The sequence below is a fragment of the Clostridium aciditolerans genome (genome assembly GCF_016316925.1).
Lineage (GTDB): Bacteria > Bacillota > Clostridia > Clostridiales > Clostridiaceae > Clostridium_AM > Clostridium_AM aciditolerans.
Genome location: NZ_JAEEGB010000019.1, coordinates 1 through 48,264 on the forward strand (window position 1 = coordinate 1; position 48,264 = coordinate 48,264).

The 48,264-nt window shown below is 30.2% G+C and carries 41 protein-coding genes; 13 read left to right on the top strand and 28 right to left on the bottom strand.

The window, feature by feature from the left end:
* A partial coding sequence (locus I6U51_RS15885; protein WP_211143572.1) for a PepSY domain-containing protein occupies positions 1–790 on the bottom strand: 790 nt, incomplete at its 3' end.
* A 407-nt stretch (positions 791–1,197) separates the two neighbouring features.
* Here I6U51_RS15885 and I6U51_RS25150 point away from each other — a divergent pair.
* Entirely contained in the window at positions 1,198–1,341 is a 144-nt protein-coding gene (locus tag I6U51_RS25150) for a cyclic lactone autoinducer peptide (RefSeq protein WP_211143573.1), read from the top strand.
* Between the two features lie 34 nt (positions 1,342–1,375).
* Here the strand turns inward: I6U51_RS25150 and I6U51_RS15895 are convergent, their stop codons facing one another.
* The 3 genes from I6U51_RS15895 to I6U51_RS15905 all read right to left on the bottom strand — a co-directional run bounded on the left by I6U51_RS15895 (position 1,376) and on the right by I6U51_RS15905 (position 4,184).
* Positions 1,376–2,716 (bottom strand): sensor histidine kinase, encoded by a 1,341-nt coding sequence (locus I6U51_RS15895; RefSeq protein WP_211143574.1) that lies wholly within the window; start codon positions 2,714–2,716, stop codon positions 1,376–1,378.
* Entirely contained in the window at positions 2,704–3,444 is a 741-nt protein-coding gene (locus I6U51_RS15900; RefSeq protein WP_211143575.1) for a LytR/AlgR family response regulator transcription factor, read from the bottom strand. Before I6U51_RS15900 ends, I6U51_RS15895 begins: the two co-directional genes overlap by 13 nt.
* 137 nt (positions 3,445–3,581) lie before the next feature.
* Entirely contained in the window at positions 3,582–4,184 is a 603-nt protein-coding gene (locus I6U51_RS15905; protein WP_211143576.1) for an accessory gene regulator B family protein, read from the bottom strand.
* Positions 4,185–4,626: 442 nt separating this feature from the next.
* On the opposite strand from I6U51_RS15905, the gene I6U51_RS15910 reads away from it, so the two are divergent.
* The 4 genes from I6U51_RS15910 to I6U51_RS15925 all read left to right on the top strand — a co-directional run bounded on the left by I6U51_RS15910 (position 4,627) and on the right by I6U51_RS15925 (position 8,647).
* Positions 4,627–5,145: a CPBP family intramembrane glutamic endopeptidase gene (locus I6U51_RS15910; RefSeq protein ID WP_211143577.1), complete on the top strand. Its 519-nt coding sequence runs from the start codon at positions 4,627–4,629 to the stop codon at positions 5,143–5,145.
* Between the two features lie 230 nt (positions 5,146–5,375).
* Complete coding sequence (locus tag I6U51_RS15915) at positions 5,376–6,353, top strand: ABC transporter ATP-binding protein (RefSeq protein WP_425489768.1); 978 nt, start codon at positions 5,376–5,378, stop codon at positions 6,351–6,353.
* A complete protein-coding gene (locus tag I6U51_RS15920) occupies positions 6,334–7,197 on the top strand; it encodes an ABC transporter permease (RefSeq protein ID WP_211143579.1) in 864 nt (287 codons plus the stop codon). Before I6U51_RS15915 ends, I6U51_RS15920 begins: the two co-directional genes overlap by 20 nt.
* Positions 7,198–7,213: 16 nt before the next feature.
* Positions 7,214–8,647 (top strand): GldG family protein, encoded by a 1,434-nt coding sequence (locus tag I6U51_RS15925; protein ID WP_211143580.1) that lies wholly within the window; start codon positions 7,214–7,216, stop codon positions 8,645–8,647.
* A 205-nt stretch (positions 8,648–8,852) separates the two neighbouring features.
* On the opposite strand, the gene I6U51_RS15930 is transcribed toward I6U51_RS15925, so the two are convergent.
* The 5 genes from I6U51_RS15930 to I6U51_RS15950 form a co-directional block, all read right to left on the bottom strand.
* A complete protein-coding gene (locus I6U51_RS15930; RefSeq protein WP_211143581.1) occupies positions 8,853–10,919 on the bottom strand; it encodes an alpha-galactosidase in 2,067 nt (688 codons plus the stop codon).
* A gap of 168 nt (positions 10,920–11,087) precedes the next feature.
* Complete coding sequence (lacZ, locus tag I6U51_RS15935) at positions 11,088–14,111, bottom strand: beta-galactosidase, LacZ type (RefSeq protein WP_211143582.1); 3,024 nt, start codon at positions 14,109–14,111, stop codon at positions 11,088–11,090.
* 114 nt (positions 14,112–14,225) lie between these two features.
* A complete protein-coding gene (locus I6U51_RS15940) occupies positions 14,226–15,044 on the bottom strand; it encodes a carbohydrate ABC transporter permease (RefSeq protein ID WP_211143583.1) in 819 nt (272 codons plus the stop codon).
* Positions 15,041–15,889: a carbohydrate ABC transporter permease gene (locus I6U51_RS15945; protein WP_211143611.1), complete on the bottom strand. Its 849-nt coding sequence runs from the start codon at positions 15,887–15,889 to the stop codon at positions 15,041–15,043. Before I6U51_RS15945 ends, I6U51_RS15940 begins: the two co-directional genes overlap by 4 nt.
* 122 nt (positions 15,890–16,011) lie before the next feature.
* Positions 16,012–17,325, bottom strand: coding sequence for an ABC transporter substrate-binding protein (locus tag I6U51_RS15950; RefSeq protein ID WP_211143584.1), 1,314 nt, complete (start codon positions 17,323–17,325; stop codon positions 16,012–16,014).
* A gap of 368 nt (positions 17,326–17,693) precedes the next feature.
* On the opposite strand from I6U51_RS15950, the gene I6U51_RS15955 reads away from it, so the two are divergent.
* Together I6U51_RS15955 and I6U51_RS15960 are read left to right on the top strand one after the other, a co-directional pair.
* Entirely contained in the window at positions 17,694–19,280 is a 1,587-nt protein-coding gene (locus I6U51_RS15955; protein ID WP_211143585.1) for a response regulator transcription factor, read from the top strand.
* Positions 19,265–21,040 (top strand): sensor histidine kinase, encoded by a 1,776-nt coding sequence (locus I6U51_RS15960; RefSeq protein WP_211143586.1) that lies wholly within the window; start codon positions 19,265–19,267, stop codon positions 21,038–21,040. The genes I6U51_RS15955 and I6U51_RS15960 overlap by 16 nt, the downstream gene beginning before the upstream one ends.
* Positions 21,041–21,116: 76 nt before the next feature.
* Here the strand turns inward: I6U51_RS15960 and I6U51_RS15965 are convergent, their stop codons facing one another.
* From I6U51_RS15965 to I6U51_RS15995, 7 genes are all read right to left on the bottom strand, one after another.
* Positions 21,117–22,220 (bottom strand): ABC transporter ATP-binding protein, encoded by a 1,104-nt coding sequence (locus I6U51_RS15965; protein WP_211143587.1) that lies wholly within the window; start codon positions 22,218–22,220, stop codon positions 21,117–21,119.
* 32 nt (positions 22,221–22,252) lie between these two features.
* The gene (locus I6U51_RS15970; RefSeq protein WP_211143588.1) at positions 22,253–23,302 is read right to left on the bottom strand and encodes an aldose epimerase family protein; all 1,050 of its coding nucleotides are present in this window, start codon (positions 23,300–23,302) and stop codon (positions 22,253–22,255) included.
* A 58-nt stretch (positions 23,303–23,360) separates the two neighbouring features.
* A complete protein-coding gene (locus tag I6U51_RS15975) occupies positions 23,361–24,350 on the bottom strand; it encodes a LacI family DNA-binding transcriptional regulator (RefSeq protein ID WP_211143589.1) in 990 nt (329 codons plus the stop codon).
* A gap of 46 nt (positions 24,351–24,396) precedes the next feature.
* Entirely contained in the window at positions 24,397–25,911 is a 1,515-nt protein-coding gene (gene galT / locus I6U51_RS15980; RefSeq protein ID WP_211143590.1) for a UDP-glucose--hexose-1-phosphate uridylyltransferase, read from the bottom strand.
* 34 nt (positions 25,912–25,945) lie between these two features.
* Positions 25,946–26,935 carry a UDP-glucose 4-epimerase GalE gene (gene galE / locus I6U51_RS15985; RefSeq protein ID WP_211143591.1) on the bottom strand — a complete coding sequence of 330 codons (990 nt, stop codon included), beginning with the start codon at positions 26,933–26,935 and terminating at the stop codon, positions 25,946–25,948.
* A gap of 20 nt (positions 26,936–26,955) precedes the next feature.
* Complete coding sequence (locus I6U51_RS15990; RefSeq protein ID WP_211143592.1) at positions 26,956–28,122, bottom strand: galactokinase; 1,167 nt, start codon at positions 28,120–28,122, stop codon at positions 26,956–26,958.
* Positions 28,123–28,423: 301 nt separating this feature from the next.
* Positions 28,424–29,725 carry an FMN-binding protein gene (locus I6U51_RS15995; protein WP_211143593.1) on the bottom strand — a complete coding sequence of 434 codons (1,302 nt, stop codon included), beginning with the start codon at positions 29,723–29,725 and terminating at the stop codon, positions 28,424–28,426.
* A 442-nt stretch (positions 29,726–30,167) separates the two neighbouring features.
* Between I6U51_RS15995 and I6U51_RS16000 the strand changes: the two genes are divergently transcribed.
* The gene (locus tag I6U51_RS16000) at positions 30,168–30,854 is read left to right on the top strand and encodes a response regulator transcription factor (RefSeq protein ID WP_211143594.1); all 687 of its coding nucleotides are present in this window, start codon (positions 30,168–30,170) and stop codon (positions 30,852–30,854) included.
* Entirely contained in the window at positions 30,854–32,407 is a 1,554-nt protein-coding gene (locus I6U51_RS16005; protein ID WP_211143595.1) for a sensor histidine kinase, read from the top strand. Before I6U51_RS16000 ends, I6U51_RS16005 begins: the two co-directional genes overlap by 1 nt.
* Positions 32,408–32,473: 66 nt before the next feature.
* Here I6U51_RS16005 and I6U51_RS16010 read toward each other — a convergent pair whose 3' ends face one another.
* Entirely contained in the window at positions 32,474–33,163 is a 690-nt protein-coding gene (locus I6U51_RS16010; protein ID WP_211143596.1) for a Crp/Fnr family transcriptional regulator, read from the bottom strand.
* Between the two features lie 94 nt (positions 33,164–33,257).
* Between I6U51_RS16010 and I6U51_RS16015 the strand changes: the two genes are divergently transcribed.
* From I6U51_RS16015 to I6U51_RS16025, 3 genes are all read left to right on the top strand, one after another.
* A complete protein-coding gene (locus I6U51_RS16015) occupies positions 33,258–33,680 on the top strand; it encodes a DMT family transporter (RefSeq protein WP_211143597.1) in 423 nt (140 codons plus the stop codon).
* 89 nt (positions 33,681–33,769) lie between these two features.
* On the top strand, positions 33,770–34,234 hold the full coding sequence (locus I6U51_RS16020; protein WP_211143598.1) for a DMT family transporter: 465 nt from the start codon (positions 33,770–33,772) through the stop codon (positions 34,232–34,234).
* Between the two features lie 90 nt (positions 34,235–34,324).
* Positions 34,325–35,014: a YjjG family noncanonical pyrimidine nucleotidase gene (locus I6U51_RS16025; RefSeq protein ID WP_211143599.1), complete on the top strand. Its 690-nt coding sequence runs from the start codon at positions 34,325–34,327 to the stop codon at positions 35,012–35,014.
* Positions 35,015–35,136: 122 nt separating this feature from the next.
* Here I6U51_RS16025 and I6U51_RS16030 read toward each other — a convergent pair whose 3' ends face one another.
* The 8 genes from I6U51_RS16030 to I6U51_RS16065 form a co-directional block, all read right to left on the bottom strand.
* Positions 35,137–35,562, bottom strand: coding sequence for an EamA family transporter (locus I6U51_RS16030; RefSeq protein WP_246517387.1), 426 nt, complete (start codon positions 35,560–35,562; stop codon positions 35,137–35,139).
* Positions 35,563–35,606: 44 nt separating this feature from the next.
* Complete coding sequence (locus I6U51_RS16035; RefSeq protein WP_211143600.1) at positions 35,607–36,389, bottom strand: DeoR/GlpR family DNA-binding transcription regulator; 783 nt, start codon at positions 36,387–36,389, stop codon at positions 35,607–35,609.
* A gap of 104 nt (positions 36,390–36,493) precedes the next feature.
* The gene (locus tag I6U51_RS16040) at positions 36,494–37,306 is read right to left on the bottom strand and encodes an alkaline phosphatase family protein (protein ID WP_211143601.1); all 813 of its coding nucleotides are present in this window, start codon (positions 37,304–37,306) and stop codon (positions 36,494–36,496) included.
* A gap of 31 nt (positions 37,307–37,337) precedes the next feature.
* Positions 37,338–38,363, bottom strand: a complete 1,026-nt coding sequence (locus I6U51_RS16045; RefSeq protein WP_211143602.1) for an ABC transporter ATP-binding protein — start codon at positions 38,361–38,363, stop codon at positions 37,338–37,340.
* A gap of 12 nt (positions 38,364–38,375) precedes the next feature.
* Positions 38,376–39,167 carry an ABC transporter permease gene (locus tag I6U51_RS16050; RefSeq protein ID WP_211143603.1) on the bottom strand — a complete coding sequence of 264 codons (792 nt, stop codon included), beginning with the start codon at positions 39,165–39,167 and terminating at the stop codon, positions 38,376–38,378.
* A gap of 4 nt (positions 39,168–39,171) precedes the next feature.
* Positions 39,172–40,017, bottom strand: a complete 846-nt coding sequence (locus I6U51_RS16055) for an ABC transporter permease (protein WP_211143604.1) — start codon at positions 40,015–40,017, stop codon at positions 39,172–39,174.
* Positions 40,018–40,094: 77 nt separating this feature from the next.
* Positions 40,095–41,189 carry an ABC transporter substrate-binding protein gene (locus tag I6U51_RS16060; protein ID WP_211143605.1) on the bottom strand — a complete coding sequence of 365 codons (1,095 nt, stop codon included), beginning with the start codon at positions 41,187–41,189 and terminating at the stop codon, positions 40,095–40,097.
* A gap of 31 nt (positions 41,190–41,220) precedes the next feature.
* A complete protein-coding gene (locus tag I6U51_RS16065) occupies positions 41,221–42,033 on the bottom strand; it encodes a histidinol-phosphatase HisJ family protein (RefSeq protein WP_211143606.1) in 813 nt (270 codons plus the stop codon).
* A 393-nt stretch (positions 42,034–42,426) separates the two neighbouring features.
* On the opposite strand from I6U51_RS16065, the gene I6U51_RS16070 reads away from it, so the two are divergent.
* Entirely contained in the window at positions 42,427–42,852 is a 426-nt protein-coding gene (locus I6U51_RS16070) for a MarR family winged helix-turn-helix transcriptional regulator (protein WP_211143607.1), read from the top strand.
* 122 nt (positions 42,853–42,974) lie between these two features.
* Here I6U51_RS16070 and I6U51_RS16075 read toward each other — a convergent pair whose 3' ends face one another.
* From I6U51_RS16075 to I6U51_RS16085, 3 genes are all read right to left on the bottom strand, one after another.
* Complete coding sequence (locus tag I6U51_RS16075; RefSeq protein WP_211143608.1) at positions 42,975–43,415, bottom strand: MarR family winged helix-turn-helix transcriptional regulator; 441 nt, start codon at positions 43,413–43,415, stop codon at positions 42,975–42,977.
* A 106-nt stretch (positions 43,416–43,521) separates the two neighbouring features.
* Positions 43,522–44,772: an efflux RND transporter periplasmic adaptor subunit gene (locus I6U51_RS16080; RefSeq protein ID WP_211143609.1), complete on the bottom strand. Its 1,251-nt coding sequence runs from the start codon at positions 44,770–44,772 to the stop codon at positions 43,522–43,524.
* Positions 44,762–47,839, bottom strand: coding sequence for an efflux RND transporter permease subunit (locus I6U51_RS16085; RefSeq protein ID WP_211143610.1), 3,078 nt, complete (start codon positions 47,837–47,839; stop codon positions 44,762–44,764). Before I6U51_RS16085 ends, I6U51_RS16080 begins: the two co-directional genes overlap by 11 nt.
* Between the last annotated feature and the right edge of the window lie 425 nt (positions 47,840–48,264).

Genomic DNA, 48,264 nt, shown 5'->3' on the forward strand with positions numbered 1-48,264 from the left:
AATAAATTAAAGTTCCAGGCTCTGCAGAGGTATTTTTAGAATTATAAGTAGTAATTTGAGCACCACGGGTTGTATCTTTCATTTGATATTGAGTTTTTGATCCAACTGTGACTTTGTCCAAATTCAATGTTTTTGTGTCCCCTAGCACTCCGGCTCCAGTACCAGTAGCTGCTACTTTAGCAACAGCATTATATTTATCCACAACTTGTCCATTATAAGCATTTATAAAGAAATGCCAATCTCCTGGTTCAGGACTTATAAAATTAATTCTTACTTCATAAACTGGAATGTATTCGTTGTTTACTTTATATATATAAGACTTTGCCTTAGGAGTTATTTCAAGAGTATCAAATTTGACTTGAGATTTTGCTGTTTCTATTGCTTTATTTTCACTAATAAATTTTTCTTCATTAATTTTAATCTTTTTTGCTGATGAGTCGAATTTTCCATTTACTGCGTATATTTCGCCATTTTTATTAAAGTGAACAATATATTGATTCCCGTAGACAGGAATACCTTGTACGATTTGTTGGAGCTTTATATGTTTAAAATTTAGGCTATCGTTTTTCTCATCAATTTTTGTAAGATCATTTTCTACATTCTCTACTTCAAATTTACCTTTGTTATCATTAAAGAACTTTTGAACACCGCTCATATCTTTTGTTAATTTTTCTGATAATTTGCCTTTAGTAAAATTATGCCCATCGTTTGGCGCAGCTTTTACAGCTGGACCTGTAATCATGAAGGTACTTATCATAATAGTAGCAACAAGATATTTGATTTTTTTCATAAGAATATTCCCCCTATATTCATTTATTTACTAACTAAAAACTATAAAATTTATAGCCAATAATTAGTTTAATCTAATTATATCTACATATGGAAAATACTTAAATACAAATACCATGAGATCATATTATAACGTCGCAAAATGACTTAATCTACACAAAAGAACATTTATGACACAATAATTTAAATTTGCGACATTTACATTTACTTTTATTCTGATAACTGTTACAATATCTAACTTGTTACATTAAAAAGGTACTTCTGCAGCTTTTTACACCGAAGAATATAATGAGTATATTTTACGATGTAAATACATGTATTTCGCGATATTTTATGGAATAACTTGTAAACCCAATGCTATAATTTAATTATTAGATTAATTTAAATTTAGAAGGGATTGTAGAGAATATGGAAAAAAGAAGTATAAAAAGACTTATAGCATTGTTTGCAAGTACAATTGCAATGCTTGTTGCAACAACCTCCGCCTCAATGTGCTGGGTACACGTATTTGGGGAACCTAAGATGCCAAAGTCTTTATACAAAATGGACTAACTGCATAACAAAAGGCATGAGACTTTTTAAGTTATCATGCCTTTAAATCATATATTATTAATTCTTGTTTAAATACACAATCTTTAATTTTAGTATTTAGAATTACATTATCATATTTTTCATTAACAATATATCTAACTGTCTTTAATCCAATTCCTCTGTTATCACCTTTCGTAGAAAAATTTTCTTCATATATTTTATAAATTGGCGGGGTATCCTCTAGGCATGAATTGCTTATAATAAATACTGTAGAATCGTCATTTTTTACCACGGCAATTTTAACATCTTTTTTGTCACATAGAATCGCTGCCTCTATAGCGTTATCAATAAATATTCCAATAATTCTACATATATCTATGGTATTTATAGATAACTCATGTATATCATCAATAATTTCTATTTGTATTTCTATGCCATATGAGTATGCATTAATAATTTTTGAAGATATCAATGCCTTTAGGGCATCAATCTTAATGTGTTTTAGTATTGATAGGTATCTATCTTTATCTATTATTTTGTTACTTTCTTTCAATAAATCATTATGATAAAATTCCTTTAATCCATCGATATCTCCTGTTTCTATGTATCCACCTAATGTTTGAAGTATATTTATATAGTCATGCTTAAATCTTCTCAAATCACTATCCATATCTTCAATCCTATCTGTATACTCTTTAAGTTGTTGGTATTCCTTTTCTTTATACTCTTGTCGAAGCTTATTTTTAATATTTTTACTACTTGAATGTATCAATAAAACTGACATACCGATAAACTCTATTATGAGTATCATGTTTAAAAAAGTGTTAACTCTACCTATAGATTTAACTAGACTTTTATACATTATTAAGTGGACATTTACGATAAATAATCCTGACACTATATACAAGATTGCTATTAAGTTTTCCTTTAGATATTCCTTAATATTACTGCCTTCAGTATATATTCTATTGTAAATCATTCTTATTATTTTACTTAGAAAATGAGAAATTAAAAGTATAAGCAATCCTGTAGCAAAATATATTTTTAAATTACTAATTACTTGTGAATAAGTAAAATTTAAAATGTTAATATCAATAAAGCCTACTATAGCGTCACTTGCAGCAAAAATAATATTTGCGCATAGAGCGATAACTATAGATCTCCATATACGCTTAGATGCTATGTATAAATACAAAAATATATTAAAGATTACTGCTACTTCTAAAATAATATCTTTCCTATAAATATGTATAAATATAGTCATAAAATAGTTTACTACAGTAAATATAACTATGCTTCTTCTTTCCTGCTTATCTGGCGAAATATTGACGGTAATGCTGGTAATGCTAAGCGCTAAGATTAATGGGTACAATATTTCGAAAATTAAATCGAACATTTGTTCAACAATCCTTTCAGGTATCGCGCAGCTACATAACAAGATTCACCATTTATCATATATATAATAAAATTATCTTTATCGATTATTTTGATTTTCTTAGTATTTACCAAATAAGATCTATGGGGCTTGTAATAATTAGAAGATACCATTTTTTCAATCTCTTTTAATGTTCCGTAAAACTCCAACTGTTCCTCACAAGTATGTATTCTTATCTTGTGATCCTTACTGGTTGTCTCAAAAAATAAAATATCATCAAGATTAAAATAAACAATTTTATTTCCAGCATTTATTTGTATGGAATTTGTTTTAATAGTATTGGAATTTTTATAATCATTATAGGCTTCGTTAATGCATTCACTGATTTTATCTTTCATACTATTTAAATTATTTTTAACTATATAATCCATGGCTTGTACCTTATATTGAAACGTAAGTAGCGTGAGTTCTGCATGAGATGTTACAAATACGATATAACCCATAGGATCACTTTTTCTAATTATTTTTGCAAGTTCTATCCCATTTACTTTAGATTTTAAATCAACATCTAAGAAGTATAGAAATGTGTTTGTTTTATATTTCTCTAAATATGTAATTACATTCTCTGGAGTATTAGTAGATAAGACAATACTCATATTTAAATTTAATTTTTTCAGTTCATCTTTAATAATAATTTCAATCTGCTCTCTTTGATAATTATTATCTTCACAAATTATAATATTAAGCATTTTTTACATCTCCTCTCACTAATAATATCTTTTCTATTTCAATCTACTTCTGCTATAGGTATCATGTCAATTACTACAAATTAATAAAATAATAATCCCGTACTGATAACACCATAAGTTTTACAAAAATAAGTTATCTAAATTTTAATCCGTTCATAATTTTTATATTTTTTTCCAAATATAATATAAATCATAGGAGTAATTAGTATAGACTCTTGTAAGGTAGAATAGGTAATTAAATTCGTATATACACTACCTGGCAATAATAAGGTTACAATACCAAATCCTAAAACGATTAAAATAGATTTAACCTTTAATTTATCTCTTAGATTCTTACTCATAAGCGGGCGTTCTTCTGTGTCTGCTGGCGCATATAATATAATCAGTATGAGACTTATTACAAATATAGTTGCTACATGTGCTTTTTTTAAAGAAAAGTTTAAACTTAAATACACATTCCCGAAAAAAATTATATAGTTAGTAATAATACATTTTATACTAGAATCAGCATGAATTCCATTTGCAAAAGATCTAAGAGTAGCGAAGCTTACATATGCTACAATAGTATAATTTAATATACCTAAAAAATATGCAGTGAGAAAAAGCAGAATTAACTTGAATATATTGATTAAAATTACATGTATACCATATTGAATTTTTTCTAATTCTGTTTCAGTTTTATTCGTGTTATCTTTAATAAAGCTAGTACACTTTTCGCTGAGTTTTTCAGCAATATCCATGATATCCCCTCCCCCTTTAATGTTATAACATTTTTTCCTCAATTTGATAAATTTCTCCAAATATTATACCACTAAACATTTAATTATTCTAGTGTTTAAGTATGATTAAAATTGCTATGTTATTATATTCAAATATGCTATATATAAAATAAATTAATACTTATACTAAAATAAACTTATTACACTATTCTACTTTAATTTAAATAACACAATTTGTAATTTAACCATTTTTTGATATAATTACAAATATAAATCTTATTATTAAAATCATTCTTTAGTAAATAAATCTTGTTTACAACAATTATATTTATCTTTCATTTTAATTTAAGTTAGTGTAATGTATTCAAACAATAGAATTCTATATTTAGTATTGAAATATTTTATTCAGATATATGAATTAACAGGATGGTGGTGTAAAATATCTGCTAATATAAGTTTATTTATGACTGGTTTATCATTGTATTTATTTATATTTATAATTCCAATTATCTTGTATCTTAAGTTAAGAGATAAAGTTAATCCCTTTGAATATTTAAAACTTAAAGATAATTTATTTAAAGGTATATTAACTGGTTTCTTCATAAGTACTATATTTATAATATCGCTTATAATTAAGAATATTATAGTCCAAGATAGGTTTATCAATTTAAATATCGGCATACTATGGATAAGTGGACTATTGGTAGGAATACTCGAAGAGATACCATTTAGAGGCTTTATTCTACAAAAGCTATTAAAACATTTTCACTTTTGGCTAGCAAATTTATTAACTACCATTTTGTTTGTAGCAATTCATATACCAATATGGTTGTTATCTCAAACTGATATGATGGGTTCTATTATATCCATTTCATTAGTTAGCCTTGTTTTGGGATATTTATTTAAAGAATGTGATTCGTTGTGGGTACCTATAACAGTTCATTCAATATTTAATCTTGCCACATGGATAGGATTAAGATAACTTGTAATATCTTTACTAAAAAAATAAATGATAAGTCTTCCCCTATACTTGATTTGATAGATAAGAATTCAGTAAAAACTTTGATAGACCATATCTTTGCTCTTATTATAGTAAAGCTATGGTCTATTTTTCTTCTATTAACAATAACTTTACATACTAGTCACAACTCTGTCACATAAACGCCATATTCATTTGTTATAAATTTCAAGTAAGATAAAAATAGTTTAGAGGTGATACTGTTGATTAAAATTGAAAACTTAACAAAATCTTATGGGAATCATGTAGCCATAAAAGATATAAACTTAGAAATAAAAAAAGGCGAAATTCTAGGTCTTTTAGGGCCAAATGGAGCTGGAAAATCTACTACAATGAACGTAGTAACGGGCTACCTCTCCGCTACAGAAGGCTCGGTAATGATCGATGGATTTGATATATTTAAAAATCCAATTCAAGCTAAGAAAAAAATAGGCTATTTACCAGAGATTCCTCCTTTATACACAGATATGACAGTTGAAGAGTATCTAAATTTTGTAAGTAAATTAAAAAAAGTTGAAAAAAGCAAAAGAAAAGAGCATATAGATACAATTGTAGATTCTATCAAACTAAATGATGTGAGAAAAAGACTTATAAAAAATCTCTCTAAAGGTTATAAACAAAGAGTTGGATTAGCACAAGCTATTATAGGAAACCCTGAGGTCCTTATACTAGATGAACCAACGGTAGGATTAGATCCTAAACAAATTATTGAAATTAGAAATTTAATTACTGAGCTTGGTAAAGAGCATACAATTATTTTAAGTTCACACATACTCTCAGAAATAAGCGCTATATGCGATAGAGTTGTAATTATAAATAAAGGATCAATTGTTGCAGAAGGCACACCAGAAGATTTGTCTAAAAACTTAAGTTATGGAACCAAAATGGCTCTAAGAATAAAAGGAGCACTGGATCAGGCAAAAGAAGTCATAAACAAAATACCTAATATAAATTCTATAGAAGATGATGGTGTTAAGGAACCTAACACTATAGATTTAGTAGTAGAATCTAAAAATGACCGAGATATACGTGAGGATTTATTCAATGCTTTCAGCAAAGCAAATATACCTCTACTTATGATAAAACCATTAAATTTAACTCTGGAAGAAATATTCTTAGAAGTGACTGAACAAACCAAGGAGGTGTCTTTAGATGCTGGAAATACTAAATAAAGAATTGAAATCATATTTTCACTCTTCCGCATCCTATATTTTTCTATTCGTTTTTTTAATAATATCAGGAATATTTTTTACTTTATCAAACTTAATACCTGGCAATGGACTTTATCCAAATTTACTTTACGCTATGATTTTTGTTTTCTTATTTCTTGTACCTATTTTAACTATGAAAACAATTGCCAGTGAAACTCATGAAAAGACAGATCAGTTATTATTGACGACACCACTTAGAATATGGGAAATAGTTTTGGGTAAGTTTTTAGCGGCTGCTGCTGTTTTCTTACTTGCCGTGGTAATAACCTTTGTTTACCCAATAATATTAAAAAGCTTTGGATCTATACCATTAGGTGAAACTATTGGTGCATACATAGGCTTTGTTTTAATAGGACTATGTTTTATTTCCATAGGTATTTTTGTTTCAGCCTTAACAGAGAATCAGGTTACTGCTGCAATTGGTACCTTCGGTGCTTTGTTTATCATATGGATACTTGATTGGATTGGCAGTGGATTACCTACAAGCATTACATCCGGAGTAATTTTTGCAGTAGTTTTAGTAGTTCTTATAAGCTTATTTTTGTACTATAATACTCAAAATGTATATGTTAGTATTTCCACAGGAATCCTAGGTTCTTTGATAGTTCTTATAATTTATCTAAAAAATAAAAATTTATATGATGGATTTATAGCAAAATTCGTTAGCTGGTTCTCATTAATGAAACGTTATGAACCATTTAATATGGGTATGCTTAGCGCTAGTTCGATAGCTTACTATATATCATTTTCCATATTTTTTATACTTTTAACTATAAACATTATTGATAAAAGAAGATGGAACTAGGGAGGTGAACTAATAAATGAAAAATATAAATATAAAAAACTTTTTTAATGAAAAAAAATTAAAAAAAGGCGGATTAACAACAATAACAATAGCATTATCTTTAGTTGTTTTGATAGCACTAAATTTAGGTATCGGAAAATTGAATTGGAGTAAGGATCTAACTAAAAGCAAAATATTCACCTTATCCGATCAAACCTATAAAGTTTTAGATAATTTGAAACAAGATGTAACAATATATGGATTTTATCAATCTGGTCAAGAAAACTATACCGTAAAGACTATTTTGGATCAATATCCAGCACGTTCAAAACATATTAAGATTGTATATAAAGATCCTGCAAAATATCCTCAGCTAGCCCAAAAATTTAGCAAGGATAACAATAAAGTAGATATTGGTTCTATAGTAGTAGAAAATGGTTCTAAATTCAAAGTCCTAGATCCAAATTCTTTTATAAATGCGGATTACAGTAACCCTTCTGCCCCATCAGCTCAATCTATTGCAGTAGAGCAAAGTATAACCTCTGGTATATTATATGTAACCTCTAATAAAAGCACTACTATATATACTTTACAAGGACAAGGAGAAAGTGAAATCTCTCCACAAGTAGCAAATCAGTTGTCTTTAGAAAATTACACTGTAACACCTGTTAACTTATCACTAAAAGATGCTAGTTTGAAAGAGGATTCTATTTTACTTGTAAGCTCTCCAAAAAGAGATTTATCTCAGCCAGAGGCAGATGCTATAAAAAGCTATCTTTCAAAGGGTGGTAAAGCACTATTTTTAATGGATTTGACAGAAAATGATTTACCAAACTTTCAATCAGTATTAAATTACTATGGTTTATCTTTACAAAGAGCCATTACAGTTGAAGGTAATAGTGCTTATGTTTCTCAAAATCCTATATCTCTGTTACCTGATCAAAAGAATCATGATATTTTAAATTCATTAATTGATAATAATCTACGTGTACTTATTCCTGGCGCTCAAAGCATAGGAATATCACAAAATAAAAGAAGTTCCCTAACAATTGAACCATTGTTAACAACTTCTAATGATTCTTGGGGAAAAACTAATTTAAAAACTGACACGCTAGAAAAACAAACTGGTGATTTAAATGGACCCTTTAATATAGCTGTAGCAGTAACGGATAAATCCAATGATCCTAAAGTTAGCGATACAAGAATAGTTGTAGTTTCTAATTCAACTTTCACCAGTTCTCAAGTAATATCTTTAAGTAATAATGCTAATTTAGACTTCTTTATGAATTCAGTTAGCTGGGCTCAAGGTAAAAAAGATACTATATCAGTTAGACCAAAAAATTTAGATAACTATACACTACAAGTAAGTGGATTAAGTAGACTAACAGCTTCAGCTTTTGTAGTACTTGTTATTCCTGCAACAATTTTAATAACAGGAGTAATTGTATGGATTAGAAGAAGAAAACTATAAAAGTTAATAGTCTATAAAAACATCAGCAAATGCTTAATTAAAAACAATTGTAATGAAATATTAAGAGATTTATATAACTCAGAAAAAAGCTGCCATTAAGTTTTATTTTTCAGCACTTAACGGCAGCCTTTTGCTTTTTCTTTCTAATCTATGTTTAATTTAATCTTTTGATTTTCTTTAAGTATATACCATAAAATAAGATTTACTATAATACACTGAAGTGAATTATGGCGCTGTCATAATCCCCTACTAAACGTAAATCTATCCCATATTTCATAAGATAATTTCCAGTCATTTTTAGCTGTTGGCCATTGTAGTTAAAAGAGTAAACTTTATCTTTCTGAAGTCCTCTAAGCCTTACCCTAATACCTCTATGACCTAGTTTACTTTGGGGTAGAAAAACAAATAACACCGCTTCTTCCTGCTTAACATATTGGAAACAATGGTAATTATTTTCCGAGTTGCTTGAAATTCTATAAAAATCACCTTCTTGAATTATAGGACGTATTTTTTTATATTCTTCTATTAGTTCCTTTGATAGTTTTATATCCTCTTTACTAAACTTTAGTATGTTACAGCCTATTCCTAAGCTTCCCATCATAGCACTATGATATCTAAATTTTATAGGTATGTTTCTTCTAGATAAAAAATTAGGACAATCTGTTACCCAAGCCCTCATAGCCTTTATTGGATAAATATAGGAATAACTGTCTTGTATCTTTAATCGATCATAGGCATCTGTATTGTCACTTGTCCAGAAATCATCAAAGATACCTAATATACCATAGTCTATTCTTCCTCCACCAGAGGCACAGGCTTCAAATAGCACCTTAGGATGTTTCTTCTTCAACTCTTTAACAATATCATATATAACCTCTATATGCTTATACCAAATAGCCTTATCTGTTCCACTTTGTGCTATAGGTCTATTAGCATCCCATTTAATATAATCTATATCATAAGTAGACAATAAGCTATCCAACATATTATATATGAATTCTTTAACCTCAGGCTTTGTAACATTTAACACATATTGTCCTCTTGAAGTATCAGTTTCTCTGGTATCAAAATGATATATCCAATCAACGTGATCTTTATAAAGTTGTGATAAAGGATTAACCATTTCTGGTTCCACCCAAATTCCAAACATCATTCCCATGGCTTTCACTTCGTCTATTAGAGGCTTTAAGCCCTTAGGAAATTTATCCTTATCTACATACCAATCTCCTAGTCCCTTATCAATACTATTTCTTTCTCCAAACCATCCATCATCCACAACAAATAATTCTGCACCAATTTTCTTTGCTATTTTAGCTAACCTTATTTGCTCTTCACAATTAACTTTAAACTCCGTAGCTTCCCAAGAATTATAAAGTACAGGTCTTAGTCCAGGCCTTAGTAGGTTTTTCTTGGCAAAGTTATGAAGATTGTGGCTCATTGCCTCAAAACCCTTGTTTGTATATCCACTTATAATTGATGGCGCTGTAAACTCTTTTTTAGGTTTAAGTTTCAGCATAAAATCATGTGAGTTTATGCCCATTTGTACTAAAGTTTCTCCATATTGAGTTTGCTCTACTACTCCACTGAAGTTTCCACTTAATCTTAAAGCTCCAAAAAATACTTCCCCATTAGTTTCTGTAGCATCCTTATCTAGAATAAAATAAGGATTATGATTATGAGTAGAAATTCCTCTTCTATTTTCTACAAGCATTTTCCCATAACTAACTCTTTGAGTAAATCTTTGCTGTTCTGCTCCCCAATGACCATGAACATTTGAAAAATTTAAATTCTCATAGGGTATATGGAACTGAGCACTATGAATTTTTTCTACTTCTATTATATCCTCACTACTATTCTTTAGTGAAACCCATCTTTCGATTAAATCCTCTTCTTCGTAAAGCTTATAGTGAAGATTTATCTGGAAACTATAATGGGTATCTGCTAAATTAATAATTAGTTCTTCTTCCTTTATCTCATATCCTATATACTTATAAATCAACTCCCTTGTACCGTCACTAAAATTAACTTTTAAGCAATGTTCCTTATATCTTAAACCACCATATACCGGGAACTCCTCTGGAGTTATTTCATATACGGAGTCGTTAGTTGATACTTCACATAACACTGGTAGACTAAATTCATCTAAATCATTGATTTTTTCTCCCCAGTATATGTGCCTTATTAAACCTAAACCATCCACCCCAAAGACGTAGGAGGTGTTATTGGTATGAAGTCCAAATATTCTATTTTTCTTACTTAAACAAATAGCCATGAAAATTTTAGCCTCCATCTTTCTATATTGTATAGATTTCTTAACTATAAAGCTGACTTATTCCTTCACTAAAGTCCTTGCATATCAATGTATTTAGCCAAGAATAAGTCAACTTTTAAGAACATTTATCTATATTATTTACGAGTTTTTTTATTCTTCTGCCTTTGATTATTTGCAGGCTCTCATAATAAATTCAAAGTGAATATCCTTAGATGAATCTATAAGATATTCGTTATGAACTGGTGCTCCCCAACTGTCATCTCCACCAACTCCCATTTGTTTCGCTGCAATAGTTACTACGGTGTAGTTCACCTTTGGAAGTTCATAGTGATGTAATGCATTTTGAAGTTCAAAGGCTGTGTATGGTGATACTCCCAATTCAAAAGGTTCCTTTTCATAAACAAATTCTATATCAAAGCCTTTTTTATCTTTTATTTGAACCCATCTTACGCCAGTATGATTTCCACTTTCCTGTGGCACAGCATACTTAGAAACATTCTCAATCACAGATTTTTCAAAGATACCTAAGGCAGCTCCATGAAGTCTATCTATATAGTTTTCCTCTGGCCCTCTTCCATACCACTTAAAGGTATCATAGTCTGCAGATAGTCTAAAACTCATTCCAAACATAGGAAGTTCCGGCAAACCTTTCACACCTTTATAGTGGCAGCTTACTTTAATTTCACCATTAGCATAGGTAGTGTAGGAAACTTTCACCTCTGTTTCTGGAGTTGTTGGTAATGCATAAGTATACTCTACAACAATTTTGTAGTCCTCTTCCGTTAACTTAAAATCACAATATCGCTGAAACATACTTGCTTGCAGCCATTGTCCACACCTGAACCCATGGTTATTCCCCTTATCATTATCTGTCATGGCTCTCCAATAAATAGGCATTGGTGTACGAGTAATCATTTCTTTTCCTGCATATCTAAGGGATACGATGCCACCCTCTTGCTTTGAGAATAACACACTAAAGTCTTTATTTTTAACCCCAATATTTATATCTCCATGTATAACAGTAAGTTTATCTAGCTTTTCCGGAGCTTTTATTCCTTCTACGGAATAAACATATTGATCAAATGCTACTACATGTCCCGCTTTTGCCCAAAGAGCATCTTCTTTAAGCTTAAAACGAGTATTTACTGCATATTCTCCTGGAATGTTAGCTTCAGGTAATCCTAACTCAATATACTTTTCATCTCCAGCTTTTACTAACACCTGCATAAAATTTTTATAAATTTCTTCTCCATTAAAGTCTAGAGAATACTCTAAAACATAGGCTGAGGTATCTATAAACAAGTTTTTATTTAAAACTTTAACACCCTTTTTATCTGTGATAAGTTTTAAATTTTGATAAAGTTTCTTTACTTCCTGTGCCTTTGGAGATGGTGTTCTATCTGCATATACTATACCATTACCACAGAAATTATAATCTGTTGGTCTGTCATCAAAATCTCCTCCATAAGCCAAAAACTCTTGTCCAAACCTATCCTCTTTAACTATAAACTGATCTATATAATCCCAAATGAATCCTCCTTGATAAAGTTCATATTTATCCTCTAACTCCACATACTTGTGCATTGCCCCACAGGAGTTTCCCATAGCGTGCATGTATTCACAACTTATATAAGGTTTTTCTGGTGAATTGCTTAAGTACTCTTCAATATCTAAAACCTTAGCATACATTCTGCTTTCCATATCGCTAGTTTCATTAAAACGCCTATCTTGAAATACACCTTCGTAATGTACTAATCTTGAAGGATCTTTTTCCCTGAAATACTGAGAAATTTTATATATATTTTCTCCACCAAAAGATTCATTTCCACAAGACCATATTAAAATAGATGGATGATTTTTATCCCTTTCTACCATAGAAACTGCCCTATCTAGCACAATATCTAGCCATTCTTTTTTGCTGTCTGGAATGACCCAATCCGGCTGCACCTTGCCCATTTTTTGCCATGACCCATGAGTTTCTAAATTAACCTCATCTATCAGATATATACCATACTCGTCGCAAAGCTCATACCAGTAACTTTGATTAGGATAATGAGAAGTTCTAACAGCATTTATGTTGTTTTGTTTTAAAAATTTTATATCCCAAAGCATATCTTCTTTAGTTATAGCTCTACCTCTACGGCAGTTAAACTCATGGCGATTTATTCCTTTAAAAACTATACGCTTGCCATTTATACACATAATCTTATCAAGCATTTCAAACTTTCTAAAACCTATCTTTTGAGGAATAATTTCTACTATCTCACCTTTTTTATCTCTAATAACAATATGCAAAGTGCAAAGATAAGGACTTTCAGCACTCCAAAGCTCTACTTCCTTTACAGGTAATTCTAAAGACATATTTTCTGAAACAGCATTTCCTCTAGATTTTCCGACTAAGTTGCCCTTCTTATCCTTTAATTCTAAGTCTATGACAGTATTGAAGTCTCCTTTTACTTTTAAGTCTAGCTTTAACACTGCATTTTTGTAGTGTTTATCTAAATCTGTTTTTACAAAAATGTCCTGTATATGTGTTTTAGGAATAGAATATAAATACACATCCCTAAATATACCTGAAAACCTCCAAAAATCTTGATCTTCTAGCCAGCTGCCTGTAGATCTTTTATATACCTCTACAGCAAGTTTGTTTTCTCCGTCTTTAATATATGGCGTTAAATCAAACTCTGCGGTCGTAAAACTATCTTCACTATAGCCTATAAAATTTCCATTAAACCAAAGATAAAAAGCATTTTCTACCCCTTGGAAAGAAATATATATAGGCTTTTCTTTCATATTTTCCTTCAAAGTAAAATACCTTACATAGCTTCCTACAGGATTATATTCTTCTGATATCTCTGGAGGTCTTAGACAGCTGTGTCCATCCCAAGGATACATAGTATTTATATATTGTGGTTTATCATAACCCTGAAGCTGCATATGTCCAGGAACAGTTATGTCCTTCCATGAGTAACAATCAAATTCTTGTTTGTAAAATTCTTTAATTCTAGAGCTTGGATTTAATGCAAAGCTAAACTTCCAATTACCATTTAAACTTTGTCTTAATTTCATTTCTCCAGTTGCTAATTCATCTTCTGTTAAATAGTATTTATGATCTGAATGGGCTTTAATTCTACCAACAGCAAAAACTGATGGATCAGAAAGCCAATCTATACTTGGAATCTTAAAAGTCATAAATTTATCTCCTTATTATATATAGTTATTTAAGAAAAACATTTATCTTTGTAAATATATATACAAAAATAAATGTTTTGATTTCTTTCTTTGAAAAATTATTATGCCTTTAAACTATCCTTTAACAGATCCAAGCATTCCTGCCACAAAATGTTTTTGCATGAAGAAGAATACTAGCGCTGTAGGGATAGTTGCTATTACAATTCCAGCCATAATCATTCCGTAATCTGGAGTGTATGAGGACCCCATAGTGGAAATAATTAAAGGTACTGTTCTTTTTTCTGGTGTTTGCAAAGCAATAAGTGGCCACATATAATTGTTCCAACTACTCATAAAAGTAATAATAGCTGCCGCTGCATAAGTAGATTTCATTGTAGGAAAATAAATTTTTGTAAATATTTGAACTTCACTTAATCCATCTATACGTCCCGCTTCTAAAATATCTTTAGGAAAAGCCTTTGTATTCTGTCTAAAAAAGAATATTAAAAAAGCTGTAGATATACTAGGAATTACTACTGCTGCTGCAGTATTTAATCCGAAAATCTTAAAACTACTAAACATTTTAAATAAAGGTACCATTAGAGCCGCAAAAGGCACCATCATGGATAGTAATAGTATATTAAAAATTCTATCTCTTACCTTATTTTTATAAATCTCAAAGCCATATCCTGCTAAAGAAGATATAATTAACGCTAGTATTGTAGTTATAACCGCTATCTTAGCAGAATTCCATAATGATATAGAAAAGTTTAAATCTGAAGCAAAAAGATTTCTAAAGTTTTCTACAATATGACTACCTGGTATTAGAGATCCTTTAGTAATATCTACTGACTTGTTTGTCATACTTATAACCATCCATAAAAAAGGAAAAATTGATATAATAGATGCTGTTACTAAAAATATATATTTAGCTAAATTTATTATTTTTCTCATTTATCATCACCTGCCACTTTAAATTGTACTAATGATAATATAACAATCATAAATACAATAGTATAAGAAACCGCTGCTGCGTAACCAAAATTCGGGCTATATTTAAAACTTAAGTTATATATATACTGTGATATTGTAACTGTAGCATTTCCTGGTCCACCTTCAGTTATATTCATTACTTCATCGAATAATTGTAAAGTGCCTATAGTTGAGGTAATAGTTGTGAATAAAATAATTGGTTTTAATAGAGGTACAGTAATATAAAAAAATTGTTTAATTGGTGACGCTCCATCTATTTTTGCAGCTTCATACATAGATGGATCAATATTTTGTAAACCTGCTAAGTAGAATATCATGTTATAGCCCGTCCAACGCCAAGTTATAGCTATAATTATAGTAACTTTAGCCCATAAAGGATCAGTAATCCATTGTATTGGTGAATTTATTAAATGCATAGACAATAAAATTTTATTCATTAGACCATCATTTGAAAATAAACTTTTAAATATTACAGAATATGCTACCAAAGATGTTACACAAGGTAAAAATATTGCTGTTCTAAAAAACCCTTTTCCTTTAAGAGCTTTATCATTTAAAAGTACAGATATAAACAGAGCTAATAAAATCATTATAGGAACCTGCACTACTAAATAAATAAGGGTATTTATAACCGCTTTTTGAAATATAGTATCTGTAAACAATCTCTTGTAATTTTCAATTCCTACAAATTTCATATTGTTTCCCATACCTGATCTCAATGAGGTAATAAAAGCTTGTATCATAGGATAAAAAACAAAAGAAATTATTATAATTATGCTAAGGAGAGTAAATCCCCAACCGACCATATCATATTTTTTAAATAATGTACCTTTTTTGTTAGTGTCCAATTGTCAAAACCTCCTGTTATAGATTAATCCTTTGCTAGACATCAATTAGCAAAGGATTAATCTACATTTATTATTAGAGATTATTTAACTACAGATGCTTCTGCTTGTTTTTGAGCATCCTTAAGGGCTGAGTCTATATTTGCACCATTCTTAATTATTGATTGAACTGTTCCTGTTAATATATCCTCTATACTATATGTGTATAATCCGTAGTTTACTGGAGGTATTTGTTGTGTCCATTTAGATAAATCTTGTAGTGTTTTTTGTCCATTGTAAAATTCTACAGGTTTTTGATAGTTGTCTAGGGTAGCAGAAGCTTTTAATGAACTTACAAGATTAATTTTTTCAGCTAAAGTATTCATAAGGTCTTTATTACTACCGAAAGTTGTAGCAAGAAAATCTGCTGCTAACTCAGGATCTCCAACCTTATCTAAAACGTACCAACTTGATCCTCCAAGGTTAGAAGCATTTACAGAGTTTTGAACTGCCCCTAGTCTTGGTATTGGAGCAACTGCCCATTTTTTACTTTGGTCTTCGGATTTAACTATTGAACTTGAAATCCAGCAGCCTGTTGGAACAGAAGCAACATCACCCTTTTGGAAAGCACCTACAAATTGATCCCAATTAGAAACTTGTTTTACTATGCCTGCATCTATCATTTGTTTGTATATTTTAATAGATTCTTTTAATGCTTGATTATCTGCTAAATTCACAGTTTTCCCATCATCTTTTACGTACCATTGACCAGCAGATTGCATCATTACTCTTAGTTGTCCTACATCATTAGGATCTAAAGTTAACATATCTTTTCCTGTCTTTGCTTTTACTGCTTTCCCAATTTCTATATACTTTTCCCAAGTTATATTTTGCATGTCTTCTTTTTTATATCCAGCTTGTTCTATTAAGTCTGTTCTATAAAACAATGCTGTTGAACCACAATCAAAAGGTAAACCATAGAGTTTTCCACCTAAGCTATTAGCTTTAACCTTGTAATCCATAAAGTCTGAAGCCTTAACTTTGCTAGATAAATCTTTAAAAGCACCTGGATAAGAATTTAAGAAGTTTTGAATTCTATAATCTTCTACAAGAACTATATTAGGTAATCCTGATAAAGTATTAGAACTTAAGTTAGTATTTAATTTTTGAACTATATCCTTTTGAGCCATTTCTACTATTTGAACATCTACACCTTTGTGTTCTTTTTCATAAATTGCCTTTGCTTCTTTAGCGGCAACTATGTTGAAACTTCCATCCCATGCCCATATTACGATTTTTTTATTTCCGCTATCTTTATTGGTTGAAGAAGTTCCTTGTGAATTACTTTGTCCGCATCCCGCTAACCCTAAGGTTACAACAGCAGCTACAGCCATAGCCATTAACTTTTTGAATTTCATTTCAAAATCCCCCTCTAAATTTAGTTTTCTTTATTAAACGTTTACTCTCATCTTTAATCTTATTTTATCTGAAAATTGGAAAACCAAGTAGTAATATGTTTACATAAATTTGTGCTATTTTAAGCATGAAAAATCCTACTTAAAAGAAAATTTGCACTTTTTTAATATTTTAGAATTATTTTTATATACATTTTATGTACATGCTCTTTACAATAATTGAAATAACTGTAATATTACTATATAATACTACTTAAGGCATAATCAAATAAATAATAGACTAGTATTCTCGCATATTTAGTCTCTTATTTCTTTTCATATGCCTAAATAAAAAACTCTAATTCTACAAAATAACTTTGGGGGATTTAATATTGTTTTATAATTTATGCAAAATTTTAATAGTAGATGATGAATACCTATTAAGACAAGGTATAAAGCATTTAGTAGATTGGAACAAAGAGGGATTTGATATTGTAGGTGAAGCATCCAATGGAAAAGAAGCTTTAGAATTGATAGAAAAATTTAAGCCTCATATAATAATTTCTGATGTGGTTATGCCTGTAATGGATGGTGTAGACTTAGCAAAAATAATAAAGACAAGCTATCCTGAAATACAAATAGTAATTTTAAGCAGTTACAGCGATTTTAATTATGTTAAAGACACCTTTAAGTTAGGTGTAAATGATTACATTTTGAAACCAAAATTAAATCCTGAGGAGCTGGTTTTACTTCTAAAAAATATCGCTAATAATATTCCTAATTTCACATTTTCACCATCTAAAAATAGTGCTAACTTAACTATACATCACTTTCTAACAAAATTAATTTCTGGTTTTGATGAAGAATTGGATGAAAAAATTATCCTAAACAACTTTCCTTATGATTCTTTCCTTTTACTAGGAGATAACATAAAAAATCTAACCAACATAAATTCTACTAAACTTGTATCTTTACGCTCTATTTTATCTAACTCTGCAAAAGACTGTTTAGAGGGTTTAATATATTATGAAATAGATGTTTCTAGTGATTTGTTTTTAATTATAATAAATTTTGAAAATGAAAATTATCATAAAGTTTTACAACAAATAAACAGTATGCTTTTAAAGATTTCAAAGGAAATTCCACAAATATTTTTTGTGTTAAGTAAGACTTTTAGTTCCTTGTATGAATTAGAACATATATATACAAATAACTTCAAACCATTGTTTGGATATAAATTCTACTTTGAAAATAAAAATATTATGTCCTATGAAGAATTACCTAAAAATAAAATAAAAGAGAAATTTGATTTCAAACATTATTCTGAGCAAATATACATGCTTAATATAGATAAAGCTTTAAATTATTTAAAGGAATATATGTGCTCATCTATAAAAAATTACAACCTTAATGAATTTGAATTAAAGACGCTTTTTCAAGATGCCTTGTATAATATTATAAATATTTTAGATGAACTTCATTTCAATATGGATGAAATGAATAATTCAAAGATCGAATATTTTCGCTGCATAGACGAAACTAAATCTACGGAAGAATTGTTATCTTTGTTAGATATTATAATAAGAGATATAGATGAATTATTAGCTAATCAGCAAAGTAGATTAAACGATCACAGGATAAATAAAATTATTGAATATATATCTAATCACTATGCTGAACAATTATCCTTAAAACAGGTAGCAGATAAATTTCACTTTAATTATTACTACTTATCCTCCTATTTTAGTTCTCATAATAAAGAAGGATTTAGTGAATATCTTAATAAAATCCGTGTGGATAAAGCAGCTGAATTGCTTAGAAATGAAGATATTCCAGTTTCAGAGATAAGCTTTATGGTGGGATATTCAGATCACAGTTATTTCTGTAAAGTATTTAAAAAGTTTAAAAAACTTACACCAAGTAAATTCAGAAAAAATGTTATAGACCATAAAGAGGGAAAATCATGGCTAGGATTATAGAAAAATTAAAAAGCAATAGCTTATTTTTTAAATTAACATTGATTATGTTAATTAGTAGTATAAGCATTTCTGTTATTACAGCCTTCGCAATAATAAATATTTCAAAAAAACTTTTTATTAATAACTTTAGTATAACAAACACTAAGATTTTAAAACAAATTCAAGCTAATTCTTCGGATTTAAATGACAAAGTCATAAATGTTATAAATACTGTGAATGACAGCTGGGCCTTTAGAAGATACCTTAGTGAATATGATTGTAATCCAATAGAGCAGTTTAATATAATATATAATTTTAAGCAAGATTTAAAAATTAAAGAATCATCTTTAGACTCTGAAAATATTGATTTTTTGTTAATTGGCACTAACAATTCCACCTATATAGGAAGTTCTGCCTTATTAACCACTCCTGTAGAAGAGATTAAAAAAAATAAAATAACCCTAAACTCTCTTAACGCTCCAGATAAGTTGCTATATCAATATAGTAACTCCGGCTTTACCAGTTTAACTAAAAATAATAATTGTGTTATAGCTACCAAAGTATTGCAGGACCGAAATACAAGGAAACAGTTTGGTATGATATATGTAATCATACATGAAAGTGTGTTTAATAAGCTCTATTCTAGTTTCACTACGGAGGGTAATGACGTTGTAATGATTTCCTCAACGGGTACTATCCTTTCTTCTAACAAACATGATCTTATTGGAACTAATAATGAAAACTTACTTAATGAAGCTAAAAAAATACACAATGATAACCTTAAATATTTAAATGTGAATTTAAATAAAAAACATTATACTATCTTAGCAGAGTACATGCCTATTTATGATTTTTATTTAGTTAACATTATAGATACAAATAAAGCTTTAAATGATATGTATAGCATAAAAGAAGTAATTTTTATTTGCAGTATAATAATAGCTATTTCTGTTTCAATACTATTTATGGTTACAAGGAGGACTACAAAACCCTTAAGGATATTAGTAGAAGAAATGTCCAAAATAACTGAAGGTAACTTTAATAATCATATAAATTTACAAGGAAGCTGGGAAATACGAAAGCTAAGTAACTCCTTTAACTACATGTTAGATGGATTAAGTGATCATGTAGAAAAGCTACTGAAGGCTGAAAAAAATCAAAGAAAAGCTGAGTTGTCAGCGCTTCAAATGCAAATTAATCCTCATTTTATTTACAACACTTTGGCTTCAATTAAATGGTTGGTTCTAAAGGGAGATAAAGAGAAGTCTAGTGAGACTATAAATTCCTTTATTTCATTATTACAAAATACTATTAGTGAAACTAGTGAAACTATTACTGTAGCTCAAGAAATAGAGAATCTAAAAAATTATGTTTTTATAAATGAAACTAGATATGGAGATAACATAAAGGTGAATTTTCATGTACTCCCTAACTGTAATGATTATAAAATCCCAAAGCTTATACTGCAGCCCTTTATTGAAAATGCTTTTTTCCATGCTTTTACTGAAAATACGGAAGGACGTATTCACGTATTTATATCTGAAAAAAATAATAAGTTATTTTGCGAAATAGTGGACAATGGTAAAGGCATGAATGAAACACAAGTATCAAGTCTGTATTCCTCTCCTTCTTCTAAACATAAGCATTTTACAGGTATCGGAATTAAAAATGTAGATGATAGAATTAAGCTACTTTATGGAAATGAATATGGTGTGACTATTGATAGTAAAATAAATATTGGTACTACTATAAATATATATTTGCCTTTAATTATAACATAGGTGGCACAAGTAATTTCCAAATGCCTCCTATGTTATAAGAAATCTCCAAATAAATTAGGCTTTATTTCTATATCTCTTATAGAATTGTCATTTCTGTATCTTTATCAAATATATGAATCTTATTTATATTTAAAGTTATTTTTAGATTCTCTCCTATTTTAGCTTCCGAACACCCACTTACTTTTGCTGTAATATTGCTTTTGCCTTTTGATAAATAAATATATGTTTCCGCTCCCATAAGTTCAGTCAGCTCAACCCTTGCCTCTATTACCGTATTTTCACTTTCAGAAGTTACTTCTTCATATATATTTTCAGGCCTTATGCCAAGTACTACTTCTTTTCCTACATATCCCTTGTCCTTAACTATCTTTGCATTGTTCTCGGGCAATATTATGCTCTCTTCATCAAAATTAATATATACTTTTCCATCTGCTTCTTCTAGTTTACACTGAACAAAATTCATTTGTGGACTTCCAATAAAGCCAGCAACAAACATATTTATAGGATTATTATATATCTGCTGAGGAGTGTCAACCTGCTGAATAATACCATCCTTCATTACAACAATTCTTGACCCAAGTGTCATGGCTTCTGTCTGATCATGTGTAACATATATAAAGGTTGTCTGCAATTTATTGTGCAGTTTTGATATTTCTGTTCTCATTTGAACTCTAAGCTTAGCATCAAGATTTGATAAAGGCTCATCCATAAGAAATACCTGCGGTTCCCTGACTATCGCTCTTCCCATAGCTACCCTTTGTCTTTGTCCACCTGATAAAGCTTTTGGCTTTCTATCAAGAAGATGTTCTATATCCAATATTCTAGCTGCTTCTTTAACTTTTTTATTTATTTCAACCTTTGAAACTTTTCTTAACTTGAGTCCAAAAGCCATATTATCATATACAGTCATATGTGGATATAGTGCGTAGTTTTGAAATACCATTGCTATATCTCTGTCCTTTGGTTCAACATCATTAACGAGTTTATCCCCTATATATAACTCTCCCTTTGATATATCTTCAAGACCCGCAACCATTCTTAAGGTAGTAGACTTGCCACATCCCGATGGCCCTACAAAGACTATAAATTCTTTATCTTCTATTTCAAGATTAAAATCTTTTACAGCTTCAACATTACCTGAGTAAATTTTATAGATATGTTTTAATGATAAATTGGCCATAGTAAAATCCCCCATGTGTTTTAATTATATTATTATCTTATAGAAAATTTATAAATAGTTGTATGATTATATTCTTCTCCTGCTTTTAATATTGGTGAAGGAAAATGTTTGTGTTTTAAAGCATTAGGAAAATATTGCGTCTCAAGACATAGTGCGCTATTTTTAGTGTATTTAGCGCCCTCTTTGCAATATTCAGACTCGTCAACATAGTTTCCAGTATAAAACTGTATACCTGGCTTAGTTGTGTAAACCTCCATAACTCTCCCACTAGCTGGATCAAACACTTCTCCTGCCTTTTCTCTAGTTGAGTTTAATACCCAGTTATGATCATAGCCATTGCCAAATACTAACTGTTCATAATCAGTAAATATCCCTTCTTCTACTGTAGTTAGCTTTGTGAAATCCATAGGAGTCCCCTTAACATCCCTTATTTCACCTGTAGGGATACTATATCTATCATTAACTGTAAATTTATCTGAATTAATCATTACTTCATGTTTTAGAATATTTCCAGATTTATGACCGGACAGATTGAAATATGAATGGTTTGTTAAGTTTACTACTGTATCCTTATCTGAAATTCCATAGTAATCAATTTTAAGAGCATTATCATTAGTTAATGTATATGTAACTTTAACGTCAAGATTTCCTGGATAACCTTCCTCGCCATCCTTACTAGTATAAGAAAGTTGAAGGGATTCATCCTGTTCTTTTGTTACTATCTCTGCTTGCCACACAACTTTATCAAAGCCTATAAGTCCACCATGAAGCTGGTTTTCCCCTTCATTTTTTGTTACATTATAAGCTATGCCATTAATTTCAAAACCTGCATTTTCAATTCTGTTGGCATGACGTCCTATGATTGCACCGAAATATGGCCTATTCTTTAAATAGCCCTCTAGTCTATCATAGCCTAGCACAACATCATCGAACCTACCATTTCTATCAGGAACAACAATAGAAACCACTATTCCACCGTAATTTATTATTTTGACTTCTGTTCCCTTACTGTTAGATAAAGTAAAAATGTGTATTTCAGTTCCATCTACTAAATTGCCGAAAGAATTCCTTGTAATTGTCATAATACACTTCCCCCAAGTTCATAAGTATCTGTTCTTAATAAAATTTTTATACCATACGCTAGCAACTTTCTCGTATTATAAGCTTTGTCGGTATGACTACCTTTTTACTAATTGATCTTTCACTTTTTAATCTCTCTAATATCAAATCAACTGCTGTTTCCCCCATAAAATCTGTATAGGCCTTAACAGTGCTTAATGCAGGTGTCATATACTTAGCTGTAGATATATCGTTAAATCCAATAATGCTTATATCCTTAGGAATGCTAAGTCCAGACTCAATTACTGCCTTATATGCACCTATAGCCATTGAATCACTTGCTATGAAAAAGACCCTTGGTGGATTCTTTTTTGACAGTGCCTCCTTCATTAGTCTGTATCCATCAGCAGGAGTATAGTTTCCTAATAGCATATTGTTGCTGTTATAGCTACCGATATTTTGCATATAATCTATATAAGTTTCTTCTCTATAATCTTTTACCTTGTCCTTGCCACCATTTATATATTCTTCTCCGCCTATATAGAAAATATCTTTATGTCCTAGTGAAATCAAATAATCTAATGCACTTGTTACAGCTTTTCGAAAATCTATAACTACGGAATCGTATAGTTCTTCATTTGGAGATGAATCTACAAAAACTATATTACTAGTTGATATATTAAATTTTTCTATATCAGAGTTTGCAAATTTACCTATAGCAACTATGCCATCTAAATTCTCCAGCTTATCATATTTATCGCCTTTGTTAACCCTTGTAAAATAAATATGTTCATCTAGGCATCGCTTTTCTATTCCCATTCTTATAGATAAATAATATGGGTCCTCTAATTCCTCTTTATCTGAGTACCAATATACAATTCCAATATTTAAAAAATCCTGTTTTTTACTTTTTCTTTCACGAAGCGTTACGTAGTCTAATTGCTCAGCAATCTCAAAAATTTTCTTTTTTGTACCATCCGAAACATTTATAGTTTCATCAAAATTTAAAACTCTTGAGACAGTAGCTATAGAAACTCCTGCTTTTGCCGCAATATCCCTTATGGTTGCCATTTACATGACCTACTTTCTTATCAATTTTAAAAGTTAAACAAATTAATTATAATAGGTTGATAAATTTATCAAATGCCTTTTGTCCTTGTTCCGTTCTTTTAAAGACCCCAGCGTGTTCAAGTACCTTTAAAAATTTAAGGCCTACTTCCCTTTGAAGTATTTCCTCAACCTGTTCACTATTTATACTACCGTATTTACTAATTAGTTCTCTGCACCATTCTTTATGCTTTAACAGTTCTTTCTTTCCATTGATTTGTTCAAGCTCATTTGTATTTACTAGATAATTTGATAACTCTTTAAGCTCAGACTTTAACCTAGCTGGTAAGATTGCCAATCCCATAACCTCTATTAGACCTATATTCTCCTTCTTTATGTGATGTAGTTCTTTATGAGGATGGAAGATTCCTTCTGGATACTCTTCTATTGTTCTATTGTTCCTTAATACTAAATCTAGTTGAAAACTTTCATCCTTCATTCTTGCAATAGGAGTTACTGTGTTATGTGGTATTTCCTCTGTATTAGACAATATTTCAACTGTTTCATCTGAGTAATTCACCCACTCTTTATATATATGATATGCCGCTTCAATTACCTTTTCTTTATCTTGTGCCTCCAGTCTAATAACAGACATAGGCCATTTAACTTTTCCAGCCTTTACGTTTTTAAATTTTTCTATGCTAAACTCTTTCTCAACCTGTGCTTTTGCCATAGCAAATTCATAGTTTCCCCCTTGAAAGTGATCATGAGATAAGATAGATCCTCCTACAATTGGTAGGTCTGCATTTGACCCAATGAAGTAGTGAGGAAATCTTTCTACAAAATCCAATAGCCTTATAAAGGTTTCTTTTGAAATTTTCATAGGATGATGATTGTCTTTAAGTATTATGCAGTGTTCATTATAGTATACATAGGGAGAATACTGAAGAAACCATTTTTCATTATTTAAGATTATAGGAATTATTCTATGATTTTGTCTTGCAGGATGATTTAGTCTTCCTGCGTACCCCTCATTTTCCTTGCATAGTAAACATTTTGGATATGAACTAGAAACCATATTTCTTGCAGCTGCAATAGCTTTAGGGTCCTTCTCAGGTTTGGATAAATTAATAGTTATGTCCAAATCTCCATATTCAGTTGTTGTTTTCCACTTTAAATCTTTTTTCACCCTATCATTTCTAATATAATTAGAGTTTTTACTTAAATTATAGTAGTAATCTGTGGCTTTCTTTTTATCTTCAAAATATAACCGGTTAAAGGTCGCTATAATTTCAGAAGGTCTCGGAATTAGGCACCCCATAATCTTTGTATCTAGTAAATCTTCGTAAACTACTCCTCTGCTCTCTAAAATACCTTTTTCAAAGCACCAACTCAATATATTTTTAAGTATTGGGTCAGGGGATTCGTGGACTTGTTCTTTTACTTGCATCTTCTCTATATCACTGATAGCTAAAACTTCTAATATCCTATTTCTTGTATAAACCACATCTTCTTCACTAATCAAATTTTTATATAAACCATATTGGAGCAAGCTCTCTATTTCATAAGAAATGTTTATATCCATAAATAATCCCCTCTTCCCTGTTCTTACTCTCCTTTTATTCTTCAAAGCCATTTTTATGAGTATTATGGAAGTTCCATGCTGATTTAATTACTTCCTCAACATCTGTAAATTTAGGCACCCACCCAAGAATCTTTCTAGCCTTTTCGCTGGATGCTATTAATACTGCCGGGTCACCTGCACGTCTTTCTGCAATCTCAGCTGGGATTTCGTGTCCAGTTACCTTTCTTGCTGCATCAATCATTTCTTTAACAGTAAAACCGCTGCCACTTCCTAAGTTAAATACATCGCTGTTATATCCCTCTCTTAGCTTTTCAAGTGCTAATATATGCGCATCTATTAAGTCTATTACGTGTATATAATCCCTTATGCATGTGCCATCCTTTGTTGGATAGTTATCACCATATACCATTATTTTTTCACGTTTCCCTAATGGAACTTGTAAAATAAGTGGTATGATATGTGTCTCAGGATTATGATCTTCTCCAATTAATCCATTTTCATGAGCACCTGCCACATTAAAATAACGAAGGGATATATATTTTATTCCATGGGCAATATCTGCCCATTTCATCATTTTCTCCATAGTAAGCTTTGTTTCTCCGTAGGTATTTGTAGGATTAGTTCTATCTGTTTCTAATATTGGAATACTTTCCGGTTCTCCATATACAGCTGCTGTTGATGAAAAAACTATTTTCTTAACATCATTCGCCACCATAGCTTCCAAAAGTATTTGAGTACCATGAACATTATTGCTGTAATATTTAAGAGGCACTTGCATGCTCTCACCCACTAGTGAATTAGCAGCAAAGTGTATTACTGCATCTATTTGGTTTTCCTTAAATACATTATTTAAAAAATCAAAATCTCTTATATCTCCTTCATAAAACTTTGCTTTCGGATGAATTGCCTTCTTGTGGCCCGTTTGTAAGTTATCAACTAAAACAACCTCTTCGCCCCTAGAAATTAATTCATAAACACAATGTGATCCTATATAACCTGCTCCTCCACAAACTAAAACACTCATTTTAATTCAACCTCTCTTCTTTAATTTAACTTTCTTGCTCCATCTCCAATGTTTACAACATAAAAACTTGCTTCATAACCTATTTTTTCAGCATAAGATTCTCCAACATTTTTAATAAAATCATCTATATAGTCATTTTTAACTATGCTAACTGTACATCCTCCAAAACCAGCACCTGTCATACGTGAGCCTACAACTCCCTTTTGATTCCAAGCAATCTCTGCTAATGTATCTAATTCTACGCCTGTAACCTCATAATCATCTCTTAGGGAAACATGAGAGGCATTCATTAATAAACCGAATGTTTCTATATCCTCCTCCTGTAAAGCCTTAACAGCTTTTATAGTCCTTTGATTCTCACATATTGCATGTTTTGCACGTTTTATATTTATGCTATTCTTTATTAAATGCTTATGTTTATTAAATTCTTCTTCTGTTATCTCTCCTAATGAATTTATTTCTAGTTTTTGCTGCAAGCCCTTTAAAGCTTCTTCACACTGACTTCTTCTTTCATTGTATTTTGAATCAGCAAGACCTCTAATTTTATTAGTATTAGCTATAACTATAGATGCATCCTTTAAGTTAATTCTAGCATAAGTATAATTTAAATTGTTAGTATCTAGTAAAACTGCACAATTTTCTTTACCCATACCTATAGCAAATTGATCCATTATTCCACAGTTTACCCCGATAAATTTATTCTCAGCAAGCTTGCTTAATTTAACCATTTCAATCATATCTAAATCAAACTTGTATAAATCCTTAAGTATTACTGAAGTAACTAATTCTATAGACGCTGAAGATGACAACCCAGCCCCATTTGGTATATTGCCATAAAATAATATTTCAAAACCTTTATTTATACAAAAACCTTCCTGACTAAATGCCCAAACTACTCCTTTAGGATAATTTGCCCAATCATGTTCCTTTTTCTTTACTAGTTCATCTATGCTAAATTCTATTATTCCTGTATCCTCAAAGTTTTTTGAATATACACGAATTATCTTGTCTTCTCTCATCCTCGCAACAGCGTAAGTTCCAATAGTTAATGCACATGGAAAAACATGCCCACCATTGTAATCAGTATGCTCCCCTATAAGATTTACTCTTCCCGGTGCAAAATATACTGCCGTTCCTGACCCATTACCAAAAATTTTTCCAAAATCAATTATTAATTTATCCTTCATTATACACATCCCCCTATTTTCATAGAAATATATAGCTAGAAACTTGCTCTATACCTGCTGACTTAATATACATAGCTTTATAACTTTAAAATTAAATATTAAATATTGAATATTAAAAATCAAAGTTTTTCCATATCTAACTTCAGTTTATCATCTTTTTACTAAACATTCAATTATTTTTACTAAAATTTTTACTAAATAATTGTCAATATTTTCATAACAGTGGCCCCCTTTATTGAAAAATAAAAAAACATGTGATACTTGTAACATTTATCCTTGTATCACATGCATTCTTTATTTACTACATCTTAGCTTTGCTAAGTGCATCCTCTACTGCTTGTTTAATTCCATTACTACTTCTAGTAGCTCCAGAAACTCCATCTACCTTTGTAGATTGAGCTTGAATTATTTCATTTGGTACTATAGAAAATGGTTGCTCTGCAAATCTTGGTGTTTCATTATTTGAAGCTATTTGAATATCTTCTATTTTACCATCTTTTATTGTAACTTCTACTTCAAGATTAGGTCTATATCCTCTACCAATGCCGGTATAAACTCCGTCCTTATATTTTTGTTGTTGATTGTTTGTAGATGAACTATTTTTAGTTGTTACACTATTGTTACTTGAGTTATTTACATTATTACTATTATCTATAGAATTATTATTTGAGTTATATGTGCTTTCATTATTATTTGTTTGTAAATCATTCACATTCTGACGTTGTGTATTTTGAGATATTGATGCAGTAGGCATGTCCTTACTTACAAAATTAGTTCCGGAATACAATGCAGTAAATCCTCCAATAGCAACACAGGTCGCTAGCATTGGGCTAACATGTTCTCCACATATTTCTGCTTTAGTATTTTTTCTTGGACATGCATCTATACATTTAAAACAATTTATACATTCCCCACTCTTTATCTTGTTATGCTTATACATTTGTATACCCATAGAACAGTTATTAGTACATAATCTGCAATTTCCGCACTTATCCCTTTTCTTTAAAATATCAAAAATTCTAATTTTAGATGTTACTGCAAAAACTGCTCCTAATGGGCATAGGTATCTACAGAAAAATCTCTCTATAAACATTGCTCCTATTATTATAAATACTAGAAAAATTAAACCTATAGTGTATTGAGATATTGCGTCACTAAAGTTAGGTATTTGCGCAAAGGCATCCCATGGACTAGAAGTTTCAAACAATGTACTCCCTTTAGTCCAAATAAAGTAGACTATAAATAATAGTAAAATATATTTCAAGAATTTTAAAATTGAATCCAACTTTTCATTCACTTTAAACTTTATTTTAAATACCTTATTTGAAATTATATAAATAAAATCATTAAAAGTTCCAAAAGCACATAACCATCCACAAAAAAATCTTCCAAGTATAATAGTAATAGGTATTATAGTAATTACCTCTACTAATTTAGGAATAACTTGATAAAAGCTAAATTTTCCTGATAATATTGCTAAATATATATCTCTTATTTCACTAAACGCTAATATAAATGCTCCTGGAAGGAGTATTAATCCTAAAAGTTGTACAACGATTCTTGTTATTTGAATTTTAGATATCTTTCTATTTAAATTAGCCATCCTTATCCTCCCTATATTTCTTAGATTGCTACAAAAATTATTAATTCTTGTTATACTTCTTTATCAAATTATTAGTTAACATAAATAAAATCTTTAATTATAGGAACTTGTTCAGCATTTCTTTTAAACCACAGCATAATTTACCTCCCAATTACTTATCCACATTCTTTATCCACATTAAAAATTATATAAGACTTATCTTAATTTAAACTGAGAGTTACCTTAAAGAATTCTGAGAAGGATGTTAACAAATTTAAAACTTAAATTTAGAAATTTAAAATCTACCGAATTTAAAATAAATATATTTATTTTTAAAGTCGTTGAATGTAAAAGTTATTGTTGATTTTCAGCATCTGCTTATGTTTTAATTGTTTTTAATTAAAACAATTAAAATAAATAAGTATATCGCAGTACATAATAGATATAAAAAGGAGATAGTTTTATGACCTCATTACTTGAGAAACAAATTAATATTCTTGTTGTTGATGATGAAGAAAGTATAGTTGAATTTATTAAAATGGGATTAGAAGCAGAAGGATTTACTGTGCATACTGCATTCGATGGAAATGAAGCTATTTCTCTTGCAAGAGAATTAAATCCACACATAGTTATACTAGATATTATGCTGCCAGGGATTAACGGTTATGAGGTGTGCTCTGAGATAAAAAGATCTATAAAGACATCAATTATTATGCTTACAGCCAGAGATGATATAGATGATCGTGTAAAAGGCTTAAACTTAGGTGCAGATGATTATATGGTAAAACCCTTTAGTTTCAAGGAATTATTAGCTCGAATCAATGCCAGATTACGTAATAGTTTTCCAGACCTGACTAATATAATTAGCGTTGGAGATTTTAATATAGATGATGGCGCCCATGAAATATCTTTTCATGGAAATCATTTAGAGCTTACCCCTACTGAATATAATCTACTTAAATATTTACTTATTAATAATGGATTGGTTTTAAGCAAGTCTACAATTCTTGAAAAGGTTTGGGGATTTGATTTTAGTGGTGAAGTTAATATTGTTGAAGTATATATAAGATATCTACGTGATAAAATTGGCGACAAAGAACATAATATTATCCGCACTGTACGTGGAGTTGGCTATAAGGTGGTAATATAATGAAAAAACTAAAAAGCTCACTGAATACTAATAGTCTTCAATGGAAGCTATTATCTCGGTTCTTTTTAATATTAATGCTCTTATTAGTAATAATGGAAGCATACCAATATATGACTTTAAAGCAGTATTTATATAATAGCAAAGAGCAGGTTTTAGACGCTCGTTTTCATAATGCTGGAATACCTAACTTGCAGCAAATTCAAACACCAGAAGCTGTTATAGAAAGTGCATCCTCCATCATAGAAAAGATGGTTGATGTCAATATGAGTGTAGCAATTATAGATAGAAACGGAAATCGTATAGCAGGTACCTCTAAAGTCGAAAATTTTAAGGGACATGGTGGTATCGGACCTAATGAAGGTACAGATGAAATTGGCGTTCCTGCTCCTCATCCTATTCCTATTCCTCTCCCTCTCCCTATCCCCCAATTATCTCAAAATGATTATATAAAACTACTTCATCAACATGGGACTTTAGAGGGATATAGGTTAATTAGAGATGAAAATAAAAATTTGCAAATAGTTGCTTGGCGTAAAATTGGAGATCTTAATTCGCCCTCAGGCTTAATTCAAATTAGTATTTCAGCGAAACCTGTACAGGACCTACTTTTCCATCAACTATATATATTTATTGGAGCTTCAATATTAGTATTAATTATAGGTAGTATTGTTGGAGGAACTGTTTTTAAGTATACCCTAAAGCCGCTGCATAATGTTACTAATACCGTTGCTAAGATTGATGTAGAACAATTAAATATGCGTTTACCGTCAGAAACCGGTCAACTGGAAATTGATAGATTGTCATCTGCTTTTAATACTATGCTTGAACGAATAGAAACCTCTTTTGAAAAAGAACAATATATTAAAGAAAAAATGAGACAATTTATTTCTGATGCTTCTCATGAATTAAGAACCCCCCTTACTTCAATTCATGGCTTTGTCGAAGTCTTATTACGTGGTGCCGCCAAAAACGAGAATCAGCTAAACTTAGCATTAAATAGCATTTTGATAGAGAGTGAACGTCTCACTAAGTTAGTTAATGATTTATTATTTTTAGTTAAATTAGAAAAAAAAGTTCCTGTTGAAATGGATGTAGAAGATATTGAAAATATTATTGAAGAAGTTTATCCTCAACTTCAAATACTTGCTTCTGATAGAAAGATTGATTTACAGTTAGAAAATAATTTATTAATTAATGCTAATAGAAATCAGATAAAACAAGTGATTTTTAACTTGGTGCAAAATGCTGTACATCATACTGATGAAAAAAATGGAGTCATTACCATTAGTACGAATTCCATAAAAATTGGTTCAGATAACTTTGCAGTTCTAAAGATAAAAGATAACGGAACCGGTATCCCTAAGGAACACCTAAATGAAATATTTGATAGATTTTTTAGAAGTGAAACCCACAGATCTCGTAAGCACGGAGGTTATGGATTAGGCCTTTCTATAGTTAAATCTATAATAGATGCCCATAACGGGAGGATTGAAGTAAATAGTGAATTGGGGAAAGGTACAGTCTTTACTATATACTTAACTCAAATAAGTTAATATAAAAAAAGCATGTGATATTTATATAACATTTGGTTATAAATCATATGCTTTATTATATTTCTACTACAGGGATTTTATATATACATTTTTAGATAATTCTCGAAGTCTATCCTCATCTAATATATATATTGTTTTATCCTCACATTTTATAATTGATTTTGATTCAAGCTCTTTAAAAGTTCTATTCAAGTGCCTATAGGTTGTTCCTAAGAATTGAGCTATTTCTAAAAATGATGAATTTAAAACTATATAGTTTTTATCTGTTATATGCTCAACTAAATAGCTAGATAATCTATTTATAAGCGGATATACGAAGTTGTACGAACTATTATTAATAGTTGCATAAAGTTTTTCGCTTAAAGAGTCTATTAAATGGTGTAAAAACTTTATATTATTTAAATATTTTTTTCTAAGTATATCTGAAGGTAGTGCTATCAAATAACTATCTTCTACAGCATCAATGTTGCAAAGTATAGGAATGTTCTTTAAAAGCTCTAAGTCTCCTATAGTATTAAAGTCTTTATAGAACTTTAAAAGCATTGACTTACCATTTTCAAAAAGATAAGAAATTTTGATTTTCCCATCCACAAGCAAATAGTAATATTCAAGATTAGACTCTGCTTCTAATATATATTCCTCTTTTTCATAAAAATGAAGTTGTGCATGCCTTAATATATCTTTATCAAGTATGTTTTCTATATTATGCTTAACAATATAATGGTTTAAAAGATTATTGTCTGAAATTTTTTTCATAAATCCTCCTTCACATGACATATGTCATGTGCAAACCTATATAAATATTATATTTTATTTATATAGCATTGTAAATCTTAGGAGGAATTAATATATGTATAAAAATCTAGCTCTCATAAATGGCGTTATACTTGCCATAATGGTTTTTTTTAACGGCATGCTAGCCAGTATAACAGGACCTTATATGAGCACATTAATATATCACGTACTGGGATTATTATTGATTATATTTATATCAATAATAAAGAAAAATAAGCTTTCAAATTTAAAAGAAGTACCGCTTATATTTTTACTGCCAGGTATACTAAGTGTTATAACTATACTTTTAAACAATATATCTATACCTAAAATAGGTGTAACACTTGCTGTAGGCGTAGGATTATTTGGACAACTAGTAATGTCTAGCTTTGTGGAGCATTTAGGATTGTTTGGAATGCCAGCTAATAAGATAAAGAAGGAAAAAATATTAGGACTTTCAATAATTTCACTTGGAATAATATTTATGATTACTATGTAAGGAGTCTAAAGTCTTAAATGGACTTTAACGAGTAGACTAACCCATGGGAACCGTCTATTCCACCAGTGTTCCGAATGGAGGGAGAAAAAATGTTGTATATATTCTTATCATTTCTAACTGGAATAACAATAGTTATAAATATGATGTTAAATGGAAAGCTTGCTCAAAGGGAAGGTATGATAAATGGAGTTTTTATAAACTATTCAATGGCTACTATTTCTTCTATTATGCTCTGTGCTGTTATGATAAAATCCATGCCAGCTTATTCGTCTATAGGGGCTATTCCCCTACCGTATTTTTTAGGAGGTCTTATAGGAGTTTTAACAACTTATTTGTTTAACATTATAGTTCCTAAAGTGCCAGCGGTATATATAGTTATACTCCGCTTTATAGGTCAAATGCTTACAAGTGCGATTATAGATTATATATACTTAGATATTTTTTCTAGGGGCAAAGTAATAGGAGGGTTATTATTTCTTATAGGACTTATAATTAATGCAAAAGTTGACAATAAATATGCACAAAAAAATCTTAAACTAAGTGAGAATGTTTGAGAGCTTTAAATTATTCAGTAATCCAAGGCTTTTTTATAAAAAAGTATGTATGTTATAATTATAAAAGCTAACTATATGGAGGGAATTATTATGAAATACGAGATTATAATATTTGATGCAGATGATACTTTATTTGATTTTAAGAAATCTGAAAGAGATGCTTTTAAAAATGCTATGCTTGAATTCGATATCGAATATGATGAAAATCATCATTTAAAAATATACCAAGGTATAAATACAGCTATATGGAAAGAATTTGAGGAAGGACTTATTACTCAGGAAAAATTAAAGGTTGAAAGATTTAAAAGATTATCAGATAGCTTAAATGCTGGATTTGATGAGGTGGAATTTGCAAAATCATATATGAAGCATTTAGCTAATGCATCCTTTTTATATGATGATAGTATAGACCTTGTAGAAAGTCTTCATAAAGATTATAGACTTACTATAGTTACTAATGGTCTTAAGGATGTTCAGGATAAGAGAATAAGAAAATCTATTATAGCAAAATACTTTGAGGATGTAGTAGTATCTGAGGAAGTCAAGGTATCAAAACCAGATCCTAAAATATTTGAACATGCTTTAAACAATATAAAGCATACTGACAAGAGCAAGGTATTGATAGTAGGGGATAGCTTAACCTCTGATATACAAGGCGGAATAAATTCTGGTATAGATACCTGCTGGTTTAATCCTAATAAAATTGTAAATAAAGCAGGGATAAAACCTACCTATGAGATTTCTAATTTGATGGAGCTTAAGGATATACTTGAAAAATAGATATAAATTAAGGAAGAATTATAATAGAACAAAGCATGTGGATTATAACCTTTTGTTATAAAGCCTACATGCTTTTCTTATTTCACGACATGTTACAAACTCTTCAAAATCAAGGACCCTAGTTATTTTTTCATTATAATTAACCCGATAATACTTACAATTATTCCTATTACATTGGTAAAAGATAGATGTTGTTTATAAACACATACACCAAAAAATATTAATACAATAGTTGTAACAACATTTGCAAAAAGTGGTGCAATATTTATACTCCAACCACTTCTATATACTAATAAGTATCCTATTTCCAAAACAAAAATAGCAGCTCCAAGAGCATAACTGGCCCAATTTAACTCTTTAAATGACCCTATTATATTTTTATCTGGAAAAAATATAATAGCAATAAAAGAAAGAATTAATGCTATTGTATATGTTACAATCATTGATGTGAAAGGATTTACACTCCCATCTATAGACTTTTGACTTATATTGTACAATACACTAGCGAAAACTACTAATATTATAGAAAAATAATAAATTTTTACCATCCCCTTCTGAATAAAAATGTTTCTTAATGGCCTTTTAATTATTTTTATGCTTTAATCCATTTAATTTCGTATTCATTTAAACTATTATTCCATTCATTAGGGGCTTCTACATCAGAAACTATTACATCAACATCCTCAATATCTGATATTTTGTAAAAATTTCTTACTCCTATTTTAGAATGGTCAGCAACTATAATAACTTCCTTAGCGTTTTCCATTATCTTTTTTGATAAATTTGCTTCATTTACATCATAGCCAGTTAGTCCATTTTGCAGACTTACTCCTCCAACTCCAATAAAGGCCTTATCTACATAAAAGTTATTTAAAAGATTTTCACTTATAGGTCCATAACATGATAATTGATCCGCATTTATTTCTCCGCCTAGAAAAATTATCTTACCATCAAAAATTCCTTTATTTTTTAAGTCTATCATTATATTTAGTCCTGCTACTGTATTAAGCAAAATCGTTATATTTTTCTTATTTTTTATATGATAAAGTATTTCACAAGTTGTAGTTCCCGCATCTATAGCTATTACGTCGTTATCATTTATTAAACTCGCTGCTTTATTCCCTATTCTTTGTTTTTCCTCTCTATATACATCTTTTTTTTGAATATGAGAAGGTTCACGTTTATCAAATGAGATTTTTATTGCTCCACCATGTGTTCTTTTTAATTTATATTCCGCCTCTAAAGCATCTAAATCCCTTCTAATAGTTTCTGTAGTAACTCCAAACTTTTTTGCAAGCTGAGTAACGGATACTTTGCCGTAATTGTCCAATTCATACAATATAAGATTTTTTCTTTCATCTAAAAAAACTGTCAAGTTAATCACCTTTATCCAATATTTTTAAGTTTATTTCTTCACAGCTACATTATACCTTAATATATTTGCTATGCCTATTGCTCTTTTTTTAGTTTATACAAAGATTATTTTAGTCCTATGAACTTTTCCTTTAACATTTTTTCACTAGGAGCTACCCCTAGTATTCTGCATATCGTTGGCGCAATTATTAATTGATTAACCTCAGAGCAATCGGCATCAATAAATTGCTCTCCTATAGTCCACATAGGAACATGCCTTTCATCATCTTCTATTCCTCCATGAGTATAATCTTTGTTCATGCCATGATCAGCTGTGACAATAATATGGTATCCTTCTCTCATCCATATGGGAATATGATTTGCTAATACAGTATCAACTTCTATCGCTTTTTTCCTATATTCTTTAGAATCACTAGAATATAAGTGTCCAGCTAAATCGATATTCATAGGATGTATTAACAAAAAGCTTGGATCATAAGTTTTTCTTATATATTCTGCATCTAAAAATAAATGACTATCTGGATAGGCATCATCAAAGTAAAACATACCATTTTGGATATTCTTTGTTGGATCATTTTGAATCCTATCTTCTATATAATCGAATGGGGATTTGTTATAAAGCTCGCTTACCCAGTGGTATGCAGCTGCACCTGTTTTTAATCCTGCCTTTTTTGCTATACTAAATATACTCTCTTCTTTAGACCTTCTATTTATATTGTTGTTGGTAATACCATGCTCTATGGGGTTTGTCCCAGTTAATATAGTCTCATATAAAGGTCTAGACATACTGGGAAGAGCTGATACTACCTTATAAAATTGAGCTTTTTTCATTTCTACAAGATGATTCATAAATCCCATTCTAGATTTACCTGTCTCATAATTTAATCCATCTAGCACTACCAATATTAACTTATTCATTGTGACCTCCACTCATCTCTTTTCACTTCATTTATGCTGAAAGAAAAATACATTGCTTCTTAGGTACAAATATATTTACTTTATCTCCTAATTTTATATCTTCACTGCCTTTAATATCATTATTAATAGCATCTATATTCATAATAAGATCATCTTTTCTAGCTTCATATCTTATTATGTTTCCTATTACTGAAACATCCGTTACTTCACAGCCTTTTAATTTATATTCAGCTTCTTCTCCAAGTTCTTCTTTTGTTATTTGTATCACTTCAGGTCTTATTGCAACTTCATTAGTATTTATTCCAATCTTAAAATGTTGTTCAAATTCATTTTTATTAAGCACATTATAAGTTCCTATAAATCTTGCTACAAATGAAGTTTTAGGATTATTGTATATTTCTTTAGGCGTACCGCTTTGTTCAATGATTCCATTATTCATTACATACACTTCATCAGAAATAATCATCGCTTCTTCTTGGTCATGTGTTACAAATACACTTGTTATATCCAGCTCTCTTTGTATTTTTTTAATTTGCATTTGTAAATTTTTTCTTATCTTTCTATCTAATGCACTAAGTGGCTCATCGAATAGTAATATTTTAGGTTCTAATATTATAGAACGTGCTAAAGCAACACGCTGCTGCTGACCGCCTGACAGTTCATGAGGATATGCATGCATTTTATTTTCTAACTCTACTAAACTTAAAGCTTCTTTAACTTTTTTATCTATATCATTTTTGCTCATTTTTCTTAGCTTTAATCCAAAAGCTATGTTTTCATAAACATTCATATTAGGGAAAAGAACGTACTGTTGAAATACCATTCCTACATCTCTTTTTCTTGGTTCCATGTTTGTTATATCTACTCCATCAACCATGATGGATCCACAATCTATGCTCTCTAGTCCAGCAATGCTTTTTAAAAGCGTACTTTTACCACTTCCACTTGGACCTAACAGTGTGATTAATTTTCCTTTTTCAATACTTAATGAAGTTTTCTTTAATACCTTTAAATCTCCAAAACTCTTTTCAACATCCTTTATAACTAAATAACTCATTTTATTCCACCTCTATTTTTGTACTTTTTTCACTTCTATACTTTTACTTAAATTTAATGCAATATAAGAAATTACTAAGACGATTATAAAATATGTGGTAACCAGTGCACTTGCAATATGACCAGATTCCCTAAGCATTTTATATAGCATTATTTGTATTGTTTCATAACGTCCGCCAATAAGAAGATTTACTAATGCAAATTCACCAAACAATGTTGAAAAGGATAATAAAATCGAAACTTTTATTCCTGGTAAAATATTTGCAACAACTACTTTTGTAAATGCTTGTATCTTTGTTGCTCCTAATAACTCACAGGCTTCAACTAATTGTTTAACATTTATATTTCTTAAACTATTTCTAATTCCCTGATACATAAATGGAAGTATAAATACTGAATAAGCAAATATAAGCATCCATACTGAATTACCAAGAGTATTGAAATATAATTTAATCAATGCAATTGAAAGCACTACTCCTGGAATTACATAAGGTAATAATACAATAGTTTGTAATATCTTTTCATACTTTGGTAAATACACTGTTATTACAAAAAGTGCTAACAATATAGCAATCAAGCTGATTATTATTGGAACTATAGAGACAAATAAGGAACGCCCCATAGCATACCAGAATCTTGTATCAGAAAATAAACTTTTATACCAGTTTAAAGTATATGCTGGAGGTAATATTGTTTTATACCATTCAGTTGCAATCGAATATGCAAAGGTTGCTATTATAGGAGTTACAAGATAGAGTATAAGTAATCCTATTATTACATAATGCAACCAACTTTTCTTTTTCATAATGTTATCCTCTCCTAATGTATTTACTCATTTTTTCATTTATCATCATGGCGCTTATTGTAGTTATTCCGAGTATTACTGCTAGCGCTCCAGCAAGCTCAGGATTAGGCATAATATCACCAACTACTAAGGAACCGATTCTTATAGTTAGCAAATTATAATTCCTTCCTACTAATGCATAAGCAGTTGAATAAGCACCCATGGCATTGGCAAATAAAATACTTAAAGTTCCAACTATGCTTGGAAGTAATACTGGTATTCCGATTTTAGCCCAGAATTGAGATGAGTTTGCACCTAATAACATTGCTGATTGTCTCCATTCTTTTTTTATGCCTAAAAATGATGGATATAAAAGCATTATAGCTAGAGGTATTTGAAAATATATGTAGACAATAACAAGTCCGATCCATGAATATATATTAAAACTACTTAATGCATTTAATCCTAAATGCTTAAATAATAGAATAAACATACCTGTGTTTCCAAGAAGTATAATATATCCAAAAGCTAAAGGAACCCCTGAATAATTTGAAGTCATATTTAAAATTGTGATAATACGATTTTGTCCCTTTTCACTTAACTTGGAAATAGAATAAGCACATATTAAAGCAATTATAATTCCAATAAAACTAGAAATTAAGGATATTTGGATACTATTAGTTATCCCTTTTAAATAAAAGGCATTTGTAAGTGCAGTTTTATAGTTTTCTAAAGTAAAGCTGCCACTGCTGCTTTTAAAACTGTCTAAAATCATCATAATACTTGGTAATAACAAAAATAATAAAGTTACTACTGCAAAAGGTACTAAGGCTTGTACTATAAACAATAATGTTTTTTTATTTTTATACATTTAATTACCTCTTTCTGATAGAGTAAATATGGTTTAGGTAATAAAAGATTTAATCTTTTATTACCTATGTAAGATAACTATTTTATATTAACTAAAACTTGCTCTTGCCATAATTGTGGAAGAGTTGTTTTTGTTTTGTTCCATGCATTATAGTCTACTGATTTAACATTTTTATATTGATCATCTGGTAATAACTTTGCTTTAACATCATCTGGAAGTTTAACATCTGTTCTAACAGGTTTAGCATATCCTTTTGCTAAGTTAATTTGTCCTTCATCACTGAAAATATATTCACGAGTTAACTTTGCAGCATTAGGATGTGGAGCATATTTATTTATTATAGTTGTATATCCTGTACGAATACTTCCTTCTTGTGGAATACATACATCAAATCTCTTTGCATCAATCTTATCTCTATAACCTAATCCATTAAAATCCCATACTAGAGTAACTTGAACTTCTCCTTTTTCAACACTTGCTAAATCATTTTTATTAATAACCAATCTTCCCTGCTTAGCAAGTTTTGCAAAGAAATCAAGACCTGGTTGAATATTATTTTCATCTCCGCCAAAAGCTCTAGCAGCTGCTAAAACAGCCATTTGTGATTGATTACCACCAGCTACGTCATCTATAGTTACTTTATAATCTCCATTTAAAATATCATGGAAAGATTTTGGAGGGTTTTTAACTAAATCTTTATTTGTTAAAATAGCCATTGTTCCTGTATAAGCTACCATCCAGTTACCATCTTTGTCCTTTGCCCAATCAGGTACACTGTTCCAGTGTGAAGTCTTATATGGTTGTGCTACCCCTTTTTCTACTGCTATAGGAGCAAACGCTGCACCCATGTCACCAATATCAGCTGTAGCGTTGTTCTTTTCAGCGTCAAATTTTGCAATCTCTTCAGCACTTGATAAATCTGTATCTGAATGATTAAGTGAATATTTTACTTTTAAGTCATTCCATGTATCCTTCCAGTCTGCCCAACTATCTGGCATACCAACACTAACAACTTGTCCTTCTTTCTTCGCTAAGTTAGTTAATTCTTCAACACTAACATTTTGTTGTGTTGGCTTGTTTGCACTTTCTTGTACCTTTGATCCACAGCCAACCATTGAAGTAGCTATAATAGTTGATGCAAATAATACCGTTAAAACTTTTTTAATATTCATTAAAAGACCCTCCTAAAATATATAATTAAATTTATATTTTTATAAAACTTGGTTTTCTGTTCTTAAATGTTGTAATTTCTTTAAATCCAATTTCTTTAAGTTCTTTTATTGCTTTATCAAAATCTGCACATAAGTCCTTTGCAACATGTGCATCTGAGCCTACTGTAATAATTCTTCCCCCAAGCTCATAATATCTTTTTAGTATTTGCGTGCTCGGATGCATAGAGTTAAGTTTATATCTTAATCCTGAGGTATTAAGTTCAATTCCTTTTCCCTTGCTTATTATTATTGTCAATATCTCATCTATGATATCTTTATAATCTTCATATCTTAATATCTTGTCTTTAAAATTACCATATCTAACTACAAAATCTAAATGTCCATATACATCACAGTTATCAAAATTCTCAACAGTTTTCTTTAGATTTTCGAAATATATTTTATATCCTTCCTGCTGACTGTTTTCTCTAAATAAACCACCTTTATCAAGTTCTAAACCTTCGAAAGCATGCATTGAGCATATTACGAAATCAAAGGGATATGTATTTAACAGTTCATTATATCTATCATTTAAATGTGGTAAGTTGGGTTGATACCCGATTTCAATTCCCATTAAAATATCAATTTTTTTATAGTAATCTCTAAGGCTTTCAATTTTTTTTATGTATTCTTCAAAGTTTATTTCAAATAATATTTTTTTACTTGGGTAATCAAAATCTACATGATCTGTAAATATTACTTCTTTTAAACCTAGTTCTATTGCTCTGCTTACAAGTTCCTCCGCTGGTGTATTACAGTCACCTGAGAATTCTGTATGTACATGGTAGTCAGGAATAATGTTCATCATTTACCTCCTCTTAAGATTCATTGTCTAATTGTATTATAAAAACTATTTGTTAAATCAAGATTATGTAAATGTTACTCTATGTTTGTTTTGTGTTAATTTGTTTGTTTTAATGTTGTTTTTCAAATAAATATCAACACTAAAACAATATAGTTTTACTAGAGAAATAGTATGTTTTAATTGTTTAAAAGAATATAATGTTAAGATAGAGTTGTAATAAAATAAAGAAAGCATGTATCACTCATAACATTTTTATTATAAGTTACATGCTTTTTCTGCTATATGAGTTTATAATCAGATGAATATATTAGGAAATAATTTGACTTTTTATCCACTTCATTATATTATTCAAAGTAAATAATACTCTGTACCCGAAAGGGGGAAATACCTATAATGAATAAAGATGATTACATTTCTCGTGCACAAAAGGCATTATTGAATACAAGTGCAAAAATTGCTGAAAGACTTAGAAATGTGGATGAGTTTGGAGTAACTGAAACTCAGTTTAGAGTGTTAGAGTTGTTAGCAAAAAATGAAGCACATAAAGTTACTGATTTAGCTGAAAAAATGGGAGTGAAGCCAAGTGCCGTTACAACAATGATTGATAGACTGGCTAATAATGGACTGGTTTCTCGCCGTCATGATGATAATGATAGAAGAGCTGTACTACTATCTATAACCGAGGAAGGTCGGGAAGTGATAAGAAAATTCGAAGAAAAATGTCGTGGCATGATAAAGGGATATCTTTCACATTTAGAGCTAAATGAACTGGAAGCTTTAGCTACAATTTATGAGAAAATGGAGAATATTGATATATGAAGTGGAAACTTGAATCAGATGGGGTTTTGTCTACGACCCTGGGCTTTGCCCGTTAAATACCATTTAGGCATTTAACCCCCACCTGATTCTTAGTTGAACGAATCCAGGGACGTAACCGCTCTTTACTCTAATCGTTTTAGTATACACTCCGTAATTTCTAATGAGTTTAACAATGTTGTTAAATCCTCCTCAGATAAGGCTATAAGCTTACGGCTTAGATTTTCCTTAAGTACTTCAGATAAGTTTTTACAATATTCATTACCATTTTCGGTAATATTAATGTTTATGGTTCTTCTATCCTTATCGTTATAAATTCTATATACAAGGCCATTTTTGGCTAGTTTGTCTAAAATAATTGTCATTTGCGGCTTTGAAATAGTAAGTTTTCTACATATTTCAGAAATTGATAAACTTCCTTCTTCCTGAAGTATTCCCAATACCATTAATTGATTTATAGATATTATTCCGCTTGATGGTAGGCCAAGCCTAGCAATTTTTTTTATTATTATTGGGCCAACAGCAAGTAATTTTTCAGATAAAAGATGAATAGATTCTTTACACATATAGCATCCTCCTAAAGCTTAGATTTAAAATGCGTTGACTTTATAATTATAAGATCAACGCATTTTGTTAAAAAATTTTGATATTGATATTTAATAGCTGAAAGACTTATTTTGCTACGGTAATCTTGTCTCCATTACTTAGTATGTTTTGGCCTTCGATAATTACATCTGTGCCTTCTTTTATATTTCCAGTTATCTCTGTAACTTTTTCATTGGAAATACCAACATCAACAGATGATTTTTTAACCTTTCCATTATCAGCTATATAAAGATAATTTACATTGTTCTCCATTTTAACTGCTTCATTTGGAACAGTTAAGATATTATCCTTACTTTCGGCTGGCAAAGATACTTTAGCAAACATACCAGCTTTTAACTCGCCATTTGAGTTATCAATTTTTACTTTTACAAGATAAGAGTTATCTTTTGAGTTAGAGTTAGGACTAATTTTATCTATCACTCCAGTTACCTTCTTACCGTCTAATGCATTTATAGTTACTTGTACCGACTGTCCAATTTGAACTTTTCCAACTACTGTATCTGGTACACTTACCTCTGCAATAAAGCTGCTGCTGTCTATTATAGTAACTGAGCCAGATTGACCACCAGCAAGTTGACCTGCCTTAACATCTTTAGCGGATACTACTCCAGCAATAGGTGAAGTTACGGAAGCATTATTTAATTGAACCTGTACAGCATTTACTCCTGCTTGTGCTTGTGCAACCTGTGCTGCTGCAGCTTGTATAGATTGTGGACCAGACTTTTCTATTAAAAGATTTAAGTTGTCTTGAGCGGCCTTTAAATCTAAAGAAGAGTTATCGTATCTTAGTTTTGCATTATCTAAATCCTGTTTAGAAATAGCCTCAGCATCATATAATTTTTGCATCTTATCATAGTTATCTTTGGCGTTATTATAAGCAATCTGTGACTTATCAACAGCTTGCTGTGAAGATGTTATTTGTTGTTGAAGTCCAGAATCACTTGTTCTAGCTAAATTAGCATTTGAGGCTGCTAAGGCTGCCTGTTGAGATTGAAGCTGTGCTTGAAGTTCAGCGTCATCTAGTGTAAATAATACCTGTCCTGCTGTAACCTTATCTCCTATATCTACATTTACACTAGCAACCTTTCCACCGGTTTTAGGAAAGATTGTTACCTCCTGCACAGGACTTAATTTACTTGCATACTCTACTTCAGTAGATATTGAGCCAACAGCTACTTTTGCTACTTTTACATTTTTAACCTCTTGCTTTTCTTCTACTTTTTTGGTTTTACCAAAAATAGAAGTACATCCAAAAATAATAAGTATTAAAACAACACCTATTATTAAGTTCTTTTTATTTAAGCCATTAAGCTTCATACTGTGTAACCCCCTTGGCATTTCTTTTTTTCTTAAATACAAGTCTATTTAAGTCATCCATCAACGTATAAACTACAGGTATTACTATTGGCGAAAGTATAGTTGATGCTACCATACCACCAATTATCACTATAGCCATACCTTGTTTCATTTCACTTCCTTCACCCATAGATAATGCAACAGGAAGCATTGAAACTATCATTGTTGCACTTGTCATTATTATAGGCCTTAATCTAGTAACACCAGACTCAATAAGGGCATCTTTTAAATTCATTCCTTTTTTCATTAAGGTGTTTGTATAATCTATTAATAAAGTACCATTTTTAGATGATAAACCTTCAAGCATTATTAAACCAATCATTGACATAAGATTTAAAGTTTGTCCTGTTAATGCTAGTAAACCAAAGGCACCTATTATAGCACAAGGCAGAGATACCATTCTTATAGCTGGAGTTAAGAAGGATTCATAAAGTATTACTAGTATCATATAAACAAGACATAATGAAGCTCCTAAGGCTAATCCAAGAGAACTAAAGGATTCTGCCATATTCTTTTGAGTTCCACCATAGCTTATGCTATAGCCTGTAGGCAAAGATAGAGACTTTAATTTAGATTTTATATCATTAGTTACTTCCCCAAGAACTCTACCTTGTAGATTTGCGCTTATAGTAACAACATCCTGTTTATCTTCTCTAGATAGTGATGGTTGACTGTCTGCTTTTACAACTGAGGCAACCTGGCTTAACGGTATTTGTTGCCCAGATTGATTTGAAATTTTTATAGCTTTAATGTCTTCAGCACTTCTTATCTGACCATCCATAAACTTAAGTGTTATATCATTTTCTTCATTATTTGCCCTATACACTCCTGTTTTAGTGCCTGCTAAAGCAGTTCTAACGGAGCTTCCTATATCAGATGTAGCAATGCCATATTGCGCAGCTGCTAGACTATCTATGTTTACTCTTAGTTCACTGCTTTTTATACTGGAAGAGTTGCTTACATCAATAACTCCAGGAACTGTTCTTACTACCTTCTCAACTTCTTTTGACAAAGCTTCTAAGGTCTCCTGGTTATCTCCTTTAATACTAATAGAAACAGGTTTACTACTTCCACCACCAGATTGAGATTCTGTTACAGTAAAATCCACTCCAGTCATCTTTTTACCAAAGTCACGAACTTGTGCTGCAAGCTCTGATTGAGTTTTTTTACGTTCATTTTTAGTCACTAGATTAACCATAATTTGAGCTGTAGCCTTATCCGCACTTCCTTGACTGTTTGATCCAATTATTGAAAAGTAACTTTTTACTTCTTTCATATCCTTCAGATATTTTTCAACTTCAGTAATTTTTCCATCTGTTTGCTTTAAGGTGGAGCCTGGAGTAAGGGAAATATCAATAGTAAAACTGCCTTGGTCAGCTACAGGTATAAATTCAGACTTTAATATTCCCATTGGAATAAGAGCAACACTGAGTACAATACATATAATAACAGCAGATAAAACCTTTCCCCTATGTTCTAGAGACCATATGAGAGCAGCTTTATATTTTTCTAGGGCTTTGTTAAAAAAGCCATCTTTTTTAAATTCCTTTTCTTTATTTTCTCTCTTTAGTACACGTGATGAAAGCATTGGTGTAATTGTAAATGATACTAAAAGTGAAAATATTGTAGCCACAACTATGGTAAGTCCAAATTCTTTAAATAACTCTCCTACCATACCAGACATAAGCGAAATAGGAGCAAATACAACTATGTCACAAAGACTTATAGCCACAGCAGCCATTCCAACTTCATTACGCCCATCAATAGCTGCAGTCATAGGATTCTTACCTAAAGCCAAGTGTCTTTGAATACTTTCTATTACAACGATAGAATCGTCTACCAGTGTACCTACAACTAAGGATAGTCCCATAAGTGACAGCATATTAAGAGTAAAGTTAAGCTTGTACATCATAAAGAAAGTAGCTATAAGAGATGTAGGTATAGCAACTAAAACAACTAAAGAAGACCGGAAACTACGGAAAAATAAGTAAAGCACAATTGCAGTAGTTATAATTCCCTCTATAAGATTATGTTGCACTTGTTTTAATGAAGAAGTAATAAAGGTAGTAGTATCAAAGGCAATATCAACTTTAATATCATTTGGAATAGTCTTTTTAATTGATTCTAATTCCTTTTTTACACTATTTGCTACTTCTACTACATTGGCATCACTTTGTTTTCCAACAACAACTGCCATAGTTTTCTTGCCATTAAACCTTATCTGTGTAGTTGCATCTGGAGCCTCTAAACTTATTTTTGAGATTTCATCCAAACGTATGGTACCACCCTTTGATGTAGGTACTAACATATTTTTAACATCATCTATACTGTGAAATTGTCCAATAACCCTTACGGATTGGTCCAGATTGTCCTGCTTAATTTCACCAGCAGGTACATTTAGGTTAACTGAGTTTAATTTACCTATTACAGTATTAATACTTATGCCATAATACTCCATAGCAGTTTTATCGAGCTTTATTGTTAATTCCTTTTTATCAGCACCCATTAAGTCTATTTTTCCGACACCAGGTATTTTCTGTAATTTCTGTTTTAAGATATCAGATTCATTATAAAGTTCATCATAGCTGACATTACCATTTAGAGAAATTGCTAAAATTGGTATAGCATTAGTATCCATCTTAAATATAACAGGCTTGTTAGCATCTTTAGGAATCTTTGCTGAAGCATTATCAACTGCTTTTTGAACATCTAGGTATGCAGTATCTAAATTAGTACTGGATTTAAAAACTACTGTAACGGTACCATAACCTTCTTTTGCAGTGGAATTAATTGTATCAAGACCGCTTATTCCTGATACTGCATCTTCAATAGGTTTTACAATATCCTTTTTAATATCATCAGCACTAGCACCGCTATAAATTGTGCTGATTGTTATAACAGGAGTATTCATAGATGGTAGTAAATTTGCTCCCATTTTTGTATATCCAAAAACACCCAGTGCAATTAGCAAAATTACTACCATCCACATTGCGGCTGGCCTTTTCACTGATATTTCAGTTATCTTCATTTTTATCCTCCTAGCATAAATTTTATTAATGTTTAACTCATGTTACAATTTAACATATATTACATTTTAACACATATTAATATTTAACATATATTAAATATTAATATGTGTTAAATTATAATATCATGCCATGTAGAAATCAATAGTTTTTTTAGTAAATAATACTAAAATGTTTTTTTATTATTTCTAAAAAATTAAAGCTGAAAGAAAAAAATATTTGATGTATAATTAAAATTGAAAAATATTTAGTTATATAAATGATTACTAAAAATAATAAATGGAGTATCTCCTAACTTAGGAGATGAACAGAAGAAAAAATGATTAATTTAAAGAAAAAGATTACAATTACAATAGTTTTATTATTTAGCTTATTTATTCTCCTAGGAGTTTTTATACATCTTACATCAAAAAACAAACATATTAAT

Excerpts from the sequence above, each read along its gene's own strand:
- I6U51_RS15945 (WP_211143611.1), bottom strand. The coding sequence starts at position 15,889 with ATGGTCGGTTGGGGATTTACTCTCCTTAGCATAATTATAATAATTTCT.
- I6U51_RS15960 (WP_211143586.1), top strand. The coding sequence starts at position 19,265 with ATGGCTAGGATTATAGAAAAATTAAAAAGCAATAGCTTATTTTTTAAA.
- lacZ (WP_211143582.1), bottom strand. The coding sequence starts at position 14,111 with ATGACTTTTAAGATTCCAAGTATAGATTGGCTTTCTGATCCATCAGTT.
- I6U51_RS16075 (WP_211143608.1), bottom strand. The coding sequence starts at position 43,415 with ATGTGTAAAGAATCTATTCATCTTTTATCTGAAAAATTACTTGCTGTT.
- I6U51_RS16030 (WP_246517387.1), bottom strand. The coding sequence starts at position 35,562 with ATGGTAAAAATTTATTATTTTTCTATAATATTAGTAGTTTTCGCTAGT.
- I6U51_RS16020 (WP_211143598.1), top strand. The coding sequence starts at position 33,770 with ATGTTGTATATATTCTTATCATTTCTAACTGGAATAACAATAGTTATA.
- I6U51_RS16040 (WP_211143601.1), bottom strand. The coding sequence starts at position 37,306 with ATGAATAAGTTAATATTGGTAGTGCTAGATGGATTAAATTATGAGACA.
- I6U51_RS16080 (WP_211143609.1), bottom strand. The coding sequence starts at position 44,772 with ATGAAGCTTAATGGCTTAAATAAAAAGAACTTAATAATAGGTGTTGTT.
- galT (WP_211143590.1), bottom strand. The coding sequence starts at position 25,911 with ATGGATATAAACATTTCTTATGAAATAGAGAGCTTGCTCCAATATGGT.
- I6U51_RS15995 (WP_211143593.1), bottom strand. The coding sequence starts at position 29,725 with ATGGCTAATTTAAATAGAAAGATATCTAAAATTCAAATAACAAGAATC.
- I6U51_RS16055 (WP_211143604.1), bottom strand. The coding sequence starts at position 40,017 with ATGTATAAAAATAAAAAAACATTATTGTTTATAGTACAAGCCTTAGTA.
- I6U51_RS16085 (WP_211143610.1), bottom strand. The coding sequence starts at position 47,839 with ATGAAGATAACTGAAATATCAGTGAAAAGGCCAGCCGCAATGTGGATG.
- I6U51_RS15895 (WP_211143574.1), bottom strand. The coding sequence starts at position 2,716 with ATGTTCGATTTAATTTTCGAAATATTGTACCCATTAATCTTAGCGCTT.
- I6U51_RS16050 (WP_211143603.1), bottom strand. The coding sequence starts at position 39,167 with ATGAAAAAGAAAAGTTGGTTGCATTATGTAATAATAGGATTACTTATA.
- I6U51_RS15940 (WP_211143583.1), bottom strand. The coding sequence starts at position 15,044 with ATGAGAAAAATAATAAATTTAGCTAAATATATATTTTTAGTAACAGCA.
- I6U51_RS15900 (WP_211143575.1), bottom strand. The coding sequence starts at position 3,444 with ATGCTTAATATTATAATTTGTGAAGATAATAATTATCAAAGAGAGCAG.
- I6U51_RS15910 (WP_211143577.1), top strand. The coding sequence starts at position 4,627 with ATGACTGGTTTATCATTGTATTTATTTATATTTATAATTCCAATTATC.
- I6U51_RS15975 (WP_211143589.1), bottom strand. The coding sequence starts at position 24,350 with ATGGCAACCATAAGGGATATTGCGGCAAAAGCAGGAGTTTCTATAGCT.
- I6U51_RS16065 (WP_211143606.1), bottom strand. The coding sequence starts at position 42,033 with ATGAACATTATTCCTGACTACCATGTACATACAGAATTCTCAGGTGAC.
- I6U51_RS15965 (WP_211143587.1), bottom strand. The coding sequence starts at position 22,220 with ATGGCCAATTTATCATTAAAACATATCTATAAAATTTACTCAGGTAAT.
- galE (WP_211143591.1), bottom strand. The coding sequence starts at position 26,935 with ATGAGTGTTTTAGTTTGTGGAGGAGCAGGTTATATAGGATCACATTGT.
- I6U51_RS16010 (WP_211143596.1), bottom strand. The coding sequence starts at position 33,163 with ATGAAAAAAATTTCAGACAATAATCTTTTAAACCATTATATTGTTAAG.
- I6U51_RS15925 (WP_211143580.1), top strand. The coding sequence starts at position 7,214 with ATGAAAAATATAAATATAAAAAACTTTTTTAATGAAAAAAAATTAAAA.
- I6U51_RS16045 (WP_211143602.1), bottom strand. The coding sequence starts at position 38,363 with ATGAGTTATTTAGTTATAAAGGATGTTGAAAAGAGTTTTGGAGATTTA.
- I6U51_RS15905 (WP_211143576.1), bottom strand. The coding sequence starts at position 4,184 with ATGGATATTGCTGAAAAACTCAGCGAAAAGTGTACTAGCTTTATTAAA.
- I6U51_RS16025 (WP_211143599.1), top strand. The coding sequence starts at position 34,325 with ATGAAATACGAGATTATAATATTTGATGCAGATGATACTTTATTTGAT.
- I6U51_RS16000 (WP_211143594.1), top strand. The coding sequence starts at position 30,168 with ATGACCTCATTACTTGAGAAACAAATTAATATTCTTGTTGTTGATGAT.
- I6U51_RS25150 (WP_211143573.1), top strand. The coding sequence starts at position 1,198 with ATGGAAAAAAGAAGTATAAAAAGACTTATAGCATTGTTTGCAAGTACA.
- I6U51_RS15920 (WP_211143579.1), top strand. The coding sequence starts at position 6,334 with ATGCTGGAAATACTAAATAAAGAATTGAAATCATATTTTCACTCTTCC.
- I6U51_RS15990 (WP_211143592.1), bottom strand. The coding sequence starts at position 28,122 with ATGAAGGATAAATTAATAATTGATTTTGGAAAAATTTTTGGTAATGGG.
- I6U51_RS15950 (WP_211143584.1), bottom strand. The coding sequence starts at position 17,325 with ATGAAATTCAAAAAGTTAATGGCTATGGCTGTAGCTGCTGTTGTAACC.
- I6U51_RS16005 (WP_211143595.1), top strand. The coding sequence starts at position 30,854 with ATGAAAAAACTAAAAAGCTCACTGAATACTAATAGTCTTCAATGGAAG.
- I6U51_RS16060 (WP_211143605.1), bottom strand. The coding sequence starts at position 41,189 with ATGAATATTAAAAAAGTTTTAACGGTATTATTTGCATCAACTATTATA.
- I6U51_RS16015 (WP_211143597.1), top strand. The coding sequence starts at position 33,258 with ATGTATAAAAATCTAGCTCTCATAAATGGCGTTATACTTGCCATAATG.
- I6U51_RS15930 (WP_211143581.1), bottom strand. The coding sequence starts at position 10,919 with ATGGCTATTTGTTTAAGTAAGAAAAATAGAATATTTGGACTTCATACC.
- I6U51_RS16070 (WP_211143607.1), top strand. The coding sequence starts at position 42,427 with ATGAATAAAGATGATTACATTTCTCGTGCACAAAAGGCATTATTGAAT.
- I6U51_RS15970 (WP_211143588.1), bottom strand. The coding sequence starts at position 23,302 with ATGACAATTACAAGGAATTCTTTCGGCAATTTAGTAGATGGAACTGAA.